We start from the raw sequence: 55,349 nt of genomic DNA, 5'->3' as shown, positions 1-55,349 counted from the left end.
TAGCGGATCCGGATCCGGCCCAGGTAGCCCGCGAGCCGGCGACCCAGCGGGATGCGCGGCAGGATCGCGACGGCGAGCGGCAGGACCACGCGCGGGACGTACCGGCGGACCAGGAGCGCCGGCGCCGACCCCGAGGTGATGCCGCGGAACAGCCGATCGGTCGTGGCCAGGAGCCGCAGCGCGACGGGCCGGCGTTCCGCCTCGTACCGGTCGAGGGCGAAGGCCAGGTTGTGGGCGTCCTGCAGCCCCGTGTTCATGCCCTGCGCGCCCACCGGGGAGTGGACGTGTGCTGCGTCGCCGGCCAGCAGTACCGGGCCGTCGCGGAAGTGCCCGGCGATCCTGTGGTGGACCCGGTAGGTGGAGAACCACCGCTGGTCCGCGTAGGTGACGCCGAAGGTGTCCCGCAGCCGTTCGCGCGCATGCTCCGCCGTGACGGCGGATCCGTCATCACCGGAGGCGAGGCCGATCAGGCGCTGGCCGGCGCGTCCGGCGGCATCGGGGCGCATGGGAAAAGCCAGGAGGAACTCGGCGACGCCCTGGCGGATGTTCACGGAGGCGGGGGCGAGGCCGTCCACTCCCACGGCGTCCACGAGGTAGAACGTCTGGCGGCTGGTCGTGCCCTCGAAGGCGATGCCTCGGAGGGTACGGACCGTCGAGGACGCGCCGTCGCAGCCGACCACGAAGCGCGCGTGGACGGTGGCCTGGCCCTCGGGCCCCTCGATCCTGGCCGTCACGCCGTCGGACGTCTCGAGCCGGACCAGGCGGTGCCGCCAGCGCACCGTGCCCCCGAGGCTCCGCAGGTGATCGGCGAGAATCCGCTCGTTGGCACTCTGTTCGAGGACGTACAGGCCGGGGTAGGGGGTGATGCCCCGGCCCAGCGCGGTCAGCGGAACGGGAGCGAAGGCCCTGCGACCGAAGCCCTGCCGCATCGACTCGGCCCTGACGGCCTCGTCCAGCACTCGGTCGATCACGCCGAGCTGGTCGTAGATCTCCATGGAGCGCGACTGCACCCCGAGTGCGCGGGACTCGATGGTGGGACCGTCCTTGCCGTCGATGAGCACCAAGCGGACACCGAGTCGCACCAGCCAGTTGGCCAGCATCAGGCCGGTGGGTCCGGCGCCGACGACGAGGACGTCCACCCGTTCCTCCCCGCGCCTGTCCACCGTGCCGCCGCCGTCAGCGCTCGAGGATGGTGCAGACGCAGGCCCGATTGCCCTCCGCGTCCGCCAGCACTGTGAAGGAGGGGGCCTCGGAGTCCTCGACGATCCTGCCGCCGGCGGCGACGGCGGCGTCGATGCGTGCGTCCGCGACGTCGTGCGGCACCCACACGTCGAGGTGGAACCGCTGGCGCGGGGTCTCGTGCCGATCGGTGTGCTGGAACCACAGGAGCGGAACCCGCCCGGTCGGGTCCACGACGTCGTCGCCGTCCACCGCGTGCGCGTCCCCGGTGAGCAGGGCGGCCCAGAACGGGCCGATGGCCGTCGCGTCGCCGGTGTCCAGGGCCAGTTCCACGACGGTCGGGGCCGTCGGATCGGCGCCGATGCCCCGCTCGGCGGCCAGGAGGCTGATCTTCCGGGCCAACTCCAGGTCGCGGGTCGTGACGCCGCCCGCGTCGTGGCTGAGGAGCTTGACGTCCACGTGCGGGTAGGTCAGCACGAGGTCGGGGTGGTGATCGGCGTCCTCCGCCAGGTCGCCGATGGCTGCGACCAGGGCGAGACCGGTGGCGAAGTCACGGGTCAGGAAGCGGGCGTGGAGCGCCTGCGCGAGTTTCCGCCAGTCCGCCAGACCGGCGTCGAGGATCTGGTGCGTGTCGAGGATGCCCATGCCGCCAGTATCGTCGCGCTCCTGCGCGAAGGAAAGAGCCGCTGTGGGTCCTACGGCGTTCCATCACGTGCCGCCGCACGATCCGGTCGGGAGCGCCCCCGCCGGCAGCCCGCCCCGTGCCCGGGAGCAAGCGGCTCCCCGAGACGAAGGACTCAGTGCGCCGGTCTACGATCCGGTGCGATACTGCGAGGATGCCTCCGCTGAAGATGCCACGCCGGGCCGCACTCGCCGAACGCCTCGACGGCGGGCTCAAGGGTCGACTGCGAGCTGTGGTCACCGATCCCCAACTCCTCCTGGGCGTCAAGGCCGCGCTCGCCGCGGCCATCGCGTGGCTCATCGCCATCGCCCTGCCCGGCACCCCGTCGGAGTACCCCTACTACGCGCCGCTCGGCGCGCTGCTGGCCATGTATCCCACGGTGGCGGGAACCCTGACGCAGGGCCTGCAGACGGTGGCGGGTCTGACCATCGGCATCATCCTGGCCTATCTCGCCGTATGGGCAGGGGACCCGAACTGGCTCACGATCGCGTTCGTCGTCGGCGCGGGTGTGCTGCTCGGAGGGAAGCTCAAGCGAACTGCAGGAGGTGGAACGGGCATCGCCTCCGCCGGATTGTTCGTCCTCGTGATCGGCAACGAGAATCTGGGCTACTCTCTGGGCTATCTGGTGCAGACGGTCATCGGCGTGGGCGTGGGCCTCGCCGTCAGTGGGCTCATCTTCCCGCCACTGAACTTCAACGACGCCGTCGGCCAGATGAGCACGCTCCGCAGGATGGCGGCCCAGGATCTCCAGGAGCTGGGGCAGGCCCTCGAGGAGGACTGGACCGAGGACGATCCTCGCTGGGCCAAGCGCAGGGACGATCTGATGCGGTCGGCCCGGAATGCGCGCGACGCCCTGCAGTACGCCGACGAGAGCCGCAAGGGCAACGTGCGCTGGCGGTTCCATCCACGCGACGTCGACCGGGACTACTACCACGTGGAGGTCCTCGAGGTGGTGGCGTCCCACACGCTGAACATCACCAACATGCTCCAGGACGCGCTCCACGGCACGGTCCGTGAGCGCCCCATGCCGGACGAGGTGCGGCCGGTCCTGCAGGACGCCTTCACCGCCGTCGGCCGGGTGCTCGATCTCTGGACCGTGGAGGAGTCGGACGGCGGCATGTTCCAGGCCGCCGAGCAGAGCCTGCGCGAACTCGAGCAGGCAGCCTACGAGACCGTGTCACGGGACATCCCGTTCGGGGCGGCGGCGGCCATCGGCATGAGCCTGCACCGCATCCTCCAGTCCGTCGTGCCGGATCTGCGGATCGAGTCATCGGAGGGCTGACGGTTCGAGGTGTGGCGCGGCCCGCCGGTGGAGCGAACGGGCCGGGCCGCGCACGGGGACCGGTCAGCGATCGACGACGGGCTGCTGCAGTTCGGTGACCCAGTCCTGCTGATTCTCCGACTCGGCTCGGACGTACAGCTCACGGCAGGGGCCGTCGTGCTCGTAGCCGTTCTCGATCAGCCAACGGTGCAGTGCTTGCCAGGACTCCTGGATCGAGCTCATCGGCCCGAGATGCACCCCGCAGACAGCCGTCGCGGAGGGGAGGTCGACGACGTCAAGGCCCGGCAGCGCGCGGCCGTCGTAGGCGTAGCCCACTGCCACCTCCATGCCGGCTTCCACCTCGGAGTACGTTGCCAGCGCGGTGGCAAGGCTGCCGTCCACCTTGTTGAGCTCCGACTGCACGCGGTCGAACATGGGTCCGATCCACCGGCCGAGCGTCGTCGGATCCAGGGTGTCCGTCAGCGCCGCCAGCCGTACCGACGGGATCTGCTTCACCACATAGTCTGCGGACATGTCGTTCTCCTTCTCGATCATCCGGAGCCTCGACTCGACGGCCGCCAGCCGGATGCCGGCAGCCCGCTGTTCGTGTTCGAGCTCAGTGCGGCGCAAGCGCAGCATGCCACGCAGCTCCTCCGCCTCGACGAGGTCCGTCATGATCCGGCCCACCTCCTCGAGGCTGAGACCAAGATTCTTCAGCGCCACGATGCGATTGAGCACGAACAGCTGCTCGGGCGAGTACGAGCGATAGCTGGTGGAGCAGTCAACGTTGTCGGGCCTGAGCAACCCGATTTGGTCGTAGTGCCGCAGCATCCGCACCGATACCTGCCCGAGCCGTGCAAAGTCTCCGATCAACATGGATCGAGTCTCCTGCCTCACACTGTGTCAGGGTCAATGGCTCCGAATCGTCCGATTCTCCTGATTCTGCGCCACGACAGCCACGACAGAAGAAGGGCGCCCTTCCGGGCGCCCTTCCCCACTCAGCGCGGGCTCAGGTCAGGTCGCGCGACTTCGCGAAGCGCTCGATCGCCTGCTGGGTGGTGCGGTTGGTGAGCACCTGGATCGTGGTGCTCACGGCACCGGAGACGATGGCGAACACGAGGGCGGAGCGCAGCGAGTTCTCCAGCCCGTCCTTGTTCTTCGGCGTCGATTCGCCGGTGACCTTCTGCCAGACGATGTCCACGATCTTGGTCCCGATCCATCCGGCACCGACGCTCAGGCCCGCTCCGAGCAACTTGAATATAACGTTCATGGTTTCTCCTTCTGATCCGACGATTCTGCGTCAAGCCTAGTTGCACCACACGGGACGGGCGCGCCCACGGGTCCGCGGTGTAGGCTCGATGACGTTCCAACAACTTACGACAGGGGAGCGCAGATCCGCACCGCGGATCGGGCGCTGAGAGTGCGGCAGAGCCGCAGACCCTCGAACCTGCTCCGGTTAGTACCGGCGAAGGGAGTCGAGTTCTCGGAGTGCACGGACACCATCGGCGTCCCGGCACTCCCCCCTCCTGGATCCCAGGAGGAAGATCATCATGGCATCATCACCAGCAGTGCACTCGACGGCCCGGGGCGCGGGCCAGTGGCGCGTCGTCGACATCGTGGTGGCCTCGGTCATCGCGGTGGCGGTCGGCGTCGTCTTCGTCGGATGGAATGTCGGCTACAACGGCATCAGCGTGATCACAGCGGGTTTCCCGCCCCTCGCCGGCCTGTACACCGGGGGCTGGCTCATCGCCGGCGTACTCGGCGGTCTCATCATCCGCAAGCCCGGAGCCGCGATCTACTGCGAGATCCTCGCCGCAGCGGTGTCCGCGCTCATCGGCTCGCAGTTCGGTATCAGCGTGCTGCTCTCCGGCGCCATCCAGGGCGTCGGTGCGGAACTGGTCTTCCTGCTGTTCCTCTACCGCAGGTGGACCCTGCCGGTAGCGCTCCTCGCGGGGCTCGGCGCGGGCCTGGCCCTCGCGATCAGCGAGAACATCCTCTACAACGCCCTGTGGACGTTCGAGTTCAAGCTCATGTACGCGGTGTTCGCCGCCGTCTCGGGCATCGTCATCGCCGGACTGGTGTCCTGGCTGGCGATGCGGGGCCTCGCGAGGACAGGGGCGCTGTCCTCCTTCGCCGCAGGACGCACGGCCGACGTATGACACCGGAAGGCGTTCCCCCGCGGGGCGCCGTGCACGTCAGCGCCCACGGGTGGGGCTGGCGCCACGCGGGGCGGAGAGCCTTCGCGGCGCGTCACCTCGAGCTGGAGATCACGCCGGGCGAGCGTGTGCTGCTCCTCGGCGCCTCCGGCGCGGGGAAGTCGACGGTGCTGCACGGCCTCGCCGGCGTGCTCGGCACGCAGGACGAGGGCGAGCAGGAGGGTGAACTGCTGCTCGACGGCGCCCACCCGGCCTCCGTCCGGGGCCGGGCCGGGCTGGTGCTGCAGGATCCCGAGACGCAGGTGGTCCTCGCCCGTGTGGGCGACGAGGTCGCCTTCGCCGCGGAGAATCTCTCGGTACCGCGGGAGGAGATCTGGCAGCGGGTGGGCCGAGCGCTCGACGACGTGGGCCTGGCCCTGCCGCTCGACCACCCCACCACCGCGCTTTCCGGCGGGCAGAAGCAGCGGCTCGCGCTCGCCTCCGTCCTCGCGATGGAGCCGGGACTCCTCCTGCTCGACGAGCCCACCGCGAACCTCGACCCGGACGGCGTGCTCGAGGTGCGCGACGCCGTGGTCCGGGTCCTCGAGCGCACCGGGGCGACCCTCGTGGTCGTCGAGCACCGCGTGGCCGTGTGGGCCGACGTCGTGGACCGCGTGGTCGTACTCGACGCCGACGGCGGGATCCTGGCCGACGGTCCACCCGGTACGGTGCTCGTGCAAGAGACCACGCGCACCCGACTCGCCGACGCCGGCGTGTGGATCCCCGGGTGGCGGCCGCCCGTCGGCGGCACCCTGCCGTCCCCCGGATCGGGGCCGACCCTCCTGTCGGCACGCGAGCTCGCGGTCGCGCGGACCAAACGCGGGCCGGCCGCCGTCGAGGACCTCGCGATCGACATTCGGGCGGGGGAGGCCCTCGGCATCACGGGGCCGAACGGCGCGGGAAAATCGACCGCGGCCCTGACGCTCGGCGGACTGCTCCGCCCGCGCGCCGGGACGCTCCTGGCACAGCCGAGTCTCGCCGGGACGGCCGGCAGCACTCCCCACCGCTGGCGCTCGCCGCAACTCGTGCAGCGCATCGGCACCGTCTTCCAGGAACCCGAGCACCAGTTCCTGACGGCGAGCGTCGCCGACGAGCTGGAGTTCGGACCGCGCAGGGTCAGTGGCACCGTCGACACCGCACGCATCGCGGAGCTGGCCGAACGGCTGCGGCTCACGCACCTGCTGCAGGCCAATCCCTTCACGCTCTCGGGTGGTGAGAAGCGGAGACTGTCCGTCGCAACGATGCTCGCCACCGCACCGCGTCTGCTGATCCTCGACGAACCGACCTTCGGGCAGGACGCCCTCACCTGGGCCGAGCTCGTGACGCTGCTGCGGGAACTGGTCGACGACGGCGTCGCCGTGCTGTCCGTGACGCACGACGCCGACTTCAGCGACGCGCTGGGCGGCGCCACCCTGCACATCTCCGGTGGGGCGGGACGGCTGGTGTCCCGGTGAGCAGCTCGTACCTGACACCGGTCCTCACGGGAAGGACACTCCTGCGGGCCAATCCCGTCTCGAAGCTGTTCGCCGCCGTCGTGATCACCGTGGCGCTCATGTCGAGCATCGACTGGGTGAGTGCCACCGTGGTGCTCGGCTGCGAGCTCGCCCTCATGCCGCTGCTGGGCATCAGCGTGTGGGGACTCCTCCGGCGCATCTGGCCCCTGCTGATCGCCGCGGTCCTGGGTGCCTACGGTACGGCCCTGCTCGCCGAGAAGACCGGGGACGTACTGCTCGCCGTCGGGCCCGTCGTCTTCACCGAGGGGTCAGTCGCCGCGGGTATCGCCGTCGGTCTCCGGGCCCTGGCGCTCGCGCTGCCGGGCATCTTCATCCTCCTGACCACGGACCCGACGGATCTGGCCGACGCGCTCGCGCAGAAGCTGCATCTGCCGCACCGCTTCGTGCTCGGCGGACTCGCGTCCCTGCGGCTCGTGGGACTGCTCGTGGAGCAGTGGGAGACGCTCGGGCTGGCCCGGCACGCGCGGGGAATCGGCTCCGACGGGTCCGTCGTGGCGCGGACGCGGAATCTGCTGGGGCAGTCCTTCGGGCTGATCGTGCAGGCCATCCGCCGCGCCACTCGCCTGGCCACGGCGATGGAGGCGCGCGGCTTCGGCGGAGGGACGCGAACCTGGGCGAGGTCGAGTACCTATTCGGCGCTCGACGCCGTGATCGCCGTCGTCGGGCTCCTCGTCGCCGCCGGTGCGTTGACGGCTGCGGTCCTGGCCGGGACCTGGAACTTCATCCTGTCCTGAGCCGCGTTCCCGATCGTGGTGCAGCTCCGGTCGGTGCTCATCCGGGGGACTTCGACGCCCACCATGGAGTGTCGGCCGGTGCGGCGCCGGTTGGTGGTGTCGATCCGGGGACTTCGACGCCCACGACAGCGTGTCGGCGGACGACACGCCGTGTGAACAGGGCTGACGTCGGCCGAAGTCCCCGGCCGCGAACCGTCACCGACCCCGGAGCCGGAACCGTCACCGATCCCGGAGCCGGAACGGCCACCGACCCCGGAAGCGGCCCCTGCAGTCAGAGCACGTCCGAGAGGAACGAGCGCAGCCGCGGTGTCTGCGGATCGTCGAACAGTGCCGCGGGCGGGCCGGTCTCCACGACGACGCCGCCGTCCATGAAGGTGACGGTGTCGGAGACGTTGCGGCAGAACCCCATCTCGTGGGTCACCACCACCATGGTCATGCCCGCCGTGGCGAGATCGGCCATGAGGGCCAGGACGCCCTTGACCAGTTCCGGGTCGAGGGCCGAGGTGGCCTCGTCGAAGAACATCACCTCCGGGTCCATCGCCAGGGCCCGGGCGATCGCCACGCGCTGCTGCTGCCCGCCGGAGAGATCACCCGGGCGGGCCTCGGCCTTGTGCTTGAGCCCCACGAGATCGAGCTGGGAGAGAGCGGCTTCCCGGGCCTCCCCGGCGGGCATCCCCCGGAGTTTGCGCAGCGCCAGCGAGACGTTCTCCACCACGGTCTTGTGCGGGAAGAGGTTGAACTGCTGGAACACCATGCCGATCCGCCGACGCAGTTCGTCCGGGTTGTCCCTGAGCACCGACCGGCCGTCGAGCAGGATGTCGCCGCGGTCCGGTTCGATGAGACGGTTCAGTACCCGCAGGAGCGTCGACTTACCGGACCCGGACGGGCCGATGACGGACGCCGTCGTGCCGCGCTCCACGTGCAGGTCGATGCCGCGCAGCACGCGGTTGGCGCCGAAGGACAGGTGCAGGTCCTTGCCGGTCAGGGATCCCGACTCGATGGTGGCGGTCATGTTCTGGCTCCTTGCGCGACCGGGGCGGCCAGGTCGTCCGGTTCGGGCTTCTGCCTGGCACCCACGCGCAGTCTGGTGTCGATGAAGTTCACCAGATGTGTCAGCGGGATGGTGAGGCAGAGATAGAAGATACCCGCGGCGATCAGGGGGGACAGGTTGCCGGTGTTGCTCGCCGCGTCGTTGCCCACCCGGAAGAGCTCGCGCTCACTGGCGACGAGACCGATGAAGTAGACCAGCGAGGACTCCTTGATGAGGGAGATGAACTGGTTCACCAGCGCCGGCAGCACACGCCGCACGCCCTGGGGGATCACCACGAGCTGCATGGACGAGCTGTAGCTGAAGCCCAGCGCCCGCGAGGCCTCGAGCTGCCCCTTCTCCACGCTCTGGATACCCGAGCGGAAGATCTCGCCGATGTACGCCGAGGCGATCAGCGACAGGGCGAGGATGCCCAGGGGGTACGGGCTGGTGCTGCCCGTCAGCTCGCGGAGGACCGGGCCCAGACCCAGACCGATGAGCAGGATGATCACGACGGCGGGCAGCCCGCGGAAGATGTCCGTGTAGGTTCGCGCGAGCCACCGCAGCGCCCGGTTGCGTGAGATCCCCATGACGGCCAGGATCATGCCGGCCACGGTCCCGATGATGCCGGAGGCCAGGGCGAGCATGATGGTGTTCGGCAGCCCGACGGTCAGGAGGTCCGGCAGGACGGCCACCATCGCCTGCCAGTCGAAGAAGGTCTTGCCGAGTTGTTCGAGGGCGTCCATGCAGAGCGGCTACTTGACGTCCACGGCTTTGCTGCCGGGCTTCCAGTCGGTGGGCAGCTCGCGGTCCGGGTACCACTCCTCGGTCAGCTCGGTCCACGTGCCGTCGGCGATGACTGCGTCGAGGCCGGCGTTGAGGGCGTCGATGAGCGGCTGGTTGTCGCTGTTCACGGCGTACGCGGTGAAGTTCTCGGTGTTGATGATGGTCTCGGCGATCGTGGTGCCGTCACCCTCCTTCACTTGACCCGTGGCCTGCTGCGACGGAGCCACCCAGGCGTCGATCTGGCCGTTCTTCACATTGGCGAAGACCGTGTTGTAGTCCGGGAAGCGCACGGGCTCCAGGCTTAGGGTGTTGGAGACGTAGTCGTCCTGGACCGTGCCCTGAACCACGCCGACACGGGTGTCCTCGGACAGGGAGTCGAAGCCCGTCACTGCGGAGTCCTCCTTGGCGACGACGGCCATGTAGCCGAAGTCGTAGCCATTGGTGAAGCCCACGTTCTCCCGGCGCTCCGCCGTCGTGGAGATGGAGGAGGAGCCGACGTCGAACTGCTGGTTCTGCACCTGTGCCAGGAGCGCCGAGAAGTCGGTGGAGGCGAATTCGACCTCGAGGCCGAGCTTGTCACCGATGGCGCGGAGCAGCTCGTTGTCGTAGCCCGTGAAGACGCCGTCCTCCAGGAAGATGTTGGGGGGCGCGTCCGAGAGGGTGCCGACGCGCAGCGTGCCGTCGGTGATGAGGTCGAGCTCCGCGGTGTCGATCTCGTCGAGGGGCGTGGTCTGCTCGGTGGTGTACTGATCGAGCGACTGCTGGTCGCTCCCGGCGAGGGCGTCGGTGTTCGAGGCCGGTTCGCTGTCGGAGCTTCCGCAGGAGACCGTCAGGGCGAGGAGGGGAACGGCGAAGGCCGCGAGGAGGGTACGGGACAGGATCATGGAGTCCTTCTTCGAGGATGGCCCGGATACGGGCATGCTGAGAGGCGGGGGAATTGCCGGATGACGGCAGACAGAGGGGACTGCTGGGCTGACACGCTCGCTGTTCTGGGCCAGGTGAGGCGGCGGCCAGGGCACCCATGAGCTTGGGGCAGGACCGCACGACACCGTACTTGCCAACCGGGGGACTTGACCCGGCGGCCGAATCTTCACCTGGAGCACCCCACTACGGGAGAGGGTTGCTGTCCAGCCGGCCAGGGCCTATGGCTGGAACTCTTGATTACAGGAAGACGCTAGGGCAGGAGCGGCCCCGCGGTCAAAACACGAGGTCCGACGGCGGACGCCGGACGTAACAGAAGGACTCGTGGGATTTCCGGGGCTAGATGAAACGATCCACGAGGTCGGTCAGCTCGGCCGTCAGCGTCGCCGAGGTGCGCAAATCCTGACCGTCGAGGGAGATCACGGGTGCGAGGAGCCGGATGCTGGAGATCAACCAGACGGCGTCGGCCTCGTGGAGGTGGTGCGGTTCGAGCGGGCCGTAGCCCAGCTCCCATCCCTGCTCCTTCGCTGCTGCGAAGAGCGCGCTCTGCGAGGTGCCGGCCAGGATCCCGCTCTCGAGCTGCGGGGTGATGAGGGTCTTCTGTCCGTCGCGATCGTGGGCGAGGAGCACGGTCGAGGTGGGGCCCTCGAGGACCTTGCCGTCGGAGGAGGTGAAGATGACGTCGTCGGCCCCGTGCGCCTTGGCGTAGCGCACCGCCGCCATGTTCACGGCGTAGGAGAGGGTCTTGGCGCCCATGAGGAGCCAGGGTGCGCGCTGGGCCACGGTGCTGTCGTACCCGCGTTCGAGCAGCAGGACACGCAGGCCCGCCTCGCGTTGCGCCAGCGTGGCGGCGGGGACGGGACTCACCTGCACCCACGCCGTCGCGTGTTCGGCACCCTCGACGCCGCGCGTGGCCAGCAGTTTGACGACGGCGCTGCTCCGGTCCGGTCCCGCAGCCGTGAACTCGCGCAGGCCGGTACTGATGGCGCGGCGCCAGGCGTCGGCGTCGGGCACCGTCAGCGCCAGGGCGGCAGCCGACGACGCGAGCCGCGCGAGGTGGGCCTCCAGCTTCCGCGGAGCGCCGGCGACGGCGAGAAGGGACTCGAAGACGCCGTCACCGCGGGTGGCTCCCAGATCGGTGGCCATGAGTTGCGGCTGGGAGGCGTCGACGATCCTGCCGTCGTCGTGGGCCTGATCGAGGAACACCAGTACAGTCATGGGGCACAGCGTAGCGGGTGGCCGCGACCGTCGGAGGAACGGTCCTCCCGTCGACGGTGCGGCGCGAACCCCGCGCCACTGCAGCCCACCGGAAGGAGAACCCGGATGCCCAGAATCAGTTCCCACGAGCACTTCCTCGACGCGAGCGGCGTCGAGCCGGCAGTGTTCGAGCTGCGTCCCGACTACCGTGCGCTGCTCCTGGTGGCCGACGGTTTGGGCCTGGCGCCGAGCAACCCCGTCAGCGACGACCTGGTGGACGCCGCTGAAGCGCACGCCCGTGCACTCCTCGCCGCAGGTCCCGTGGAGGACCTGCCGCACATCGCCGCGTGGCGCGCAGCCTACAGAGCCTTCGGGGCGAAGCCGCAGCGCACCCGCAACAGTCTGGAGGCACTGACCCGCAGAGCCGCGGACCGGCTTCCACGCGTGAACGCGCTCACCGACATCTACAACGCCGTCTCCGTGCTGCACCAGGTGCCGATCGGAGGCGAGGACCTCGCGCTGTACAGAGGGCCGGCCCGCCTCGTGCGTGCGACCGGCGACGAAGCATTCGAGGCCTTCGCGGACGGGGCACCCACTGTGGAACACCCCTCCGCGGGGGAGGTGGTCTGGCGGGACGACCTCGGGGTGACCTGCCGCCGCTGGAACTGGCGGCAAGGTCCGCGCACCGCACTCTCGGAGCAGACCAGGACGGCTTTCTTCATCTTCGACGCACTCGACCCGATGACTGACGATGCCCTGGGTGCGGCGGCCACGGCGCTGTCGTCCGCTCTCGGCCGCGTCAGCCCGCGCATCGACGTGTCCCGGCGAGTGGTCGGCGCGCAATGACCGGGGCCTCGCGGGAACCGCTACCGCCCTGGACACTGGCCGTTGCCGCCATGCTCCTGATCCAGCTCAGTTCATCACTCTCGGTGGGGCTGATCGAGCAGGTGGGCGCGGCCGGCACCGCATGGCTGCGCCTCGCGATGGGTGGGGTGATCTTCCTGCTGATCGCCCGTCCACCCCTACGGCGCATCCGGCGGCAGGACGTACTCCCCATCCTCGGACTGGGGGTGGCCAGCGCACTGATGTCGGTCGCCTTCCTCTCGGCGATCGAGCACATCCCGCTCGGTACAGCCGTGGCCATCGAGTTCCTGGGACCGCTCACCGTCGCGGCACTCCGCAGCGGTAACGCCCGGATGCTCACCTGGCCCGGGCTGGCCCTGATCGGAGTGGTGCTGCTGACGGAGCCCTGGCGCGGGGAGGCGGATCTTCCCGGTATCGGCTTCGCCCTCCTCGCGGGTGTCGGGTGGGGCACCTACATTCTCCTCACCCAGCGGGTAGGGGACCGGTTCACCGGGATCAGCGCGCTGACGATGACGATCCCCATCGCGGCGGTGGTCGCCGCGTTCGTCGGCGTACCGCAGGTGATCACGGATTTCGACTGGCGGGTGCTGGTCTTCGCAGCGGGTCTGGCCCTGCTCGCCCCCGTGGTGCCCTTCGGACTGGAGATGCTCACCCTGCGTCGCATGACCCAGACGGCGTTCGGGACCCTGATGGCACTCGAACCGGCCTTCGGTCTGCTCCTCGGCCTCGTGGTGCTCCACCAGATTCCCTCGCTCGTGCAGGGAATCGGCATCGTGCTGGTGGTGGTGGCCGGAGCGGCGGCTCAGCGCCGGGGCACCCGCCAGGCCGGACTCGGGTCCCTCCCCGGTGCGCTGGAGCGGCCACTGTAGTCCGGCCGCCTATGTCCCTTCGGTCTAGGTCACCTCCGTGTAGCGGGCTCCTAGCGCTTCGGCCAGACCCGCGAGATCCGGGGACTGAGGGTCATCCCCGCCGACGGTCACCTCGGAGTAGTCGACGACGAACCAGTTCCTGCCCTCCGCGAAATACACGGAACCGTCCGACTCGGCGGCGGAGGCAAGGGTGTCGTAGGCCTTGTTCCGGGCTTCCTGCGAGTCGAAGTAGAAGATCTCGACGGCGGTCGTGCACTTCACCGATTTCGTGGGGATCTGGACGCCGTCGCCCATGACCCTCGTGGGTGAGGGCGGGGTGTCCTCGCACTCGAGCTGTTCGGTGACGGCCTGCCGGACGGCGTCGAACGAGTCGTACGACGGCAGCTCGTCGACGGCTGGTTCGCGCGCGCTGCAGGCCGGTACTGCCAGGAGCGCCAGCGAACCGACAGCAAGCGCCATGCGGCAACGGAGCTTCATTTCGACCCCCATCTCGTGGTCCGCTCATCGTGGCACGGTCCGCGCCGCCGGTGAAGAGCGCCGCCAGTATTTCTGGGGCGCCCACAGCCTGTCAGGCGGAGGTCAGCCGATACACCGAGACATGACTGCGGGAGTCAGCCGTCAAGGCGCTGCGGTCCCAGTCGGCCCACCTCGATTCCAGCTCGAAACCGGCCAGTCGGGCCATCAGGTCGAGTTCGCTGGGCCAGATGTACCGGTGCGGTGTCCGGGCGATGCGCGCATCCCGACCGTCCGACACCTCCGACCCGAAGTGGACATGGTGCGAGACGACGTGCTGCTCGAGGACGTCGTAGGTGTCGACGAGGAGATACCCGGGTTCGCTCACCTCGACGGTCCCGGCATGGCCCGGCGATAGCGAACGCAGTTGCGGGACCCAGACCTCGACGACGAAGCACCCGCCGGGCGCGAGCTGACGGGCGCATTCTCGAAGCAGCGGACCTGATCGTCCTGCGTCAACAGGTTGGCGATGGTGTTGAATACCAAGAACGCCAGTGAGAAGTTCTCGCCCGCCGTCGTCGTGGTCATGTCGCCCTGGACGACGCGCATCTGATCTTCGCCGATCTTCTCGCGCAGGACGGCGATCATCGCATGCGACAGTTCGATGCCGCTGACCTGGACCCCGGCCTCGGAGAGCGGGATGGCGACACGACCGGTACCGATGGCGAACTCGACGGCCGGACCATCACCTGCGAGTTGAGAGAGAACTTCCACCGTGGGGGCGAGCACCTCGGAAGAGAACATGCCCTGCCCGGGAGTGTCGTACGTGCGTGCGGTATCCGCATTTCAGAGCTGCTGCTGATCGATCACCCCGCCACTCTTGCACCCGTCTCCGCAGATGTGTAGGCACTCGTCTCGGCTCTGCCGCTGGTACAGCAGGGATAGCGAGGATCAATGGTGCGAGATGGACCTGACGGCTCTTTGCTCCTCACGTGGCCCCGCCCATACTTGACGCATGGTTCAGGTCACCGACGCGTTCGTAGCAGCGGCTCGCGCGGTCGGGCGAGCAGTCGACCTGATTCCGCCCGACCGCTGGGACCAACCGGGTCTCGGAGAGTGGACGGTACGCGATCTGGTCGGTCACACCAGCCGGGCACTCATCACCGTCATCGACTATCTCTCCCGTCCGGTGGCGGAGGAAGTCATCGAGTCAGCCGCGGCGTACCTGGCCGCCATCTCGACTGGAACTGTCGAGCCGGAAACTGTCGCCGAACGCGGCCGCCAGGCTGGACGCGACCTGGGTCCTGAACCAGCAGTGCGCTTCGGTGACCTCGTCGTCGAGGCGGTGCAGACCGTCGAGGCTGCGGATGCCGAGCTGATCGTGCACACCGTTTTCGGAGGTATGCGGGTGGCCTCCTACCTACCGACACGCACCTTCGAATTGTGCGTCCATGGCCTCGACATTTCGACGGCGGCAAACGTTCCGATCGATCTGCCCCCAGTTGTCCTCGAGGAGACCTGCGCGCTTGCCGCATCCACCGCGGCCCGGTCCGGGCGAGAAGTCAACGTCCTGATGGCATTGACCGGCCGACGTGATCTGCCCCAACCCTTCAGCATCGTCTAGGAGCCAGGACGCGACGGGCGGCTGCCCGCGATCCAGGCAGGCTCGCCACCAGGTGCTGCTGCGGTAGCGGACGAGCAGTCCGTCGTCAGCAGTGGCGAGTGCCCACGATTTCTGGTGCGGAGGTTGGGGTTGCTTTCGTTTACGGGGTATCGATGCGGTAGCGCCTGAGGGGCTTGTTGCGTGCAGCGATGGCCGCGATGGCTGCCACGCAGAGGATGCCGCCTGAGGTGAGCGAGACCGCCGGGGATGCGATACTCGCGACGATGCCTGCACGGAAGTTCCCGAGTTCAGGGCCTGCGATACCGACGACGTTTTCCGCGGCGCTGACCCTGCCGCGGTAGTTGTCCGGGGTGGCGAGTTGGAGGAGGGTTCCGCGGGAAATGACGGCGATGGTGTCGGCGGCACCGGCTGCTGCGAGGAAGGCCAGCGTCGGTACCAGGCCGTTCACCAGTCCTACCGCTGCCAGCGCTGCGCCCCAGGCTGCTGCGGCGCCCAGTTGGATGATGCCGGGGCGATGATGTGCAGTGATGAGTCCGGAGAGGGTGGTGGCCGCGACTCCTCCGACGGCGATGGCCGAGAGGAACAACCCGAGCGTGCCAGGATTTCCTGCGAATCGTTCGTCGTTCATTGCGGGAAAGAGAGCGATGGGCATGGCGAGCAGGGTGGCGGCGAGATCACTGAGGAAGGATCCTGACAGGGGTGGGTTTCTCCTGATGAAGCGCATGCCGTCGATGATGGCGGACAGACCTGCTTTTCCGAGCTGGTCGATCGGCCGAAGGGACGGCAATCCCGCAATCCCGTACAGGGCAGCGCCGAAACACAGAGCCTCGAGCGCCTAGCAGACGGTAAGGCCTGCCCCTGCGATGAGCAGGCCGGCGAGGGCCGGCCCGATGAGCGTGCTGGCCTGGAAGCTGATGTGGGAGAGCGCGATACCCGCGCCTACCTGGCCCTGCGGAAGGAGGCGGACGACGACCGTGCGCCGGGCCGGACTGCCCAGTGAGGTGAAGGCCGTCTGCAGGCAGACTAGACCCAGGAGGAGCGGTAATGAGCGGACACCTGATGCTGCCTGGAGCGCGAGGAGGACGGAGACGACCAGGGCGCCGCATGTGGTCCAGAGGATGAGCGTCCTGCGGTCCACGACGTCGGCCAGCGAACCGCCGACCAGGGTCAGGACGATGGTCGGCACGGCGTAGACGAGCCCGACGAAGCCGACCCAGAAGGAACTGCCGGTGACCTCCCACACCTGGAAGAGCACCGCGACGACAGTGATCTGCCGCCCGAGGGATTGCAGTGAGGTGCCGATCCACAACCTCCGGAAGGGCGGGCTGGCACGCAGCGGACGGATGTCCAGCCACCTACCCGCCCCCTTCACGAGCGGAACCGCGGATCGAGGTGCCCGAGCAGCCGGTCCCGGAAGGACCGCCGCGCCAGCGCCCTGTTCAAATCGTCGACGACGCGGGCCAGGGGGTAGGGGACCTCATCCTCGAGCTCCGCCCACGCCGCTTCCGTGGCCCGCCACTCCGCCTCGAGAAACGGCACCAGAGCCAGGCCCCCGTCGGTGAGCGCAATAAGTCGTGTCCTGGCGTCCGCTCCCGGTGAGCTCTCGATCAGGCCGTCCTTCTTCATGACCGCAACCGTCTGGCTCATCGCCGAGTGGGTGACACCGATCTGGGCTGCCAGGTCGCGGATCGTCAACGGTCCCCGATGCTTCAACCGGACGAGCGCCATGCTGAACCGCGTACTGACGGCACCGGCACCCTGAGCCGGATACAAGGATGCAATATCAGCGTCCATGACATCGAGCAGCAGCTTCAGCGGAAGCAGATGACTGGTCTCTGTAGGATCGTGTTCATTTATCACAGTGCTAATACAACAGCGCTAATGCGTTTGATGCAATAGTGCTTCGGGGACTATTCCTGTCCACCATTGGCTCGAAGCGAGCTGGCAGTATCTGTGCCGCAGGGCGGTGAGCGGGCGGGTCGGCCCCGCGCCCCCGCTGAACGACGTATGGCCGTGTACCGAATACGCCCTGCCCCACAGGCTGGAAGCGGCCGCAATCTTGTTGCGTCCGGATTTCCGGTCGACGCCGTAGGGTGTGCTCGTGAGCGCGGATCAGGGGGACGGCGTCGTTCCGCAATCCTCGATTCGCACGCTACTTCTCGACCGTTGCCATCAGTGCGTTCGGCACGGCGCTGACGGCTGTGGCGATCCCGGTACTGGTGGTCGAGGTGCTGGGGGCGAGCACATTCGAGGTCGGGCTCGTCAACGCGGCACAGCTCGTCCCTTATGCGCTACTCGGTCTCGTGGCGGGTGTGTACGTCGATCGCTGGCAGCGACAGCGCGTGCTCGTGGTGGCGGGTCTGGGCCGCGCCGCAAGTCTCGCTCTCATCCCCGTCTGTTGGTTTCTCGGCGGGCTGCACCTGTGGGTGCTCATCGTGCTGCTCCTGCTGTTCGGGGCGTTCTCCGTCTTCGGATTCGCCGCCACCCAGTCGCTGTTGCCGCACATCGTGGAACGCCGGGCGCTGCGGGCTGCGAATGCCCGGCTGGATCAGGCGGAGGCCGGTGCGCAGACGGTCGGTCCGGGCCTGGGAGGCCTTCTCGTCGGCTTCGTCGGTGCGCCTCTGGCCATTGCTGTGGACGCGGTGACCTACGTTCTCGACGCGGTCCTGATCGCCGGGCTACGGCTCGCGCCGGCCGTGCGTCGGGAATCGGTCCCGCGGTCACTGCGACACGAGGTAGGGGAGGGACTGCGCTGGACGTATCGTCATCGCATCCTGGGGCCGTTGGCGTGGTCGACGCATGTCTGGTTCCTCGGCAACGCCGCAGCGCTCACGGTCCTCGCGGTCTTCGCCCTGCGCACTCTGGGCCTCACGGCACTCAGCTACGGACTGCTGTTCGCCGTGGGAGGGATCGCGACGCTGATCGGTGCTTCGTTCGCTTCGACCGCAGGGGCACGCTTCGGGTCCGGTGCCACGATCACGGCCGGCCGGGCGATCTACCCTCTGGCCTGGACGATGATTGCCTTCGTTCCCACCGGTACCACGGACCAGGCCAACCACCTGGCCGTGTCCCTGCTCTTCTCGGCATTCGCGCTCCAGGGCTTGGCCGGCGGACTGGAGAACGCGAACGAGATGAGCCTCCGCCAGGGGCTGACCCCCGATGCGCTCCTGGGCAGGGTCAATGGCACCATGCGCTCGGCAAATCGCACGATGGGCGCGCTCGGTGCCGTGCTGGGCGGAGCCGCCGCAGTGGTGATGGGCGAACGAACGGCCCTTGGCATCATCGTCTGCGTCTTCGTGGTCGCCTTCATCCTCGCGGTAACCTCACCACTGCGGACAGCACGCGACGACTAAACTCCCTCCAGCTGAGTCGTCCTAGGCAAACATTCGATCGGAGCTTCGAGGGGCAATAGCCGTCCCGCACGTCAGGACCATGCTCGCAGCGCGTCTCGGACGGCGAGATGGGGTTGGACGTGCAGTGCGTGCGCCACGCGGAGGCGCACATTGCGGGACGGGCCCTCACCTGGGGTTTTGAAGGCTTAGAGATCGGTCGTCCTGGTCCCCGCAGGGGAGGTACTCGGCCTGCTCGATAGGCTTGATCGGTACGTGCGCTGGTGATGCTGCGAGATACTCAGTGACTGCCCGGTACTGCTCAGCCTAATGAGGGGAAGTCTATGTATTACGACCGTGGCACGGGTCAGGTGTGGCACCGATCTGCTTGAAGCAGGCCGCGCCAGGTGAAGCTCCGACACTCTGGGTGGTCAAGCCAGAGGCTTCTACTGTGAAAGCACTCATAGTAGAAATGGCGGACGAGCGTCACGTCAGGCGCCGACCGGCTTGGGGCTCAAGAATAGTCGGAGCCGCTCGACGCCCCGCGCAGCGTCTTCCTCGCCCGCAAGCCAGGCAGGATTGCGCGCGAGGAGACCGAGCATGTTCGCTAGGTGCTTCTTCTCAGCACGGCCAAGTTCGCTACCTCGGAGGTCGGTACGACGCAACACGCTGGCGAGAACGAGGAAGTCCGTTACATGGCGCTTCCACTTCGGGTCGTCGACGATCTGCAGAGCGGCTGACTTACCGATGAGTGAACCGAGCAGCGTCGTGCGATTCACGAACCCGAACGACTCGCCGGTCACCGACACCTCGACGGTCTCGGACCTCGACACAGCAGTCTGGCCAGCGGGGGCCGCGATCGTGGTTCCGCCGGTAGCTCCGGGCCGCTTCTCACTGCGCTCACCTGTGAACCTGGGGATGAGGACGTCGATCATGGCGTGGCCGCGCGTCCACCGGTGCTGGTGTCCCGCTGGGCTCTCGCCGGAGGACTCGAACCCTAGCTCGAGGAGCTTGGCGGTAAATGTTTGGAGCATGCCCTGTGAGTTGCGGATGTCGAGCACGGTGTCGGCGTCCTCGGTCGGTCGGACGACGCCGGCGTTCCTCTCGATCGCGTGCAGGTAGACGGCTTGACCGCCGGCAAGTACCCACCCCTCGGGGAGCGCCCCGTAAATCTCGAACAGTGCTTCCCATGCAGCGCGCTGCTTACCATTGCTGACTGGTAATTCAATCATGCAGGAGATCTTCCAGGATTTGTTCAGCTTGACCCTGCTCGCGTTCGCCCCGATGCTCGGCGAGGTCCGCAGCTACTGCAGCAAGCGGCAAAGCCGAGGGAAGCCTTTGTGCAACGTGCAGGATCACATTGGCCTCCTTTGGGTTCGCAGGGACCAGCAGCCATTCCCTCCGGAACTTTTGGAAGATTTCCTCACGGATGTACGCCTCCACCTCGGCGTTGTTCAGCAACCCTGACTGAGGGTGAGACACTCCGGTAATAGTCAAGAACTGATCCCGCAGAAGGTCCGGTATCTCGTGGCGGTCCGCGGACAGGAACCTCGTCTCTGCCCGTGCGCGCACGAGTGCAGCGAGGTGGATGGGCCGAAGAGAGGATGGCAGGCGGCGAAGGTCATCGGTCCACTCGATGTGGCGCTGACGCATCCCGCTACTGATGCCCGACCAGCCGGACGGGTCTTCGGAGAGATACTGCAAGAAGGCCCAGGCGCTGGCTGGACTGGCGGGCCGTCCGCGCCGTCTGGGAGAAAACCGTTCGACGTCGGCTTCCTGAAGGATGTACTGACGGCCCACTTTGACCGCAGGAAGTGTGCCGGCGGAAATCAGCTGGCGAACTCGCACGGAAGTGATGCCCAGACGCGCGCTGGTTTCATTGACACTCAAGACCATGTACGTAAACCTATCGTCAACGAAAGGTTTACGGAAGCAGGCGCCGTCACCGGTCCCATGCCTCCTTGGTCAGGTCATAGAGCACCCATGGCGGTACAGAGCGCTCGTGTACAACATGGTGCCGTCGCCGACTTCACCACTATGGACAGTTCGCGACGACGACGCACCGCTGACCGGTTGAGTAGTCTGGGGCGGACATCGGAACGGAGCACCATGCAGACCGACAGCCCCCGGCCCTCGCGAACATTCCACCTCCGCACGCTGGCGGTGCCCGTCGTCGCAGCACCGATGGCGGGAGGCCCGTCCACGCCAGCGCTCGCGGCCGCCGTGAGCGCGGCGGGTGGTCTGGGTTTCCTCGCCGCCGGATACAAGACGGCCGATGCGATGCGGCAGGAGATCGAGGCCGTGCGCGCGCTGACGGATGCGCCCTTCGGCGTGAACGTCTTCGTGCCCCAGCCCTCCACCGCGGATCCGGCGGACCTCGCGACCTACGCCCGGTCCCTGGAGGCCGACGCCGCTGCCCTGGGGACCGCGCTCGGCGCACCGCGCCATGACGACGACGACTGGTCGAACAAGATCGACGTGCTCCTCGACCTCGCCCCTGCCGTCGCCTCCTTCACGTTCGACCTCCCTGAGCGGAATGCGCTCGCCGCCCTGCAGCACGCCGGGATCGCCGTCGTGCAGACCGTCACCTCCCGCGTGGAGGCGGATCGGGCCGTCGCTGCGGGCGTCGATGCCCTGGTGGTGCAGGGCCCGGAGGCAGGCGGCCACCGCGGCACCTTCGACCCACTGGCCGAACCCGGCACTGCATCGCTGCTCGAGCTCCTCGACGACCTCCGAGAGCTGGGGATCCCCCTCATCGCGGCGGGAGGGATCGTCGGGGGCGAGGGCACACGTGAGGCCCTCGCTCACGGGGCGGTCGCCGTGCAGGCGGGGACGGCTTTCCTCCGCGCCGACGAAGCCGGGACGAAGCCGGCGCACCGGGCAGCCCTCGCGACGGACGACTTCGGGGAGACCGCGCTCACGAGGGCGTTCTCCGGGCGGTACGCGCGCGCACTGCTCAACGACTTCATCCGCGACCACGATGCCGGCGCGCCGCCGGCCTACCCCGAGGTGCACCACCTCACCGCACCGCTGCGGGCGGCCGCGGCCGCGGCGGACGACCCGCACCGGCTCAATCTGTGGGCCGGCGTCAACGTCCACCGGACGATGGCCGGGAGCGCGGCGGCGCTCGTGCGGTCGCTGCTGCCCTCGGGGTAGCGCGCTGCTACTGGAAGTCGGCGAGCCAGAGATCGGGTCCGAACACCTCATACTGGATGTCCTTGGCCGGGACGCCGCGGGCGATGAGCGAGCTGCGCACGGACTGCATGAAGACCAGCGGGCCGCACAGGTAGTACTCGGCGCCGTCCGGAAGCTCGACGTCGGTGATGTCCATGAAGCCGACCAGCTCGTTCTCCACCGTCTGGGTGGGCTCGGAGGGCTCCACGAACCAGGTGTGCATGGAGGCATCGGGCAGCCGGGCGAGATCCGTCTGGACCTGCTCCCGCAGGGCGAAGCTACTGGCGGAGTTGTCGGCGTGCAGCAGCATCGCCTTGCGCTGCGAGCCGGATTTCACGAGGTGCGAGAGCATGCCGGCCATGGGGGTGATGCCGATGCCGGCGCTCGCGAAGACGACGGGTCGGTCGGTGTAACTCACGACCACGTCCCCGGCGGGCACGGAGAGGGTCAACTCGTCGCCGACGGAGATGGTGTCGTGCAGCAGGTTGGACACCTCCCCATCGGGTGTCGGCAGCCCATGGACGCGCTTGACCGCGAAGCTGCGGTGGTGGCCGTCGTCGGCCCGGGTGAGGCTGTACTGGCGTGGCTGGTGCACGCCGTCGGGCATGAGCACCTTGAGGGTCACGTACTGCCCGGGCAGGGAGGGCTTCACGTCGCGGTCGTCGGTGCGTTCGACGACGAAAGTGACGACGTCGTCCGTCTCCTGGATTCTCTCGCTCACCCTCCAGGTGCGCCAGATGGCGTCGGGCTCGAGGCTCAGCGCCCCGTACATGGCGCGTTCCTGATTGATGAGTACGTTGGCCATGAGCCAGTAGACCTCGTCCCACGCGGCGGCGACGTCGTCGGTCACGGCGTCGCCGAGAACATCGCCGATGGCCCACATCAGGTGGTCGTGGACGATCTGGTACTGGTCGGCGCGGAGCCCCAGGGAGACGTGCTTGTGGGAGATGCGGGCAAGGAGGTGGTCGGGCATCTCGTCGGGCTGGTTGACGAGGAAGCCCGCGAAGGCCGCGACGGATCCGGCCAGTGCCTGCTGCTGCCGTCCGTCGGCCTGATTGCCCCGGTTGAACAGGCCGTCCATGAGCTCGGGCCGCTCGTCGAACATGTGCGCGTAGAAGCGCTGGGCGATTTCCGTGATGTGCTCACCCACCACGGGCAGGGTGGCCTGGACGACGGGGCGGGATAGATCGGAGAGCATGGGCGGGCTCCTTCGCTGCTGGCGTCCGGCCCGGACGAAGTCCTCGGGCGCTGGTGCCGTCAGACCCGGAACCGAAACTGGTATGCCGTCAGTCTAGAGCCTTTCTACACCATGTAGAAATGTGGCCGTCAGCGAGGACGCGACATCCGGTGGAGGAGATTGTCACGCACCATGGGCCACTCGTGCTCGAGGATCGAATAGACGGCGGTGTCCCTGAGCGTGCCGTTCTTCGTGCGCGAATGGCTCCGCAGCACGCCGTCCTGCTTCGCCCCCAGGCGCAGGATGGCCTCGCGCGACTGGTGATTGAGCCAGTGCGTGCGGAACTCCACGGCCGGGCAGCCGAACACCTCGAAGGCGTGGCGCAGCAGAAGGTACTTCGACTCGGCGTTGGTGCCCGAGTGCTGGGCCGACGCCGCGTTCCACGTGGACCCGATCTCCACCCGCGGGGTGTCCTGGTCGATGTTCATGTACGTGGTCATGCCGATGATCGCCGCGGGCTCGCCCGTCTCCTGATCGATCCGGCGCGTGGTGAACGGGAGCATCGAGCCCACGTCCTGCAGCGTGAGGCGCCGCTCGATCTCCTTCTCCATGCCGTCGGGCGTGGGGACCGAGGTGTACCAGAGGTTCCAGAGCTCTCCGTCGCGGGCCGCCTCCACCAGGCCGTCGTGATGACCGGCGGCGAGGGGCTCGAGCACCACGCGGGCGCCGCGGAGGGTGGTGGGCAGCAGCTTCATGGATCGACACTAGCGGGGAACGAGGCCCCCAGCGCGGTCAGGACTCCGCGTGCCTTGACCCGCACTTCGTCCCACTCCTCCACGGGATCGGAATCGGCAGTGATCGCTCCGCCCACGCCGAGAGTGAGGCGGGTGCCGCCGTCGTGGTCCGCACCCTCCTCCTGCAGCACGAGGGTGCGGATCACGACGGCGAGATCCGCGGCGCCCGTGAGGCTGAAGTAGCCGGCGGCCCCCGAGTAGGGGCCTCTGGGTGCTCGCTCCAGCCGGTCGAGAATGGCCATGGTGCTGATCTTGGGCGCGCCCGTCATGGACCCTGCCGGGAAGGCCGAGGCGAGCACCCCCGCCCGCGGGCGTCCCGGGCGGAGGCGTGCGTCGATGGTGCTGACCATCTGGTGCACCGTCGCATAGGTCTCCGTGGCGCACAGCCGAGACACGGTGACCGAGCCCGGGACGGCATGGTGGGAGAGGTCGTTGCGGAGCAGGTCCACGATCATGATGTTCTCCGCGCGATCCTTCGCCGAGGTCCGGAGGTCCTCGAGCAGGGCGGCGTCGGTGGCTGGGTCGACCGAGCGGCCCCGGGTCCCCTTGATCGGCTCGGCGCGCAGGTGCCCATCGGCGTCCAGCTCCAGGAAGCGCTCGGGCGAGGTGCTGGCGACGGCGAATCCGGGGAACCGGAGGAAGTGGGCGAACGGCGCGGGGCTGGCGGCACGCAGGAGCAGGTACACGGCCAGGGGGTCGAGTCGAGCCGTCCTGGCGGTCAGCGAGGTGGTCAGGCACACCTCGTAGGTGTTGCCCTCGGTGATCTCCGCCTGCGCGGCGCGGATCTTGTCGAGGTACTCCGCACGCGAGTCGCGCAGGGTGAAGTGTGGCACCGGGAGGGGGCCGGGGGGCGACGGCGGAATACCCGCCGAGCTCAGTGCGGCCGCGTCCACCGCGGTCCTGGCACGGTGGAGCCAGGCATCGCGGTCCGCGTCGGGTGCGCCGTCGGTGAGCGTCAGCAGGAAGACGGCCCGCTCCGCGTGGTCGACGACGACGGCGCGTCCGGCGAAGAGCAGCGCGGCGTCGTGCAGGTCCGACCCTGTGCCGACGTCGGCGCCGCCGGTCTCGCGCTTGAGCTCGTACCCGAGATACCCGAGCCAGCCCAGGGCGAACTCGCAGGGGTACCCCTCGGGCGTCCGCACCGCGTGCCGGCCCCAGACGTCGTCGAGCCAGCGGAAGAACGGCTCGCGGATGCGTGTGGCGACCGCATCGGCGCTGATCTCCGTGACGCCGCCGCTGTGGCGCGCCTGCTGGCCGAAGGAGCCGCCGGCGTCGGCCATGATGCTGAACCTGCCGCGGGAGTCCGGTGCCGGGGTGATGCCGGCGGCGTCGGAGCTGTCGAGCCAGACGGCAGCGGTACTGGCGCCGTACAGCGCGGAGAACAGTGCTGACGTGTCCGGCACGGCGTCGAGGCGCTCGCACTGCAGGGTCAGGCCGCGTCGGCCCGCCCGCTCCGGCGCCAGCAGCACCGCGCAGGACGGCAGCGTGGACAGGGCACGGCGCACAGCGGGAGGCGACGGCGTGCTGCTGTGGCCCTGCACCACCACGTCGGCTGACTGTGCGGGGTCATCGCCGGCCAGCCAGCGGTCCTCCTGATCGGCCCAGCGCTGCCAGAAGGGAGCATAGGCGTCGCCGTCGCGCTGGATGGCCGTGCGTCGCCGGACCTGCGCGTCGGCCTCGATCCAGATCGCGGCGTCGAGCAGTGGGCGTGCCAGGGCCGCTGCGGCACCCACGCCCTCCAGCAGCACGATCTCCGCCGCCGGCGTCGTCCGCTGCTCGCCGTCGGTGCCCTGCTCCCAGTCCCACGCCGTCCATACCGCGCGCTGCCCGGAGTGCAGCGGTTGCAGGACGTGCTCCACATAGCGCACCACGCCGTCGTCGAGCCCGTCCCACCCCGGGTAGATGTCCTCGAGGTGGAACACCGCGACGCTGTGGTGCTCACGCAGGAGAGCGGCGAGTTCGAGGGTGAGCGTCGTCTTCCCGGCACCCGAGCGGCCGTCCACCGCGATCAGGAGGGGTGCGTCGGCGGTCACGGGCTCAGGCCACGGCGAGGACGGCGCCGACACCCACGAAGAGCGAGCCGAACGTGCGATTCAGGGTGCGCTGGCCGCTCTCGTGGCGCGTGAAACGCCGGAAGGAGCGTGCTGCGCCGGCGTAGAAGAACCACATGACGAGCACGTCGATGACCACCACCGTCGCCGCCAGCACGGCGTACTGGCCGAGCAGGGGCTGCCCGGGCCTGATGAACTGCGGGATCAGGGCCAGGAAGAACACGATGGCCTTCGGGTTCAGCAGATTCACCCAGACACCGCGGCGGAACATCGACAGGGCGCCCTCGCCGCCGCGCAGCGCCCGGATGTCGTCGTGCTCCGGTTTCTGCAGGAACTTCCGCACGCCGAGATACACCAGGTACGCGGCGCCCGTGTAGCGGATCAGGTTGAAGGCGAGCGGTGAATTGCTCACGAGGATCCCGACGCCGGCCGCGGCGACGCCGATATGGACCAGGAGCGCCGCCTGCTGGCCGAGGATCCCCCAGATGGAGCGGCGGAAGCCCACGGTCAGGGCATTGCTCATCGTGTTCACGGCGCCGGCACCGGGCATGAGGCTGATGATCGTTCCGGCGCCGAGCAGCGCCAGCCAGAGGGAGGGGTTCACTCGTTCATGGTAAGGGTGACGGATCGGGCGTCACGAAACGTCGGCGTCGAGCTCGTGGCGCACGTAGCTGACGATCCCGCCCACGGCGCTGTCGACCATTCTCCAGGTGGCCTCGAAATCGCTGGCGTCCCCGTACCACGGGTCGTAGATGCCGAGGTCCTCGAGGTCGGTGTCCGTCGTATCGGGATCGAACTCGCGGAGGAGGTGGATCCTGTCGCGGGCGTTGTCGTCGGGGGCTTCCTCGCGGAGTTCCCGGTAGTGATCGAGATCGAGGGCGAGGATCAGATCCCGTTCGCTGTACCACTCGGGCTCGAAGCGCCGGGCGCGATGCAGCCGGCTGTCGATGCCGAGCTCCGTGAGCTTCGCGGCGGCACGCTCGTCGATGGGGTTGCCCGCCTCCCAGCCGGTGGTCCCTGCGGAGTCCACCACGACGTCGTCCTCCAGGCCCGCTTTCGCGAGCGCGTCCGTGAGCATGAGCTCGGCCATGGGGGAGCGGCAGATGTTGCCGGTGCAGACGGTGATGATGCGGTACATGCTGCCAGCCTAGCTGGGCGGCTCGCGGTGGCCTCCTGGCTGCTCGTCTTTCGCGCTTGGATACCCCAGGGGGTATTATTTTTTTATCGACCGTATGAACCGATGAAGGAGTATCACATGTGCCAGGCAGTTACGTGCAGGACCTGCGGGAAGACGACGTGGGCAGGCTGCGGCCAGCATGTGGATCAGGTGTTGCGTCAGGTGCCGAAGGGGCAGCGCTGCCAGGGCCACGAAGCCGACCCGCCGGCTCCCGGATTCTTCCAACGGCTGCTGGGGCGTCGATGACGCCCTCCGTGCCGTCGCATCCTCCGCAATCGGGCAGGTGGACCCGGCGGCAGTGGCTCGGATGGGCGTACGTGCGTCTCTAGGCTCTGAGGGGTCTACCGATCAACCCGGCCCGGCGCGCGAGCAGTGGTGGAGGTGTGCGACCGGATGACGGCCGTGCTGGCGATCACCAGGATTGCGGCGACTGCGGCTGCGATGGCCACGATGGTCGACTCGGGTTCGTCGGAGAGACGAGCAATCGTGATCCAGACCAGCCCCCAGGCCGCCGCTGCCGCCACGGCCCAGCGTCCGCCGACGCGGGACTGGAGGAGCGTCAGGGCCCCGGCGAGAAGAAGGACGAGCGCGGCGACGGCCCATTCCGGACCGGTTCCCGTCGTCGCCGCACCGGAGGAGGCGAGGGCTGCGGCGATATTGGCAGCCGTCGCCACGCTGACCCAGCCCAGGTACAGCCCGAACGTGCCGTCCACGATGAGCGCCTCCCCGAAGCCCTGCTGCGCCGGGATGCGGGTGAGCCGGACGGCGAGGGCGACGAGAACGGCCAGCAGCGCGATGATGACGCCCACACTGACCCAGATCAACCCCTCCTGGGTCACGACGAGCCACAGGGCGTTCAGGAGCATGGACGCCGCGATGAGCCAGCCGGTGGCCCGTGCCCGGGTGTCGACGGTGCGCGAGGGCAGCCACTGCCAAATTGTATAGACGAACAGGCCGAGATAGATGACCGACCAGATGGAGAAGGCAGGGCCACCGGGGGCTACCAGGGTGGCATTGGACGCGAGATCGCCGCCCGAGGTCTCGTTGACGTCGGAGCCGATGAGGCCGAAGCCGATCAGGGGGCCGAGGAGACTGATGACCTCACTCACCGACACGACGACCTGACGCACGCGGTCCGCCGTCGTCGCGTGAGCGGGAGACCCGGTGGACTGTGCAGCGGGAGTGCGTGATGGATTGGCCATGGATCGAGTATCTCCATCGTGGAGACATTTAGGCAACCCGCATCGATGTCCGTGGGCCCGGTCCATCAGGATGCCGCGGCGTCTCCGGCCGTCTCGTTCTTCGCTGCGACAGTAGCGTCCGTCACTCTCTGCAGCATGTCCCGCAACAGAGCCAGCTGCTCCTCGGAGTACTCGTCGAAGACGCCATCGATGTGGCGTGCGAGCGGTGCGAACAGTGCGGCTCCCGTGGCGCGGGCCCGGTCCGTCATCTCGAGGTGGACCTGCCGCCGGTCCACGTCGCTCCGCCTCCGGGTCACATGACCCGCGGAGTCGAGGCGGTCCACCAGGGCGGTGGTGGCCGGTGAGCTGAGATTCAGTTCCTCGCGCAGCAGGCCGGGTGTGACGGTCAGGCCCGCCTGGGCCGCACCGATCATGATGCTGAGGGCGTGGAGGTCGGTGCGGTACAGGCTGTCGCGCTCACTGGCCACTTCCACGTAGCGATCGGTCTCCGTGGTGAACTGGCGCAGGAGCCCCATGAGCTCGTCCTTCACCGTCATGGCCCCTCGCATTCTTCCGGTCCCAGCTTAGGTGGCTTTCAGTATCTCCATCATAGATATAGTTCTCAGTAGAGATAATTCGAGGGAGGCTGGGAGATCCATGAGAAGCAGATGGTTGAGGGTACTGCTGCCCGTCGTCATCGTCCTGATCTGGCTGGCCGGTGCAGCAGTCGGCGGACCCACCTTCGGGCGGCTCGACGAGGTCTCGAGCAACGACCAGGCGTCCTTCCTCCCGGCGAGCGCCGAATCGACGGAAGCCGGAGAGCTGCAGCAGCAGTTCAGCGACTCGGATGCACTCCCAGCGGTGATCGTCGCCGAGTCCGGGACGGAGATCGCCCCGCGTGATCTCGGCTCCTACGAGGAGCTCGGTGCCACCCTCGGTGCCGTGGACGGTCTCGAGGCGGCCGCTGAAGGAGCGCCGGCCCTCGCCGGTCCCATCCCGTCGGAGGACGGCCTCGCCGTGCAGTACATCGCCTTCGTCTCACCGGACGCCGAGCTCGGCGAGGTCGTCACCGAACTGCGCGGTGTCCTGACAGAGGAGCTGCCCGACGGCGTCACCGGGTACGTGACCGGCCCGGCAGGCTTCACCAACGATCTCGTGGACGCCTTCGGAGGTATCGACGGGATCCTGCTCGGCGTGGCCCTCGGCGCGGTCTTCGTGATCCTCCTCGCCGTCTACCGGTCCATCGTGCTGCCCTTCCTGGTACTCCTGACCGCGGTGTTCGCGCTCGCCACGGCGATCCTGCTGATCTTCGGCTTCGCCAAGCTGGACTGGATCCAGCTCAGCGGACAGAGCCAGGGCATCCTCTCCATCCTCGTGATCGGCGCGGCCACCGACTACGCCCTGCTGCTCGTGGCCCGGTACCGCGAGGCGCTCGCCGAGAACGAGTCGACCTGGCAGGCCATGCGGGTGGCCTACCGCGGCGCCGTGGAACCGATCCTCGCCTCCGGAGCCACCGTGATCCTGGGGCTGCTGTGCCTGCTGTTCTCCGATCTGAACTCGAACAAGAGCCTCGGGCCCATCGCCGCGATCGGCATCGCCTTCTCCCTCGCCTCGGCCCTGACCTTTCTCCCCGCGGTGCTGCTCCTGTTCGGTCGCGCCGCCTTCTGGCCGCTGCGACCGCGCTACGACCCGGAGGCGCTCGACGCCGTCGCGCCGCATCACGGCAAGCACCTCGCATCCACCGAGGGCGGACCCGAGACCGGACTCGAGCGGCTCAAGGGGCTCTGGCAGCGGGTGGCGTACCTGGTGGCGCGGCGTCCCCGTGCCGTCTGGGCAGCCTCACTGCTGATCCTCGTGGCCGGCGCCCTGGGGCTCACCCAGCTGCAGGCCAGCGGTGTGCCGCAATCGGCGCTGATCCTCGCGCCGTCCAACGCCGTGGACGGCCAGGACGCCCTGGGCCGCCACTTCGACGCCGGCTCCGGCAGCCCCGTGTACATCGTTGCCCCGGAGGGCGACCAGGATGCCGCGCTCGACGTCGTCGCGGCGGAGGACGGTATCTCCGACGCAGCGCTGACCACCGATCAGGGCGGCGCCGTGATCGTCGAGGACGGCCGCGTGCTCATCAGCGCCACCCTCCAGGACCCCGCCGACTCGGACCCCGCCGAGGACGTGGTGCGGGATCTCCGGGCAGAGCTCGACGACGCCAGCCCGGACGCGCTGGTGGGTGGCGTGACCGCCGTGGCCATCGACACGAACGACACGGCGCTCGCCGACCTCGTGAAGATCATCCCGATCGTGCTCGCGGTGATCCTCGTGGTGCTGATCGTCCTGCTGCGCTCGGTCCTCGCCCCGGTACTGCTCGTGGCCAGCGTGGCGCTCTCGAACGCCACGGCGCTCGGTGTCTCCGCCCTGGTGTTCAACAACATCTTCGGGTTCGAGGGAGCCGATGCCTCCGTGCCGCTGTTCGCCTTCGTGTTCCTCGTGGCGCTCGGGGTGGACTACAACATCTTCCTCATGACCCGGGTGCGGGAGGAGTCGCTGCGGATCGGGACCAGGCCCGGCATTCTGCGCGGACTCGGCGTCACCGGCGGGGTCATCACCTCCGCCGGTGTGGTCCTGGCCGCGACCTTCGCGGCGCTCGGCGTGATCCCGATCCTGTTCCTCGCGCAGATCGCGTTCATCGTGGCCTTCGGCGTACTGCTGGACACGGTGCTGGTGCGCTCGCTGCTGATCCCTGCCCTTTCCTACGACATCGGACCGAAGATCTGGTGGCCCTCGAAGCTCGGGAAGGAACCGTCGCCTCGGTAGGCCGTCCAGGATCGCGGTGGCCCTATGGGAGGAGGTCCGCGCGCACCAGGAACTCGAGCAGGCCGTCGCTGAGCGGCATGGTGGTCATCTCCCGGTGCGTGAACCACCCGGCGTCGGCGGCGTCGTCGCCCGCCAGGAGGGTGCCCCCGACAGGGCTCGCCAGGAAGTCGTGGACCTCGAAGACCGCTCCCGTGCCGTGCGGTATCTCCAGCGACCCGAGCAGGCGATCGACCCTGATGTGGAGGCCCGTCTCCTCGAGCGTCTCCCGCATGGCTGCGTCCTCCAGTGATTCATCCACTTCCACATGACCGCCCGGGAAGGACCAGCGCCCGGCGCTGGGGGCGTTGGCCCGTAGGACCAGGAGGAACCTGCCGTCGGCGTCCCGGACGACGGCCGCGGCTGCCGGCGTCCTCCTCACGCGGACGCTCTTCGCGCCCGGACGGCTACGGATGCTGACTGGTCGGGCATCGTCCGACCCTACTGCGTCCTGAAGGGCACAGTGGAGGCTTTCTTCCTCGTATGCTCACTGCATGGGGAACGAGATCAGCTGGGATGCCGCGCGGTCGACCAATCTGGACAATTGGGAGGACCGGGTGCCCCTGCACGAGGCCTCGTACGCACTCGGCGCCTTCGACGACCCCGACCACCTGAGCTCGGTGGTGCGAGCGGATCTGGCAGCCATGGCCCCGTTCCTTCCCGACGGCGTCGTCGACGGCCTGGACGTCTGTCACCTGCAGTGCCACATCGGTACCGACACCCTGTCACTCGCACGGGCAGGAGCACGGGTCGCCGGCGTCGACTTCTCCCCGGGTGCCCTTACCTCCGCCGCTGCCCTGGCACGCCGATTAGGCCTTGAGGCGACGTGGGTGGAGACCGACGTCCTCGAGGCACGCGCTGCGGTCGAGGGCGATTTCGACGTCGTCTACACCAGCATCGGCACCATCACCTGGCTGCCGGACCTGGTCCGCTGGGCCGAGCAGGTCGCCGGACTCCTGCGGGCAGGGGGCCTCTTCTACATCAGGGATGGGCACCCGATCCTCTACTCCCTGGACGAGAACGCCGACGGTCTGCGCCTCAGCTACCCGTACTTCGGCGACGGGGAGCCGCAAGAGTGGGACGACGCGTCGACATATTCAGGAGACGGCACGGTGACCCACTCGCGGACGTACGAGTGGGCGCATCCGCTGTCCGAGATCATGACCTCGCTGATCACCGCCGGCCTGCAGATCCTGCACGTCGACGAAAGCACCACGCTGCCCTGGCGGTTCTCACCGCGCATGGTCGAGGTGCGGGACGGCTTCGCGTGGCCGGAAGCCGAGCGCGCCCTCGTGCCCTGCACCTATACGATCATCGCCCGGAAACCGTGAGCGTCGATCCGAGGGTGCCGTGATCTGCCCGCGGAGATCGCCGTGATCCGGCTCGCGCGGCTCGAGGACCTCGAGGTCCTACCTGCCGTCGAGCGTGCCGCTGGTGCCGCTTTCCGCAAGCTCGGGATGTCGGCCATCGCCGACGACGAACCTCCGACCGTTGAAGCTCTGCTCACCTATCAGCGGGACGGACGGGTATGGGTAGATACCGATGCGTCGGATCAGTCGGTGGCCTATCTGCTCCTGGACATCGTCGACGAAGCCGCACACATTGAACAGGTCTCCGTGCACCCGACCCATGCCGGTCAGGGCAGGGGCCGGGAGCTCATCGAGACCGCAGCGAGATGGGCGGTGCAGCGCGGCCTGGTTGCCCTGACGTTGACGACGTTCGCCCACGTTCCGTGGAACGCGCCCTACTATGCGCGCCTCGGCTTCACCGTCATCCCGCCGGATCAGTTGCCCGCTGGACTGCGCCGGATCCGTGAGCATGAAGCAGAGCTAGGGCTCGATGGGTGGCCCCGTGTTGCGATGCGGCGTGCACTTGTCGACTGATTCCTGCTTCCTCAGGGCTCCGAGGCGTCGAGCCCCGCTGCCATGGCCCGCTCATAGAGGTCCGCCGCCGTCGCTTCCTCGCCGGCGGTGTCGTAGGCCCCGCCCACCTCGTAGAGGACCCGCGGATCCTCGGGGTGCTGCTGGAGGATTTCCAGGAGGGCGGAGATCGTCGGTGCCATATCACTCCGATCTCGGCCCGCCAGAATGCGGTCAAGCTCGCTATGGGGTGTTGCGCTCATAGGTGAATATCTCTCTTTACCGTGCGGTCCCGAGCCGGTTCGTCACTCACCCCGAAACACCGGAAACGCCCGGGATATAGCGTGTCCATATCGTTACGCAAGCTTTGCGCAGGAACATGCGGACACCGAAATGCTCTCAGGCGGTATCGCTACGCTGTGGAGGTGCCCAGCCAATCGACTCCGCCGTCCGAACCCCATCAGGACGCGGCAGCAGCAACGAATCACGACGACGTCGTGCACGGTCCCGCCACCGCCGGACCGGCCGTCGTCGACCCCGACGTGCTGCGCGCCATGGAGGGCGATTTCACCGACAGGACGGTAGTCGCGCAGTTCGCCCATGACTTCTGTGACTCACTCGACGGGAAGATCGACCGCGTCGATCGCCTCCTCGAGTCGGGTGACGTGGCAGGGGCCGCGGATGCCGTGCACAGCGTGACCACGTCCTCCATGATGGTGGGAGCGCTCGAGTTGACCCGAGTGGCACTCGAGGTCCAGGGCCTCATCACCAGCGACACCCTGGAGGCTGCCCGGCGAGCCCTCCCCGGCCTGCGTTCCAGCGCCGCGCTCACTGCCGGGGAACTGCGCGCGAACTACCCCGGACGGTCCGGCACCTCCTAGCGGGAGTCCTCGCTCCGCGCCATCAGTCGGAAACCCACGCCGCGCACCGTGGCGATCAGCGTGGATTCGTCGTTCCCGTGGGCGAGCTTCTGGCGGAGATTGGCGATATGCACTTCGATGGCCCGCTCATCGGTGCGGCTCACGAAGTTGTAGCCGCGGTAGTCCTTTCCGCGGGCTACGCGGACCAGTTCGTTCTTGGTCCGGACCGCGCCGTTGTTCCGGACGAGGTCGTGCAGCAGGTTGAATTCTGTCTTGGTGAGCTGCAGCTCGATCCCGGAGCAGGTGGCCGTGCGGGCGTCGCCGTCGATCACGAGGCTGCCCACCCGCAGCAGGGACGCGGTGTCGGGCGTCTTGTCCGCCTTGGCGGCCGGGGTTGGTGCCGAGGGCGGGGGAGGGGCCGATTCCCTCCGCGGCCTGCGGAGCATCGCGTCGATGCGAGCCCGTAACTCGCGCGGACGGAAGGGTTTGAGGACGTAGTCGTCGGCTCCGGCCTGCAGGGCGGTGAGGATGTCCATCTCGTCCGCGCGCCCACTCAGTACAACCACGTAGCAGTCGGAATCGGAGCGCAGTCGCCGCAATACTTCGTATCCATCGATGTCGGGAAGCCCGATGTCGAGGGTCACCACTGTGGGGACCTTGTCCCGGACCACCTCGACACCTTCGCGTCCACTGGCTGCGGAACTGACCTGGAAGCCGCCCTGTTCCAGGACCGCGCAGACGAGGTTGCGGATCTCGAGATCGTCCTCGATGACGACGGCGGCCCGGCCCTCCCCGGGAGAGGCGCTACTCATGACCCGTGGCCCCGCTGCGATCCGGGCGGGGAGCCGGGTGCGGCCGGGCTGTGCCGGTCGGCCCGGAGACCGGGGGGACGTGAACTGTCCGAGTCATGCTTCGTGAACCTGTTCTCTTCGGCGGCCCGGCTGACCTCTTGGGTCCCGTGGCTTTGCGTCCCCGGCTTGCGCCGGGTTTGCCTTTGTCGACGAGCTGCTGCTCGCCCGATGATCCTAGCAACGGCTCGGAGCTTTGGTATACCTTTTTCGGCAGCCAGTACCCCCGCGGAGACCAAATCGTTGCAATCGGTCGGTCGCGACGCTGGGTTGAGCCGAGGCGGCTCAACCCGATTTGTCTCACCGGGCACCCACGTTTATAGTTGAGTGCAGAACGCTCAATCTACGCGCCCGGCGGATGAGCGCCTCGCAATCCCGGGCAGTCGAAAGGAACTTGCATGTCACGTGCAGTAGGTATTGACCTCGGAACCACCAACTCGGTCGTCTCGGTCCTGGAGGGTGGCGAGCCCACCGTCATCGCGAACGCCGAGGGCGCCCGCACCACGCCGTCCATCGTCGCGTTCTCCAAGTCCGGCGAGGTCCTCGTCGGTGAGATCGCCAAGCGTCAGGCCGTCAACAACATCGACCGCACCATCGCCTCGGTCAAGCGCCACATGGGCACCGACTGGAACGTCAGCATCGATGACAAGAAGTACACCGCGCAGGAGATCTCCGCGCGCACCCTCCAGAAGCTCAAGACCGACGCAGAGAGCTACCTCGGCGAGAAGGTCACCGACGCGGTCATCACGGTTCCTGCGTACTTCAACGACGCCGAGCGCCAGGCAACCAAGGAGGCCGGCGAGATCGCCGGACTGAAGGTGCTGCGCATCGTCAACGAGCCCACTGCGGCCGCGCTGGCCTACGGCCTCGACAAGGGCAAGGAGGACGAGCTCATCCTCGTCTTCGACCTCGGCGGTGGAACCTTCGACGTCTCCCTCCTCGAAGTCGGTAAGGACGAGGATGCCTTCTCCACCATCCAGGTGCGCTCGACCTCCGGTGACAACCGCCTCGGCGGCGACGACTGGGACCAGCGCGTCGTGGACTACCTGCTCGCGCAGGCCAAGGCCAAGGGTGCTGACCTGTCCAAGGACAAGATCGCCCTCCAGCGTCTGAAGGAAGCCGCGGAGCAGGCCAAGAAGGAACTCTCCTCGGCCACCTCCACCAACATCTCGCTGCAGTACCTCTCCGTCACGGCGGACGGCCCTGTGCACCTCGACGAGCACCTCTCGCGTGCGAAGTTCCAGGACCTCACGAAGGATCTGCTGGACCGCACCAAGAAGCCGTTCAACGACGTCATCGCCGAGGCCGGCATCAAGGTCTCCGAGATCGACCACATCGTGCTCGTCGGTGGTTCCACGCGTATGCCCGCTGTCAGCGAGCTCGTGAAGGAACTCGCAGGTGGCAAGGAGCCGAACAAGGGTGTCAACCCTGACGAGGTCGTGGCCGTCGGCGCAGCACTCCAGGCCGGTGTCCTCAAGGGCGAGCGCAAGGACGTCCTCCTGATCGATGTCACCCCGCTGTCCCTGGGCATCGAGACCAAGGGTGGCATGATGACCAAGCTCATCGAGCGCAACACGGCCATCCCCACCAAGCGCAGCGAGACCTTCACCACCGCCGACGACAACCAGCCGTCGGTCGCCATCCAGGTCTTCCAGGGAGAGCGTGAGTTCACCCGCGACAACAAGCCGCTGGGCACGTTCGAGCTGACCGGCATCGCCCCGGCTCCCCGTGGTGTCCCGCAGGTCGAGGTCACGTTCGACATCGACGCCAACGGCATCGTCCACGTCTCGGCCAAGGACAAGGGCACCGGCACCGAGCAGTCGATGACCATCACCGGTGGCTCCTCGCTCTCCAAGGAGGACATCGACCGCATGGTGCGCGAGGCGGAGGAGCACGCCGCCGAGGACAAGACGCGCCGCGAGGCCGCCGACACCCGCAACGGTGCCGAGCAGCTCGCCTACTCCGTGGACAAGCTGATCGCAGACAACACGGACAAGCTGCCCGAGGACGTCAGGACCGAGGTCCAGTCGGACGTCGACGAGCTCAAGAAGGCGCTCGAGTCGCAGGACAACGACGACGAGGTCAAGGCAGCGTTCGAGAAGCTGCAGGCCTCCCAGTCGAAGCTCGGCGAAGCGATCTACGCCTCCGCCCAGCAGGACGCGGAGCAGCCCGGCGGTACGCCGTCGGACGATCAGCCGACCGGTGATGGTGGCGACGAGGACATCGTCGACGCCGAGGTGGTCGACGAAGACACCAGCGAGAAGAAGTAGCCATGCCGCACCACGGAAACGAAGAAGAGCACGAGTCGGAGCCGGTGAGCTTTCGCGACAATCGGAAGATCGACCCTGAGACGGGCAACGTCCGTGGGCAGCAGAACGACGCCGAAACACCGGTCCCGGACAGTTCCGGGACCGGTGGGCAGGCAGCACCCGCGGAGTCGGGCTCGGACCAGGACGCCCTCGCCCAGGCGGAGGCGATCCTGAACGAGGCCAGCGGCGAGGCGAGCGCCGCGGTGGACGTCGTCGGGGAACTGCGCGACGATCTGCTCCGCCTCCAGGCGGAGTACGTGAACTACCGCCGGCGGGTGGAACGCGATCGCGACGTGGCGCGCGAGCAGGCGGTTATCGGCGTGCTCAACTCGCTGATGCCCGTCCTCGACGACATCGACGCCGGTCGCCAGCACGGGGACCTGGTGGACGGGCCCTTCGCGGCGATCGCCGGGAAGCTGGAGGGCATTCTGGCCACGTACGGGCTCGCCCGTATCGACGAGGTCGGCGTGGCGTTCGACCCGAACATCCACGAAGCGCTCATCCAGCAGCCCAGCGCGGACGTCCAGTCGGACAGCGTCAGCCAGATCCTCCGCGTGGGGTACCGCAAGGACCAGCGCGTCCTGCGGGCCGCACAGGTGATCGTGGCCGTGCCGGAATAAGCGGCACCTTGTGTGCCGGGCCGGACCCGATCGGCGGCAACGAAATTCCGGCGGGCCCTGGCGGCCCTTGGAATATTAAAGCCGCCTTCCTCGGGAGCCGGCCCGGTATGCTCGCCACCCGGCGTTCCGGGGCCAGGCGCTGGTCGCCTTCCTCGGGAACCGGCCCGGCGCACACACCGCTCATCCCGCTCAGAACTTTTCAGCAGTACCTAGGAAGGAGACACCAGTTGGCCAGTCAGGATTGGGTCGATAAGGATTTCTACAAGATCCTCGGTGTCTCCAAGGACGCGAGCGACGCCGACATCAAGAAGGCGTACCGCAAACTCGCCCGGAAGCACCACCCGGACCAGAACCAGGGCGACACCGGATCCGAGAAGATGTTCAAGGACGTCTCCGAGGCGTACTCGGTCCTCTCCGATGCCGAGGAGCGCCAGCAGTACGACGCCATCCGTGCCATGGGCGGCGGTGCCCGCTTCTCCGCCGGTGGTGCCGGCGGCGGAGCAGGCGGGAGCGCAGGCTTCGAGGACGTCTTCGGCAATCTGTTCAACCAGGGAGCCGGGTCGCGCCAGCGCACCGGGTTCTCGAACGGCAACCTGCCCCCCGAGTTCGCCGATCTCTTCGGCGGCGGGTCCTCCGGCATGGGAGGCATGGGCGGCAGGGGATTCCCGGGCGGCTTCCAGACCTCCCGGCCGCAGAAAGGCGCCGATCGCACGGCGAGCACCTCCATCTCCTTCGCCGGGTCCATCAAGGGGACCACGATCGGGCTGCGCGAGCCGTCGGGCGAACAGGTCGACGTGCGTGTACCGGCCGGTATCCGCGACGGTCAGAAGGTCCGCGTCAAGGGCAAGGGACAGCCGGGACAGGCCGGGCCGGGCGATCTGATGGTCACGGTCAACGTCAAGGAGCACCCGCTCTTCAAGCGCGAAGGCGACAACATCCGCGTCCACGTGCCGGTGAGCTTCGACGAATCGGTGCTCGGAGCCCAGATCGAGGTCCCCACCCTCACCGGAGAGATGGTGAAGATGCGGATCCCCGCGGGAACGCCGTCGGGCCGTACGCTGCGGCTGAAGGGCCGGGGCGTGAAGACCTCGAAGGCCACGGGTGATCTGCTGGTGACGGTGGAGGTCGTGGTCCCGCAGAATCTGTCGAAGGAAGCCCAGGCCGCGGTGGAGGCGTTCCGCGACGCCACGAAGGACGCCGACCCCCGCGCGGGCCTCGCCGCGAAGGCCGGGCTGTGACAAGGATCGATCCGTAGTCCCAGAGTCGAGCACGCCGGCCACGCCGGTCACGGAAGGAGGTGGATCGTGGATCCCACAGCGCCCGTCTACGTGATCTCCGTGGCTGCAGAGCTCGCCGACATGCACCCGCAGACCCTGCGTCAGTACGACCGCCTGGGCCTGGTGACCCCCAGCCGCGCGGCCGGTCGCGCCCGGCGCTACTCGCAGAAGGACGTCAGCACCCTGCGGGAGATCCAGCGCCTGTCACAGGAGGGGGTGTCGCTGGAGGGCATCCGGCGCATCCTCGAGCTCGAGGACCGTGTGGCGGCGCTGCAGTCGCGCATCCTCGAACTGGCAGCGGAGCTCGCGGCACGGCCGACGTCCGCCGACTCGAGCCGCGTCTTCGCGGCCGGACTGGCCGGCGACGTCGTCACCCTGGCGCGCGGACAGCGCCCCCGCCCGCGCAGCCAGGCACTCGTGGTGTGGCGGCCGGGTAGGTCCCTGTACTAGCTCCGGTCTCCGGCACATCACATCCGGTAATGTGCAGGCTCAGCCGTCGAAGTGCGTGAGTGCCGGTTCGGCGGACACCGAACCGATGACCGTTGCCGCGAGCTCCCGGACCTTGAGATTGCGGGCGCTGCTGGCAGCCTTGAGGATGGTCATGGCGCTGTCCTGACTGCAGCGGTTCTGCGCCATGATGATGCCCGCTGCGAGGTCGATCACCGTCCGGGAGGCCATCGCGGCCTCGAGCTGCTCGGCCCTGTCGCTGCTGCCGGCCATCCGGACCGCGATCGCGACGGTCGTCGCCACGGTATCGGCGAGGATCTGCGCCTCGTCGAGATCGGTTGCCGAGAAGGCGTGAGGGTTGTCGGCGTACAGATTGATCGCGCAGCCGGTGCCGCTCTCCCTGCCGGCACCCTCCTCATCCCCTGCAACGGGAAGGGTGATCGGTACCGCCAGGATGGAGCGTAGTCCGTGATGAGCCACCTCGGCGCGGTATTCGGGCCACCGCTGATCCTGGTCGAGCACATCGTGGACGTGGTTGGTGGTCCGGTGGCGGGCGGCGTCCAGGCAGGGGCCGTCCCCGAACGAGTACTGGAGCTCGTCCATGACCTGTGCCCGTGCGCTGCTGCTCGCCACCGTCACGGCGGAGCGCGGCCGGATCAGCGTGATGCCGCACAGCACCGTCCTGTCGGCGGTGGTGAGACTCTGCGCGATGAGCCGGGCGAGGCGACCCATGAAGTCACGGACGGCCGTGCTGTCGAGTACCAGTGACTGCAGCGTCGGGGCCAGCTCCCGGACGGACCGGGGTGGGCTCGCACCGGGCGATGGATGATTCATCAGGAAGGTCCTCACGGTCGATGTCGGGTCCACCCGCGGAGCCTGACCGCGAACGGCACGGTGGAACACGCCCGCACCGCCCGCCGTCGAGCGGTGGCCCCACTGTACAGGCCATGATTTTCCGCAGGGAAGGCAGGTATCGCTACCAGAAGCCGGAGATCCTGTCAGGATGCAAGCACCGGACGTGGTGGCGCCTGCCGGTAGTAAGCTTGCTGAGTAATAGGCGGGAACACGTGTTCCCGGGACATCGATCCAGGTTTCGTCGGAACGACTCGTCGGCGCCTGCACGGAGGCTTGCAGATGGATCAGCAGGGACATGCCAGGCGGATCCGAGATGCCCTGTCCGCCTCGGGAGTGACGCTCGACGAGGTGTGGGTGAGCTACTACTCGATCGGTGGACGGGTGTCCCAGTTCGAGCTCGAGGCCTTCGTGGGGGGAGTGCTGCAGCTGTCCAGGACGGAGTGCGAGTTGCTGGGTGAAGCCACCAACCACCTCCTGGCCGAGTCGACGGACACTACCGCTGCGCTGATCCCGCCGTGTCCACCCGACGGCTCGGATCAGGCGCAGGAAACGGCCACCGACTCGCGACGGGGTCTGGGGGTGGTCGGCGCCTTCCTGTTCACGGAGGAGGAACAGGAGGTGGAACGCCTCGCATCGGTGGCGCGGACGGAGCTGCTGGACACCGCGGGCGAGGAACGCTTCGATCGCATCACGCGGGAGGCGAAGGACTTCTTCCAGTGCAGCTCGGCCACGATCGCGCTGATCGACGACCGCCGGCAGTTCCTCAAATCCGTCCTCGGGCCCGTCCAGCAGGACATGCCGCGGAAGATCTCCTTCTGCAACGCCACCATCCGCAGCGCCGGGCCCCTGATCATCCGCGATGCACGAGCGGACCTCCGTTTCCGGACCAGCCCCCTGGTGGTGGGCGCTCCCTACATCCGCTTCTACGCCGGCTATCCCGTGCGCGGCCCCGGGGGATGGACGGTGGGTACGCTCTGCGTGATGGACCAGGAGCCACGGGCCTACTCCTCCCGGGACGGGAAGAAGCTCCGGTCCCTGGCCCGCGAGGTCGAGGCCGAGATCAACGGTCCGCTGGAGATCCCCGGGAACAGCTGACGGGGTGACCCGGAGCCGTCGCCCGCTCGCGGCGTCCGGGCCCGGACTCAGGCGGTCGGCGTCGCGGTACTGGCGCGCACCACGAGCGCCGTGCGCGCCGGATGATTGACGGATTGCAGCGTCGACGGATCCTGGAGGACCTGCAGGAGGCGCTCGACGGCCCGCCGGCCCTGCTCCTGGGGGAACTGTGCCACCGTGGTCAGGCCGAGTGCCTCGCCCAGCTCGTGTCCGTCGATCCCGATGATCGAGACGTCGTCGGGGACGCGCAGGCCGAGCTCGCGAGCCGCGAGGAGGGCGCCGATGGCCATCTCGTCCGAGGCGCAGAAGACCGCCGTCGGCCTGTCGTGCGGGTGGCCCAGGAGTTGCCGCGCCTCGACCATCCCGGACTGGATCGTGAAGTCCGCGGCAAGCTGCCAGGATCTCCGCGCTTCCAGGCCGGCGCCTTTCAGCGCCGCTTCGTAGCCGTGCCGACGCGTCCCGGCGATCCGGAAGTCCTTCTCCGCGACCTCGTAGCCGCCGATGTGGGCGATGCGGCGATGACCGAGTCGGATGAGGTGCTCCGTCGCGAGCGCGGCGATCTCGTGGTCGTCCACGCTGTAGGTCTCCGCGCCCGGCAGGGGTCCGCCGATCCCCACCACGGGCTTCCCCACCGACAGGAGCTGGTCCAGTTCGTCCCTGCCCAGTTCGAGCGAGACGGGGATGACGCCGTCGCAGCGCTGGCGCAGGAGGAACTCGGACAGGACGCTCTCGCGATGGGCGGCGTCGTCGTTCAGGTTGTAGAGCGTGAGGTCGTACCCCGCCCGGAGCAGCGCGGCGGCCACACTGTCCACGATCTGGGAGTAGTACCAGCGGGCCACCGAGGGTACCACCACGCCGATGTTGCGGTGCCGTCCGGAGGCGAGGGACGACGCCGTGGAGCTCGCGACGAAGCCGAGCTCGCTCGCGGCCTCCAGCACCCGGGCGCGGGTGCCGGCCGAGACACGGCCGTTGCCGCTGAGGGCGCGGGACACCGTGGCCGTGGAGACGCCCGCCCGGTGGGCGACGTCCCTGATGCCGACCATCCCCTACCCCCGGCCCGCCCCGGTCAGGAGCCAGACGCACGCATTCGGGGCGAGCAGTCCGTCGACGACGGCGTCGGGCATGCTCGCGGCGATGACGGCCCCCTCCGGCAGCGGCGCGGCGAACTCGCCCATGTTCAGGAGCACCATCACGTCCTCGTTCCGGAAGGCGACGACGTCGCCCCGCTCGAACTCGCGGGACCAGCTGAGGGACCCGGCGCCCAGGCGCAGGTCCCGCCGGAGCCGCAGCGCCGTGCGGTAGAGCGAGAGCGTGGAGTCCGGGTCCTCCGATTGGAGATCGCGTGCGTAGCCGGCCCACCCCTCCGGCTGGGGAAGCCAGGGCGTCCCCGCGGCATCGACGAAGCCCGCCGCAGGCGCCCCGGCGCGCCAGGGCAGGGGTACGCGGCACCCGTCACGGCCGAGGCGGTCCCCGCCGGTGCGTGCGAAGGTCGGATCCTGGCGGGCGTCGTCGGGCATCGCGGTGTGGTCGGGAAGACCCAGTTCCTCGCCCTGGTACACGTAGATGCCGCCCGGGAGGGCGAACATGGACAGGGAGGCCGCGCGGGCCCGCGCCAGACCGATGGCCGTGTCCGGCTGCGGATCTGCGGCCCCGATGCCGTCCCCGCCGCGGGGGGCGCCGGAGGTGAGACCGAAGCGGCTCGTATGCCGGACGACGTCGTGGTTGCTCAGGACCCACGTGGTGGGGGCGCCCACCGTGTCGAAGGCCGCGAGCGACGACGAGACCACGCTGCGCAGGCCGTGCGCGTCCCAGGGGTTATGCAGATAGGCGAAGTTGAACGCCTGGTGCATCTCGTCGGCACGGACCCAGTCCGCGAGTCGCGGCAGGGGATCGATCGAGGCCTCCGCGCAGAGGATGCGCTCGCCGTCGTACTCCGCGAGGATGCTCCGCCACCTGCGGTAGATCGCGTGGATCCCGTCCTGGCCGAACATGGGTGCCTCCCACCCGGGGAAGCCCTCCGTGGACCCGCCGTCCGCGCGTCCTCCCCAGTCGGGCAGGCCCTGGGCCTTGATGAGTGCGTGGGCCACGTCAACCCGGAAGCCCCCGACCCCGCGATCGAGCCAGAAGCGGAGGATCCGCTCGAACTCGGCATGGACCGCGGGGTTGTCCCAGTCGAAGTCCGGCTGGGAGGAGTCGAACAGATGCAGGTACCACTGGCCGGGCGTGCCGTCCGGGTCGACGGTCCTCGTCCAGGCCGGTCCGCCGAAGTGCGACTGCCAGTTGTTCGGGGGCTCGTTGCCGTCGGTGCCCCGGCCGTCGCGGAAGATGAACATCGCCCGTGCTGCGGAATCCGCCGGCGCCGCCAGGGCGGCCCGGAAGAGCGCGTGATCGCTGGAGCAGTGGTTCGGGACGAGATCGACGATCACGCGGATCCCGAGCTGGTCCGCGCGTGCCACGAGCACGTCGAAGTCGGCGAGGGTGCCGAAGAGGGGGTCCACGTCGCAGTAGTCGGCGACGTCGTAGCCGCCGTCGCGCTGGGGCGAGGTGTAGAAGGGGGAGAGCCAGACGGCGTCGATACTGAGCTCCGCCAGTCGCTGCAGTTCGGCGGTGATCCCGGGGAGATCCCCGACGCCGTCGCCGTTCGAGTCGCGGAACGAGCGCGGATACACCTGGTAGATGACGGACGAACGCCACCACTGGTCGTCCGCGGATGCGAGGTGGAGGGGCTCGTGGAAGGCGGCCGATGCGGCTGCGTGCCGTTCGTGCAGGACGGGGAGGATCTCGGACATGCGCCCCAGCGTAACGGCGGAGAAGGACGGCATGGAAACGCTTGCACAGCGAACTCCTCCTTTCCTGCGCCGATCCTTCCAATATTTCGTCTTTATTGCTGCTCCGTTTCAGTACCACTGTGGAAGCGTTTACACTCACGCTGCGGAAGGACGCCGCCGCTGCTGCCGGCCCGGTGCGTCCGCGGTACCCGGACAGCTGGAATTTGCCGGATGACCCGGGCAGACTTGGGGCATGGATCTCCGCTCCGAGGTACCCCGTGCTTGAGCCCTTCGTCGAGGCCCTGGCCATCGGCGCCGGGGTGGTCGCCGCCCTCGGGGCCGGAACGGGCGTGGCCGGCTGGCTCGTGGTCCGGAGGATCAGGCGCACGCGCATCATCGAGCGCACCAGGGACCGGGGCATGCTCGCCGCCCGCGCCTACGCCCCCGATCGCCTGACCAGGGAGCCGGCCCGCCTCATCGTCGAGTTGCAGAGATCCTCACGTGCCACCCACGGCGCGCTGGCCGAGGCGGCGGCGCAGGGACGACCGGTGGGGGATCTGCCCCGCGCCGCCGAGGAGATCGACCGTGCGGCGGCGTCGCTGGAGGGTCTGCTCCGCACGGCGGACCGCGAGCCGAATCGTGCACTCAAGCAGGAGTGGACCAGCGATCTCGGCGCGCAGGCCCGCGCACTCGACGAGCTCTCCGCCGACCTGCGCCGCTGCCTCCTGCAGACCTCCCGGTCCATCGACACGCGGCAGCTCGAACAGGCCACCGGTCGCCTGCGCACCGAGATCTCGGCCATGGCGACCTGGCGGGACTCCTACGGCAACCGTCAGGACGGGTGACCGGTCCACCGCGCCAGCCGTCCATCATCCACCACCCCGGGAGTCAGGCAGTGTCGATCAAACGCCGCATCACGCGCATCGTGCGGGCTAACCGCGCCACGAGTGCGGAGTCCGGGCAGGATCCACGGACCCAGGCGCAGAACGCGCAGCAGGCGCAGCGGTCCCTGCTCGAGCAGGCCCGCCGTGGAGCGGCCGACGTCGCGGCGCACCACCACCGCGTGGGTCTCGCCGCGAACGAGGCCGCCGCCTATCTCAACCGTGTCGAAGCGGCGGTGGCAGCGGCGGTGCAGCGCGGGGACGACGACGCCGCCCGAGCCGCGATCCGCGAGTCCATGACCGCGCGACGCCGCCTCGAGACGCTGACGGCGCAACTCCGTGAGGCGGAACAGCAGGCCCGACGGCTCCATGAGGACGTGCGTCGCCTCGAACAGCGTGTCGAGCAGAACGCGTTGGACTACGACGCCATGCTCGCGCGACGCGCGGCGGCCCGAGCGACGCTCGGCGTCCACGATGCGCTCGCCTCGTCGTCCCGGGAGGCCGCCGCGATCGAGGCCGCCCGCCGGAGTGCCGAGCTCGAGGTGCGTCGCTTCGAGGCCCAGGTGCAGGCCCGCGAGGAGCTGTCCTGGACCGATCCGTCGTCCCGGCGGTTGCAGCAGGCCTTCGAGGAGCTCGAGGCGGACGCTGCGGCCCAGCAGGAACTGGACGAGCTCAAGCGGAGACGATCCCGGGATCACCCGCCCGCGCCGTAGCCGCGTTGCTAGACTCGGCGCATGACCGAGCTCAAGGATTCCCACGTCCTCGTCGTCGGCGCCACCGGGGTCCTGGGCTCCGCGGTGTGCCGCAGGCTCGCGGCCCAGGGCGCACGGCTGACGCTGTCCGGCCGTTCCGGGGACAGACTCGCGGCGCTCGCCGACGAGCTCGGCGACGCCGTCGTCGGGCGGGTCGCGGCCGATCTCGGCAAGCCCGCCGGTCCCGGGGAGATCGCCGCAGCAGTCGAGGGCACCGGGCTGGAGGGAGTGGTCTTCGCCGCCGGTGTGGTCGCCTTCGGTCCGGCCGTCGAGGTCGACGACGACACCCTCGACGAGCTCCTGCTCGTCAATCTGCTCGGGTACATGCGGCTCATGCGGGAGCTTGCACCCACGCTCCCGAAGGGCTCGTTCGTGGCCCAGATCAGCGCGGTCGTCGCCGAATCGCCCACCGCCGGCATGGCGGCCTATTCGGCCACCAAGGCGGGGCTCAGCGCCTACGGGAAGGCGCTGACCCTGGAACTGCGGAGACAGGGCGTGACGGTCCTCGACGCGCGGCCCCCGCACACCGAGACCGGCCTGGCCTCCCGTCCGATCGCGGGACAGGCGCCGAAGCTGCCGCGGGGCAAGGATCCCGAGGCGGTCGCCGAGCGCATCGTCGCCGCGATCCGCGACGGCGAACGGGACCTGCCGTCATCGGCGTTCTGAGCAGCGGGTATCGCTCCCGGACCGGCGGGATCACGCTCCGGTCCGGGTAGGTCGCTCGGATAGCGTCCGGAGCGCCTGCACGACGGACCATCCCAGCAGCACCGCCCCTGAACCGACGCCGGACACCGCGGACACCAGTCCGGCGCGATCGCCTCACGCGAAGTCCTGCACCTTCTTCCAGGTCGGGTCGAGTGTGTGCCGGGCCCTCGCGCGGCGGGTCCGCCGGGCTGTCCGCTGTAGGACCGCCCGGGCTCCCGGGTCCTCGGAATCGGAGTAGACGTGGAGCGTGCGCACTCCCCCCGTGGTCTCGGCGGCGACGAGCATGCCGCGCGCCCCCACTTCCTCGACGAGAGCGTCCTCGATCGTCTGCAGCGTGTCCTCTGCTGTGGAGCGGGGGAGTCCCTCGTCGTCGGCGTCGAACGGCACCGTCAGGGCGGTGTGGAGATCGAAGCGGGGATGATCGATCCAGCGCAGCGGACGCCGCACCCTCACCCGGACGGGGCGCCCGCTGCCGAAGGCACCCTCCAGGAGCAACCAGTCCGGCGATCGCTGATCGGCCGCGAACTCCGCGACCCGGGCCGGTAGCTCGAGCGCCGGGATGCTGCCCACGACGTCGTGCACGAGGCAGTCCGTCCGCCGCACCCAGCGATGCACGTCGTCCTCGCCCAGCAGCCACTCGAGCAGCAGGCTGCACAGGCCGTACTCGTCGTCCCACTTGCCGGTGAAGCCGGGATTGAAGACGGAGACGATGAAGCCGTCGCCCGCCCGCGTGACGGCTGCGTGGATGCGGGTGCGCGTGAGGTCGAAGGTCCTGCCACGGTAGGTGATCGTGGCCTCCAGCATGGCGGGTCTCGCGCTGCGGGCGGGCGCGAAGTCCCAGCGCCGGCCCGGTGGCGGCGCAGCACGGAACCAGCGCTCGGCGACCGCACGCAGCGAGGCGTCCGACCCGCCGGAGACGTAGAGCGTGTGTTCGGCGTCCGCGCCCGGACGGGTCTCCCACTCCAGACCCCGAGCCATCGCCGTGACACGCCGGGTCATCACCTTCGCGTAGGCGTCGAGGTCGCCCGCGCGGGTCGCGGCCGTGAGCAGTTCCTCGCCGTCGTCCGCCCACCACCGCCAGAAGGCCCCCACCGGATCTCTGCCGGTCCCGCGCGGCCGGACCCACCGGCGCCTGACACGTCCCATGATCCCCGCGATCCCCTGCTGATGGCCCCGGATGTTCCGACCCCAGAGAATCTACACCGTGGGGACCCGGGGACTGAGGATCCATCGGCACGCCCCGCCTGGACCTTGACGCGGAGAAGGCGCGGAAGGGCGTCGTCGACCACGCGTCGAAAGACTTCTGCGCACAGCCGGCCTCGTCCCGGCTCTCGGACACTCGTCGCTTCAGGGCGACTCGATGCCGGCCTCCTGTCCGGCGCCACGCCGGGAATTTTCGGTCCGGGGCAGGGTTGGGTCTGAGTATGAAAGCAATCGTGTACCGCGCAACCGGTGATCCCTCCGTCCTCCAGCTCGCGGACCGGGAGACCCGTGACCCGGGGCCCGGGGAAGTGCGCGTGAGGGTCATGGTCTCCGCCGTGAACCCCACCGACTGGAAGTCGCGCCGCGGCACTGCTCCGGGTGAGGCGCTGCCATTTCCGGAGGTGGTCCCGAATCAGGACGGCGCCGGGGTGGTGGACGCCGTCGGCCCCGGCGTCGAGGGTCTTCACATCGGTGACCGGGTCTGGGTGGTCCTGGCTGCGTACCACCGCGCCGACGGCGGTACGGCGCAGGAGTTCACCGTGCTGCCGGCAGAGCAGGTCTTCCCACTTCCCGAGAGTGCCGGGTTCGATCTCGGCGCGAGCCTGGGCGTTCCCGCCGTCACGGCGCATCGGGCCCTCACCATCGCCGAGGACGGCCCGCGGCGACTGCACCCCGGGGCGCTGGCCGACACCGTGGTCCTCGTCGCCGGAGGTGCTGGTGCTGTCGGTCATGCGGCGATCCAGCTGGCGAAGTGGGCCGGGGCGGTCGTGATCACGACGGTGAGCGGACCGGCGAAGGGCACGCTGGCCGCCGCTGCCGGCGCCGACCATGTCGTCGATTATCGGGCGGGCGACCCTGCCGCGGAGATCCGCCGGATCGCTCCCCGGGGTGTCGACCAGATCGTGGAAGTGGCCCCCGCGCAGAACGCCGACCTCGATCTGGCAGTGATCCGCAATCGCGGCTCCATCGCTGTCTACGCCAACAACGGCGGCGATCAGGTGAGTTTGGACGTGCGCAAGCATTTCAGCCTCAATGTCCGATACCAGTTCGTACTGCTCTACACGGTCGGCATGCCCGAGGTGCACGCCGCGGCCGAGGACATCAACGCCGCCATCGCCGACGGCGTCCTGTCCGTGGGGGAGGCCGCCGGCCTGCCGCTCCACCGCTTCGTCCTCGCCGACACGGCGGCGGCTCACGCCGCGGTGGAAGAGGGGATCACCGGCAAAATGCTGATCGACGTGTCGGCGGGTTGACGGCAGGTTCCCGGGGCGTCTAATGATGGTGCCCATGGTGACTTCTTCCAGGACACTCCATGCCTGAGTGGGTACTTGCCGGCGGTGCCGGGCTCGTCGCGGGCGCGGCGCTGCTGGTCGGCAGCGCCATCGCGTGGTTCGTCCAGGTGCCGACCCGCGTCGTGGCGGCGGTGATGGCGTTCGGGTCGGGTGTGCTGATCTCGGCGCTGACCTTCGAGCTGGTCGCGGAAGCCTCCGACCAGGGCGGCCTGGCCCCCACGGCCTTGGGGTTCCTCACGGGCGCGGTGGTCTACGTGGGGTCGAACCTGGTTCTGGCGCGGTACGGGGCACGGCACCGCAAGCGGTCCGGCACCCAGCAGTCCTCGGAGCAGGACCAGTCCGGCAGCGGGGGCGCCATCGCCATCGGGGCCCTGCTGGACGGCGTCCCGGAGTCCATGGTCCTGGGACTGAGTTTCCTGGCCGGCGGCGGCGTGAGCGTCCCCATGTTCGCGGCCGTCTTCATCTCCAATGTTCCCGAGGGCCTCTCCAGCACCGCCGGGTGGAAGCGGGCCGGGAGGGGCGCCGGATACGTCTTCGGGATCTGGGGCGCCATCGCCCTCGCCTCGGGCCTTGCTGCCCTGGCCGGTTACCTGCTGCTCGACGGCGCTGCCCCCGGGACCCTGGCGTTCGTCAACGCCCTCGCGGCAGGGGCCATCCTGGCGATGATCACCGACACCATGATCCCGGAGGCCTTCGAATCCGCGTCGCTGTACTCGGGCCTCATCGCCACACTGGGTTTCCTGGCAGCCTTCACCTTGCACTCCGCATGAGGCCCGAGACCATCGCGGCGCACCGGTCACGAACCCTGATCCTGATGCCCGCACAGGAGGTGCGCCCATGGACGTCCTCCTGACCCTCGTCGGGCTCGTCCTCGTGGTCCTGGGGCTGCGGGACATGTATCACAGCCTGATCCACCCCAGCGGCAAGGGAGCCCTGAGCCATGGGCTGATGTACGGGCTGTGGCGGATCTCCTACGCCACGGGCCACCGGTTGGGACCCGTAGGGCCGGGGGCGATGGCGGCGGCCGTGGCCCTGTGGGTCACGCTGCAGGTCATGGGCTGGGCGCTGGTGTACCTGCCGCACGTCCCCGGCGGGTTCGTGTACTCCTCGGGGCTGGATCCGGCCCGCTACGACAACCTCGCCGAGGCCGTCTACATCTCGCTGGTGGCCCTGGCCACCCTGGGCCTCGGGGACGTGGTCGCCTCCGACCCCTGGATGCGGCTGGTCATGCCGGTGGAGGCCCTGACCGGCTTCGCGCTGCTCACCGCTGCCCTGACCTGGTTCACGCAGGTCTACTCGCCGCTGTCCCGCCGTCGTGCCCTGGCCCTGCGCCTGCACGGCTTGGCCCGCGCCGACTACGCGGCCCACCTCCCGCAGCTCGATCCCGCGGCGGCCGGGCGGACGCTGGAGTCCGTGGCGGCCGACGTCGGTCAGATGAGGATCGACCTCACGCAGCACACCGAGACGTACTACTTCCGGGAGGGCGATCCCGAGCTGGCACTGGCGTGCCAGCTGCCCTACGCCCTGACGCTCCGGGACAGCGCGGCAGCGAGTGACCAGCCGCAGCTGCGTGCCGGCGCCCGGGTGCTCGCGGCGGCCCTGGACCAGCTGGCCGCGAAGCTCGACCACGACTTCCTGCACACCGACGGGACGCCGGAGGAGGTGACGGCCGCGTATGCCCGGGACCACGCCGGGGCCGGACGCCGGAGCGGCTAGGTGCTCTGCGTCATGACCCCGGCGGTGCCTGCACGGCTCGGCTCCCCGGAGCCCGGCGGAGGGCCGCGACGGCGAGGAGCCCGGACAGCAGCGCGAGGGCACCGGCGAACCCGGCGACCCCCGGCCAGTCGAACTGCGCGAAGAACAGGCCACCGAGCCACCCGAGAACACTGGATCCGGCGTAGTACGCGAAGTTGTACAGCCCCGACGCCTGCGCGCGCCCCGTGGTCGCCAGCGCCGGCGTCCAGCCCGAGGCGACGGAGTGCGCCGCGAAGAAGCCGCCGGTGAAGATCAGCAGGCCGACGACGATGAGGGGGATCGAGTCGGCGAGCGTCACCGCGAGGCCGAGGAGGATCACCGGGACCGCGGCGAGCAGGACCGGCAGGCGTCCCACCCGCACGCTGAGGCTCCCTGCGAGGCGAGAGGTGACGGTCCCGGAGAGATACGCGAGGAACAACAGGCTCACGAGCGAGGCGGGCAGGAGGAACGGCGGTGCCTCGAGGTGGAAGCCGAGATAGTTGTAGACCGCGACGAATCCCCCCATGAGCAGGAACCCCTGCCCGTAGAGGGCCAGCAGGCGCAGCGACCGCAGATTCGCCGCGACCCGGTGCGCGAGCGACGGTCCGCTGCCCCGCACGCTCGGGGTGAAGCCGCGGGAGCGCGGCGCGAGGAGGAAGAAGGCGACGGCGGCCCCGCCGGCCAGGACACTGACGGCCAGCACACCGATCCGCCAGCCGAACAGGTCCCCGACCGGCCCGGCCACGAGGCGCCCGGCGAGACCACCGAGCGTGGTCCCGGCGATGTAGGTCCCCGCGGCGACGGCCGCGTGCAGCCGCTGCACCTCCTCGTGCAGGTACACCAGGGCGGTCGCGGGAACCCCACCGAGCGCCACGCCCTCGAGGAAGCGCAGCAGGATCAGCAGCTCGAAGGTGGGTGCCACCGCGGCGAGCAGACCCAGGACGACGGCGGCGCCGATGGCCCAGCTCATGGTCCGCTTGCGACCGGCCCGGTCGGCCACGGCCGACCACGGGATGACCGCGAGGGCGAGCCCGAGGGTCGCGGCGGAGACCGACAGTGCGGCGTCCGCGGGGGAGACCGCGAACTCCGAGGCGACGCCGGTGAGGACGCCCTGCAGCGAGTACAGCTGGGCGAACGTGGCCAGACCGGCGAAGAGCAGGGCGAACAGGAGGCGGCGGTAGGGAGCGGAATCCCTCGCGTGGCCCTGCCACGGCACCGCGGTCATGGACCGGCTGCGGGCAGCAGCATCGGCGTGTTCCCGGGTGCCATCCCCTTCAGCGGCGACGGTAGGCGAGGTCGAAGACCATCCGCCCCGCGGTCAGGGCCTTGTTCTCGAAGCTAGTGGGGATCCGGCCGTCGAAGCGCGGAGCCCAGCCCCCGAGGGTGTCGATCCCCTCGTTGATCCCCGTGTTGCCGGTGCTGACCGGGTCCTTGCCCGCACGGACGGGTGCTCCACCCACCACGGTCTCCACACCGCTCTCCCACACCTGGGTCAGCGGGCTCCGCGCACCGGAGCGTTCGCCGTCGTGCAGGTTCTCGAAGTGTCCGCTCGCCTCCAGGACGGCGCGCATCTGCACCGCGTAGCTGGACCAGTCCGTGGCGAGCCGGAACACGCCGCCGGGCTGCAGGACCCGAGCCACCAGCTCCACGTAGTCCTCCTTGACGAGTCGGCGCTTGTGGTGGCGGGTCTTGTGCCACGGGTCCGGAAAGAAGGTCCACACCTCCGCCGCAGCGGACTCCGGGATCATGCCGGCGAAGGCCTCGGCCGCATCGACCTGACCGGTCCGCACGTTGGTGAGCCCCTCCTGGCTGATCCGCAGCATGGTCTGGGCCAGACCCGGGCGGTAGACCTCCAGGGCCAGGTAGTTCCGGTGCGGGTCGCGGGCTGCTGCGGCCGCCACTGCCTCGCCGAGGCCGGAACCGACCTCGATCACCAGGGGCGCCGACCGGCCGAACGCGGCGTCGACGTCGAGGACGAACCCCGGCGCCACCGAGGTGTCGGCGCCGTGGACGCGCGGCACCTCGAGGAGGAAGTCCTCGGCCAGCTCCTCCCAGGCCTCCCGGCGCCGGCCCTGGAGGCGGGACCCGCGACGCACGAAGGACACGGGCTGCGTGCGGAACGGCTGATCGGGGGTCTGGGTCGGTGGTTCCATCACGCTCAAGGCTACCGGCAGGTCCTCGTGCTCCCGTGTCCGGGCCACGGCGTTCCCCTGTCGGTGCAGGGTCGGGACGGGGTGGGCCCCGACGCCGATGCAGGCAGCAGGCATGCCTGCTGCTAGGCTTGGAGGACTTGCCTGCGCACGGCGGACGTCGCCACCAGTACCACGCGCAGCCTGCGTCGATGAACGCATTCTTTTGTCCCGCACCTTCGCTCCCCGAGCAGGCGCGGTGGACACTGTCTGACTTTTCTTCGGCGAACCCCGGTCCCAACCGGTGCCGGGGAAGATGAGAAGAAAGCCCATAGCTCCTTTATGACTACTTTTGCTGCCCTCGGTGTGCCCAAGACGCTGGTCGAGAATCTCGCCGCGCAGGGGATCACCGAACCGTTCCCCATCCAGGTCAAGTCCCTGACGGACTCCATGGCCGGCAAGGACGTCCTCGGACGCGGTCGCACCGGCTCGGGCAAGACCCTGGCCTTCGCCCTGCCGATGGTGACCCGCCTGTCCGAGCAGGAGGCGGCCTACCGCCGCAAGCCCGGACGCCCGCTGGCGCTCATCCTGGCGCCCACCCGCGAGCTCGCCACCCAGATCAACGCGACCGTGGAGCCCCTCGCCGACGAGCTCGGGCTGAAGACCACCGTCATCTACGGCGGTGTCTCCCAGCAGCGCCAGGAGAAGGCGCTGCGCGCCGGCGTCGACATCGTGATCGCCTGCCCCGGCCGCCTCGAGGACCTGATGCGCCAGAAGCTCATCACGCTCGAGTCCGTCGAGATCACCATCCTCGACGAGGCCGACCACATGGCCGACCTCGGCTTCCTGCCGGTGGTCAAGAAGCTGCTCGACACCACGCCCGCCGACGGTCAGCGCCTGCTGTTCTCGGCGACATTGGACAACGGCGTGGACAAGATCGTCAACCGCTACATGACCAAGCCCGTCACGCACTCCGTCGACGACCCCCAGGCATCGGTCACCACCATGGAGCACCACGTCCTGCTGATCGGTGACCAGACGCAGAAGAAGCAGCTGATCGTCCAGCTCGCCTCCGGGACCGGGAAGCGGCTGCTGTTCATGCGCACCAAGCACCACGCACGCAAGCTCGCCAAGACCCTGACCGACGCCGGTATCCCGGCCGTCGACCTGCACGGGAACCTGTCGCAGAACGCCCGCGACAGGAATCTGGCCGAGTTCTCCTCCGGCGACGTCCGCGTGCTGGTGGCCACCGATGTCGCAGCGCGCGGCGTGCACGTGGACGACGTCGAGCTCGTGGTCCACGTGGACCCGCCCACGGAACACAAGGCCTACCTGCACCGCTCCGGGCGCACCGCCCGCGCCGGGTCCTCGGGCACGGTGGTCACGATCACGCTGCCCGAGCAGAAGTCCGAGGTGCACAAGCTCATGAAGGCGGCCGGCGTGGACGTCGCGTTCGAGACCGTCAAGGCCACCTCGCCGCACGTGCTCTCGCTGGTGGGCGACATGGCCGAGAAGATCGACCCCCGCACCCGCGCGGCCCTGCTCGCCTCACGGGAGGCGACGCGCGGCGAGGGGAACTCCACCGGGGCCAACGCCCAGCGCAAGCGCGCTCGCCGCGGTACCGCAGCTCCGGCTGCCGGAGGACGCGGCGGCAGGGGCGGGCGTGGGCGTGTCGCCGCGGAGTCCCCGTCGACGCAGGGCAACCGCGCCGAGCGTCGCAAGGACCAGCCGCAGGCACCGCGCTTCGGCTCCGACGCCGGGGCAGGAGCGTCGTCGGGCGGCTCGCGCGGCCGGGCCGCCGAGCCACGCACCACCTCCGAGACCTCGTCGCGCAGCCGACGCCCCGCCTCCGGGCAGCGCGTGGGCGATGCGGTACGCCGTCCGGCAGCAGGAGCCCCCGCGGCCCAGGGACGGGGCAGCTCGACATCGGCTCCCCGCTCCGAAGGCGCGCGGCGCTCCGGCGGGACGCGCAGGGCGAGCGCTCCGGCGTCGAACGAGCGCCGTCCGCGCTAGCGGGAACGGGTATCCCGGAAGTCCCCTGCCCGCTCATGGGGGCGGACGCGCCGTCCGGGGTGCGGTGCCGGACGGCGTACGGGAGAATGGGCCCATGAACGCACTCCTGAACATCATCTGGCTCCTGTTCGGCGGCATCTGGCTGGCCCTCGGGTATTTCGCGGCGGGGATCCTGTGCTGCCTGCTGATCGTGACCATCCCGTTCGGCATCGCCTCGTTCAGGATCGGCGTCTACGCGCTGTGGCCGTTCGGCCAGACCGTGATCAACAGGGGCGGACCGCTGGGTGCCTTCTCCACGATCGGCAACGTGATCTGGCTGCTCGTCGCCGGCATCTGGATCGCCGTCGGCCACGTGCTGACGGCCATCCCCATGTTCGTCAGCATCATCGGCATCCCGCTGGGTATCGCCAATCTCAAGCTCATCCCGGTCTCGCTGGCACCGCTGGGCAAGGTGATCGTCCCCTCGTCGTCGTACCTGCCCATGGTCCGCTGACACGACGTCCGGCACCCACCGGAACGGCACAGCAGAACGGCCGCCGCCCCTGCGGGACGGCGGCCGTTCTGCTGTGCACAGCTAGGGCGTGTCTCCTAACCGTTTGAGCCAGAGGGTGATCGCCCGCAGGACGGCCCCACCTCGGTAGGTGAGGGCGA

General features: G+C 69.0%; 54 protein-coding genes, 2 pseudogenes and 3 riboswitches (1 of these 59 running past the window's edge). Of the genes and pseudogenes, 26 read left to right on the top strand and 30 right to left on the bottom strand.

Annotation, left to right across the window (positions count from 1 at the left end; all coding sequences use genetic code 11):
- Positions 1-1,139 carry the 5' portion of an FAD-dependent monooxygenase gene (locus Q0747_RS10255; RefSeq protein ID WP_298254278.1) on the bottom strand. It extends 394 nt beyond the left edge of the window, so the window shows 1,139 of its 1,533 coding nt (coding positions 1-1,139); the start codon lies at positions 1,137-1,139; the stop codon falls past the left edge of the window.
- A 37-nt stretch (positions 1,140-1,176) separates the two neighbouring features.
- On the bottom strand, positions 1,177-1,824 hold the full coding sequence (locus Q0747_RS10250; RefSeq protein WP_298254276.1) for a 4a-hydroxytetrahydrobiopterin dehydratase: 648 nt from the start codon (positions 1,822-1,824) through the stop codon (positions 1,177-1,179).
- Positions 1,825-2,015: 191 nt separating this feature from the next.
- On the opposite strand from Q0747_RS10250, the gene Q0747_RS10245 reads away from it, so the two are divergent.
- Positions 2,016-3,143: an aromatic acid exporter family protein gene (locus tag Q0747_RS10245; protein WP_298254274.1), complete on the top strand. Its 1,128-nt coding sequence runs from the start codon at positions 2,016-2,018 to the stop codon at positions 3,141-3,143.
- 63 nt (positions 3,144-3,206) lie between these two features.
- Here Q0747_RS10245 and Q0747_RS10240 read toward each other — a convergent pair whose 3' ends face one another.
- Complete coding sequence (locus Q0747_RS10240; RefSeq protein WP_298254272.1) at positions 3,207-3,998, bottom strand: MerR family transcriptional regulator; 792 nt, start codon at positions 3,996-3,998, stop codon at positions 3,207-3,209.
- Positions 3,999-4,131: 133 nt separating this feature from the next.
- The gene (locus Q0747_RS10235) at positions 4,132-4,392 is read right to left on the bottom strand and encodes a DUF4235 domain-containing protein (protein WP_298254270.1); all 261 of its coding nucleotides are present in this window, start codon (positions 4,390-4,392) and stop codon (positions 4,132-4,134) included.
- A gap of 101 nt (positions 4,393-4,493) precedes the next feature.
- A riboswitch (TPP riboswitch) is annotated at positions 4,494-4,613 on the top strand.
- 59 nt (positions 4,614-4,672) lie between these two features.
- On the opposite strand from Q0747_RS10235, the gene Q0747_RS10230 reads away from it, so the two are divergent.
- Genes Q0747_RS10230 through Q0747_RS10220 form a run of 3 tightly spaced genes read left to right on the top strand, consistent with a single transcriptional unit; the run spans position 4,673 to position 7,565 of the window.
- Positions 4,673-5,281, top strand: a complete 609-nt coding sequence (locus tag Q0747_RS10230) for an ECF transporter S component (protein WP_298254268.1) — start codon at positions 4,673-4,675, stop codon at positions 5,279-5,281.
- Positions 5,278-6,771, top strand: a complete 1,494-nt coding sequence (locus tag Q0747_RS10225) for an ABC transporter ATP-binding protein (protein ID WP_298254266.1) — start codon at positions 5,278-5,280, stop codon at positions 6,769-6,771. Before Q0747_RS10230 ends, Q0747_RS10225 begins: the two co-directional genes overlap by 4 nt.
- Positions 6,768-7,565: an energy-coupling factor transporter transmembrane protein EcfT gene (locus Q0747_RS10220; protein ID WP_298254264.1), complete on the top strand. Its 798-nt coding sequence runs from the start codon at positions 6,768-6,770 to the stop codon at positions 7,563-7,565. The genes Q0747_RS10225 and Q0747_RS10220 overlap by 4 nt, the downstream gene beginning before the upstream one ends.
- Positions 7,566-7,836: 271 nt before the next feature.
- Here the strand turns inward: Q0747_RS10220 and Q0747_RS10215 are convergent, their stop codons facing one another.
- The 4 genes from Q0747_RS10215 to Q0747_RS10200 form a co-directional block, all read right to left on the bottom strand.
- Positions 7,837-8,577: an amino acid ABC transporter ATP-binding protein gene (locus Q0747_RS10215; protein WP_298254262.1), complete on the bottom strand. Its 741-nt coding sequence runs from the start codon at positions 8,575-8,577 to the stop codon at positions 7,837-7,839.
- Positions 8,574-9,338, bottom strand: coding sequence for an amino acid ABC transporter permease (locus Q0747_RS10210; protein WP_298254260.1), 765 nt, complete (start codon positions 9,336-9,338; stop codon positions 8,574-8,576). The genes Q0747_RS10215 and Q0747_RS10210 overlap by 4 nt, the downstream gene beginning before the upstream one ends.
- Positions 9,339-9,347: 9 nt before the next feature.
- Positions 9,348-10,262 (bottom strand): ABC transporter substrate-binding protein, encoded by a 915-nt coding sequence (locus tag Q0747_RS10205; protein WP_298254258.1) that lies wholly within the window; start codon positions 10,260-10,262, stop codon positions 9,348-9,350.
- A gap of 161 nt (positions 10,263-10,423) precedes the next feature.
- Positions 10,424-10,541: riboswitch (SAM riboswitch) on the bottom strand.
- Positions 10,542-10,638: 97 nt separating this feature from the next.
- Positions 10,639-11,517: an aminodeoxychorismate lyase gene (locus Q0747_RS10200; protein ID WP_298254256.1), complete on the bottom strand. Its 879-nt coding sequence runs from the start codon at positions 11,515-11,517 to the stop codon at positions 10,639-10,641.
- Between the two features lie 105 nt (positions 11,518-11,622).
- On the opposite strand from Q0747_RS10200, the gene Q0747_RS10195 reads away from it, so the two are divergent.
- Together Q0747_RS10195 and Q0747_RS10190 are read left to right on the top strand one after the other, a co-directional pair.
- Positions 11,623-12,342 (top strand): B3/4 domain-containing protein, encoded by a 720-nt coding sequence (locus Q0747_RS10195; protein ID WP_298254254.1) that lies wholly within the window; start codon positions 11,623-11,625, stop codon positions 12,340-12,342.
- On the top strand, positions 12,339-13,229 hold the full coding sequence (locus Q0747_RS10190; RefSeq protein ID WP_298254252.1) for a DMT family transporter: 891 nt from the start codon (positions 12,339-12,341) through the stop codon (positions 13,227-13,229). Before Q0747_RS10195 ends, Q0747_RS10190 begins: the two co-directional genes overlap by 4 nt.
- A 24-nt stretch (positions 13,230-13,253) precedes the next feature.
- On the opposite strand, the gene Q0747_RS10185 is transcribed toward Q0747_RS10190, so the two are convergent.
- Positions 13,254-13,688 carry a hypothetical protein gene (locus Q0747_RS10185; RefSeq protein WP_298254250.1) on the bottom strand — a complete coding sequence of 145 codons (435 nt, stop codon included), beginning with the start codon at positions 13,686-13,688 and terminating at the stop codon, positions 13,254-13,256.
- A gap of 109 nt (positions 13,689-13,797) precedes the next feature.
- Positions 13,798-14,552 (bottom strand): annotated as a pseudogene (locus Q0747_RS10180) (class I SAM-dependent methyltransferase).
- Between the two features lie 145 nt (positions 14,553-14,697).
- Here Q0747_RS10180 and Q0747_RS10175 point away from each other — a divergent pair.
- Complete coding sequence (locus Q0747_RS10175; protein WP_298254248.1) at positions 14,698-15,306, top strand: maleylpyruvate isomerase N-terminal domain-containing protein; 609 nt, start codon at positions 14,698-14,700, stop codon at positions 15,304-15,306.
- 139 nt (positions 15,307-15,445) lie between these two features.
- Here the strand turns inward: Q0747_RS10175 and Q0747_RS10170 are convergent.
- Positions 15,446-16,678, bottom strand: a pseudogene (locus tag Q0747_RS10170) (MFS transporter).
- Positions 16,675-17,034: a MarR family winged helix-turn-helix transcriptional regulator gene (locus Q0747_RS10165; protein WP_298254470.1), complete on the bottom strand. Its 360-nt coding sequence runs from the start codon at positions 17,032-17,034 to the stop codon at positions 16,675-16,677. The pseudogene Q0747_RS10170 and the gene Q0747_RS10165 overlap by 4 nt, the downstream one beginning before the upstream one ends.
- 383 nt (positions 17,035-17,417) lie before the next feature.
- Between Q0747_RS10165 and Q0747_RS10160 the strand changes: the two genes are divergently transcribed.
- Positions 17,418-18,659 carry an MFS transporter gene (locus tag Q0747_RS10160; RefSeq protein WP_298254468.1) on the top strand — a complete coding sequence of 414 codons (1,242 nt, stop codon included), beginning with the start codon at positions 17,418-17,420 and terminating at the stop codon, positions 18,657-18,659.
- A gap of 467 nt (positions 18,660-19,126) precedes the next feature.
- On the opposite strand, the gene Q0747_RS10155 is transcribed toward Q0747_RS10160, so the two are convergent.
- Both Q0747_RS10155 and Q0747_RS10150 read right to left on the bottom strand, forming a co-directional pair.
- The gene (locus Q0747_RS10155) at positions 19,127-19,867 is read right to left on the bottom strand and encodes a hypothetical protein (RefSeq protein WP_298254246.1); all 741 of its coding nucleotides are present in this window, start codon (positions 19,865-19,867) and stop codon (positions 19,127-19,129) included.
- A complete protein-coding gene (locus tag Q0747_RS10150) occupies positions 19,860-20,531 on the bottom strand; it encodes a helix-turn-helix domain-containing protein (protein ID WP_136452590.1) in 672 nt (223 codons plus the stop codon). The genes Q0747_RS10155 and Q0747_RS10150 overlap by 8 nt, the downstream gene beginning before the upstream one ends.
- Positions 20,532-20,744: 213 nt before the next feature.
- On the opposite strand from Q0747_RS10150, the gene Q0747_RS10145 reads away from it, so the two are divergent.
- Positions 20,745-21,791 carry a nitronate monooxygenase gene (locus Q0747_RS10145; protein ID WP_298254244.1) on the top strand — a complete coding sequence of 349 codons (1,047 nt, stop codon included), beginning with the start codon at positions 20,745-20,747 and terminating at the stop codon, positions 21,789-21,791.
- A gap of 7 nt (positions 21,792-21,798) precedes the next feature.
- Here Q0747_RS10145 and Q0747_RS10140 read toward each other — a convergent pair whose 3' ends face one another.
- The 7 genes from Q0747_RS10140 to Q0747_RS10110 all read right to left on the bottom strand — a co-directional run bounded on the left by Q0747_RS10140 (position 21,799) and on the right by Q0747_RS10110 (position 28,746).
- Complete coding sequence (locus Q0747_RS10140; RefSeq protein WP_298254241.1) at positions 21,799-23,007, bottom strand: globin domain-containing protein; 1,209 nt, start codon at positions 23,005-23,007, stop codon at positions 21,799-21,801.
- Between the two features lie 128 nt (positions 23,008-23,135).
- Complete coding sequence (locus tag Q0747_RS10135; protein WP_298254239.1) at positions 23,136-23,741, bottom strand: GNAT family N-acetyltransferase; 606 nt, start codon at positions 23,739-23,741, stop codon at positions 23,136-23,138.
- Complete coding sequence (gene pabB / locus Q0747_RS10130) at positions 23,738-25,813, bottom strand: aminodeoxychorismate synthase component I (RefSeq protein ID WP_298254238.1); 2,076 nt, start codon at positions 25,811-25,813, stop codon at positions 23,738-23,740. Before pabB ends, Q0747_RS10135 begins: the two co-directional genes overlap by 4 nt.
- A gap of 4 nt (positions 25,814-25,817) precedes the next feature.
- Positions 25,818-26,435, bottom strand: coding sequence for a LysE family transporter (locus Q0747_RS10125; RefSeq protein WP_298254236.1), 618 nt, complete (start codon positions 26,433-26,435; stop codon positions 25,818-25,820).
- Between the two features lie 30 nt (positions 26,436-26,465).
- Positions 26,466-26,969, bottom strand: coding sequence for a low molecular weight protein-tyrosine-phosphatase (locus Q0747_RS10120; protein ID WP_298254234.1), 504 nt, complete (start codon positions 26,967-26,969; stop codon positions 26,466-26,468).
- Positions 26,970-27,349: 380 nt separating this feature from the next.
- Entirely contained in the window at positions 27,350-28,210 is an 861-nt protein-coding gene (locus Q0747_RS10115; protein ID WP_298254232.1) for a tryptophan-rich sensory protein, read from the bottom strand.
- 65 nt (positions 28,211-28,275) lie between these two features.
- Entirely contained in the window at positions 28,276-28,746 is a 471-nt protein-coding gene (locus Q0747_RS10110) for a MarR family winged helix-turn-helix transcriptional regulator (protein WP_298254230.1), read from the bottom strand.
- Positions 28,747-28,846: 100 nt separating this feature from the next.
- On the opposite strand from Q0747_RS10110, the gene Q0747_RS10105 reads away from it, so the two are divergent.
- The gene (locus tag Q0747_RS10105; RefSeq protein WP_298254228.1) at positions 28,847-30,997 is read left to right on the top strand and encodes an efflux RND transporter permease subunit; all 2,151 of its coding nucleotides are present in this window, start codon (positions 28,847-28,849) and stop codon (positions 30,995-30,997) included.
- 22 nt (positions 30,998-31,019) lie between these two features.
- On the opposite strand, the gene Q0747_RS10100 is transcribed toward Q0747_RS10105, so the two are convergent.
- Complete coding sequence (locus tag Q0747_RS10100) at positions 31,020-31,415, bottom strand: NUDIX hydrolase (RefSeq protein WP_298254226.1); 396 nt, start codon at positions 31,413-31,415, stop codon at positions 31,020-31,022.
- A 112-nt stretch (positions 31,416-31,527) separates the two neighbouring features.
- Between Q0747_RS10100 and Q0747_RS10095 the strand changes: the two genes are divergently transcribed.
- Entirely contained in the window at positions 31,528-32,364 is an 837-nt protein-coding gene (locus Q0747_RS10095; protein ID WP_298254224.1) for a bifunctional 2-polyprenyl-6-hydroxyphenol methylase/3-demethylubiquinol 3-O-methyltransferase UbiG, read from the top strand.
- 42 nt (positions 32,365-32,406) lie between these two features.
- Positions 32,407-32,916 carry a GNAT family N-acetyltransferase gene (locus tag Q0747_RS10090; RefSeq protein ID WP_298254222.1) on the top strand — a complete coding sequence of 170 codons (510 nt, stop codon included), beginning with the start codon at positions 32,407-32,409 and terminating at the stop codon, positions 32,914-32,916.
- An 11-nt stretch (positions 32,917-32,927) separates the two neighbouring features.
- On the opposite strand, the gene Q0747_RS10085 is transcribed toward Q0747_RS10090, so the two are convergent.
- Complete coding sequence (locus tag Q0747_RS10085; RefSeq protein ID WP_298254220.1) at positions 32,928-33,095, bottom strand: tetratricopeptide repeat protein; 168 nt, start codon at positions 33,093-33,095, stop codon at positions 32,928-32,930.
- 222 nt (positions 33,096-33,317) lie between these two features.
- On the opposite strand from Q0747_RS10085, the gene Q0747_RS10080 reads away from it, so the two are divergent.
- Positions 33,318-33,773, top strand: coding sequence for an Hpt domain-containing protein (locus Q0747_RS10080; RefSeq protein ID WP_298254218.1), 456 nt, complete (start codon positions 33,318-33,320; stop codon positions 33,771-33,773).
- On the opposite strand, the gene Q0747_RS10075 is transcribed toward Q0747_RS10080, so the two are convergent.
- Complete coding sequence (locus Q0747_RS10075) at positions 33,770-34,564, bottom strand: response regulator transcription factor (protein WP_298254215.1); 795 nt, start codon at positions 34,562-34,564, stop codon at positions 33,770-33,772. The two genes, Q0747_RS10080 and Q0747_RS10075, sit on opposite strands and share 4 nt — an antisense overlap.
- A 116-nt stretch (positions 34,565-34,680) precedes the next feature.
- Positions 34,681-34,755, bottom strand: a riboswitch (cyclic di-GMP riboswitch).
- A gap of 243 nt (positions 34,756-34,998) precedes the next feature.
- On the opposite strand from Q0747_RS10075, the gene dnaK reads away from it, so the two are divergent.
- The 4 genes from dnaK to Q0747_RS10055 all read left to right on the top strand — a co-directional run bounded on the left by dnaK (position 34,999) and on the right by Q0747_RS10055 (position 39,256).
- Entirely contained in the window at positions 34,999-36,870 is a 1,872-nt protein-coding gene (gene dnaK / locus Q0747_RS10070) for a molecular chaperone DnaK (RefSeq protein ID WP_298254213.1), read from the top strand.
- Between the two features lie 2 nt (positions 36,871-36,872).
- Complete coding sequence (locus Q0747_RS10065) at positions 36,873-37,529, top strand: nucleotide exchange factor GrpE (protein ID WP_298254211.1); 657 nt, start codon at positions 36,873-36,875, stop codon at positions 37,527-37,529.
- A 227-nt stretch (positions 37,530-37,756) separates the two neighbouring features.
- Positions 37,757-38,767 (top strand): DnaJ C-terminal domain-containing protein, encoded by a 1,011-nt coding sequence (locus Q0747_RS10060; RefSeq protein WP_298254209.1) that lies wholly within the window; start codon positions 37,757-37,759, stop codon positions 38,765-38,767.
- Positions 38,768-38,833: 66 nt separating this feature from the next.
- Entirely contained in the window at positions 38,834-39,256 is a 423-nt protein-coding gene (locus tag Q0747_RS10055; protein ID WP_298254207.1) for a heat shock protein transcriptional repressor HspR, read from the top strand.
- A 39-nt stretch (positions 39,257-39,295) separates the two neighbouring features.
- On the opposite strand, the gene Q0747_RS10050 is transcribed toward Q0747_RS10055, so the two are convergent.
- Positions 39,296-40,087 (bottom strand): GAF and ANTAR domain-containing protein, encoded by a 792-nt coding sequence (locus Q0747_RS10050; protein ID WP_298254204.1) that lies wholly within the window; start codon positions 40,085-40,087, stop codon positions 39,296-39,298.
- 300 nt (positions 40,088-40,387) lie between these two features.
- Here Q0747_RS10050 and Q0747_RS10045 point away from each other — a divergent pair, with 300 nt between their 5' ends.
- Positions 40,388-41,203 (top strand): GAF domain-containing protein, encoded by an 816-nt coding sequence (locus Q0747_RS10045; RefSeq protein WP_298254202.1) that lies wholly within the window; start codon positions 40,388-40,390, stop codon positions 41,201-41,203.
- Between the two features lie 47 nt (positions 41,204-41,250).
- On the opposite strand, the gene Q0747_RS10040 is transcribed toward Q0747_RS10045, so the two are convergent.
- Complete coding sequence (locus Q0747_RS10040) at positions 41,251-42,264, bottom strand: LacI family DNA-binding transcriptional regulator (protein WP_298254200.1); 1,014 nt, start codon at positions 42,262-42,264, stop codon at positions 41,251-41,253.
- A 3-nt stretch (positions 42,265-42,267) separates the two neighbouring features.
- On the bottom strand, positions 42,268-44,010 hold the full coding sequence (locus tag Q0747_RS10035) for a glycoside hydrolase family 13 protein (protein WP_298254198.1): 1,743 nt from the start codon (positions 44,008-44,010) through the stop codon (positions 42,268-42,270).
- 257 nt (positions 44,011-44,267) lie between these two features.
- On the opposite strand from Q0747_RS10035, the gene Q0747_RS10030 reads away from it, so the two are divergent.
- From Q0747_RS10030 to Q0747_RS10020, 3 genes are read left to right on the top strand one after another with little or no spacing between them, the layout of a single operon-like run.
- Positions 44,268-44,834 carry a hypothetical protein gene (locus Q0747_RS10030; protein WP_298254196.1) on the top strand — a complete coding sequence of 189 codons (567 nt, stop codon included), beginning with the start codon at positions 44,268-44,270 and terminating at the stop codon, positions 44,832-44,834.
- Positions 44,835-44,884: 50 nt separating this feature from the next.
- Complete coding sequence (locus Q0747_RS10025; protein ID WP_298254194.1) at positions 44,885-45,583, top strand: PspA/IM30 family protein; 699 nt, start codon at positions 44,885-44,887, stop codon at positions 45,581-45,583.
- A 21-nt stretch (positions 45,584-45,604) separates the two neighbouring features.
- Positions 45,605-46,288, top strand: coding sequence for an SDR family oxidoreductase (locus Q0747_RS10020; protein ID WP_298254192.1), 684 nt, complete (start codon positions 45,605-45,607; stop codon positions 46,286-46,288).
- Between the two features lie 153 nt (positions 46,289-46,441).
- Here Q0747_RS10020 and Q0747_RS10015 read toward each other — a convergent pair whose 3' ends face one another.
- The gene (locus Q0747_RS10015) at positions 46,442-47,473 is read right to left on the bottom strand and encodes a DUF695 domain-containing protein (protein WP_298254190.1); all 1,032 of its coding nucleotides are present in this window, start codon (positions 47,471-47,473) and stop codon (positions 46,442-46,444) included.
- 278 nt (positions 47,474-47,751) lie between these two features.
- Here Q0747_RS10015 and Q0747_RS10010 point away from each other — a divergent pair, with 278 nt between their 5' ends.
- The 3 genes from Q0747_RS10010 to Q0747_RS10000 all read left to right on the top strand — a co-directional run bounded on the left by Q0747_RS10010 (position 47,752) and on the right by Q0747_RS10000 (position 50,538).
- Positions 47,752-48,783, top strand: coding sequence for an NADPH:quinone reductase (locus Q0747_RS10010; RefSeq protein WP_298254188.1), 1,032 nt, complete (start codon positions 47,752-47,754; stop codon positions 48,781-48,783).
- 59 nt (positions 48,784-48,842) lie between these two features.
- The gene (locus tag Q0747_RS10005) at positions 48,843-49,592 is read left to right on the top strand and encodes a ZIP family metal transporter (RefSeq protein ID WP_298254186.1); all 750 of its coding nucleotides are present in this window, start codon (positions 48,843-48,845) and stop codon (positions 49,590-49,592) included.
- 67 nt (positions 49,593-49,659) lie between these two features.
- On the top strand, positions 49,660-50,538 hold the full coding sequence (locus Q0747_RS10000; protein WP_298254184.1) for a potassium channel family protein: 879 nt from the start codon (positions 49,660-49,662) through the stop codon (positions 50,536-50,538).
- Positions 50,539-50,548: 10 nt separating this feature from the next.
- Here the strand turns inward: Q0747_RS10000 and Q0747_RS09995 are convergent, their stop codons facing one another.
- Both Q0747_RS09995 and trmB read right to left on the bottom strand, forming a co-directional pair.
- Positions 50,549-51,781, bottom strand: a complete 1,233-nt coding sequence (locus Q0747_RS09995; RefSeq protein WP_298254182.1) for an MFS transporter — start codon at positions 51,779-51,781, stop codon at positions 50,549-50,551.
- 49 nt (positions 51,782-51,830) lie between these two features.
- A complete protein-coding gene (trmB, locus tag Q0747_RS09990) occupies positions 51,831-52,709 on the bottom strand; it encodes a tRNA (guanosine(46)-N7)-methyltransferase TrmB (RefSeq protein WP_298254466.1) in 879 nt (292 codons plus the stop codon).
- 318 nt (positions 52,710-53,027) lie between these two features.
- On the opposite strand from trmB, the gene Q0747_RS09985 reads away from it, so the two are divergent.
- Complete coding sequence (locus Q0747_RS09985) at positions 53,028-54,698, top strand: DEAD/DEAH box helicase (RefSeq protein WP_298254181.1); 1,671 nt, start codon at positions 53,028-53,030, stop codon at positions 54,696-54,698.
- A 94-nt stretch (positions 54,699-54,792) separates the two neighbouring features.
- Positions 54,793-55,191: a YccF domain-containing protein gene (locus Q0747_RS09980; RefSeq protein WP_298254179.1), complete on the top strand. Its 399-nt coding sequence runs from the start codon at positions 54,793-54,795 to the stop codon at positions 55,189-55,191.
- The last annotated feature ends 158 nt before the right edge of the window (positions 55,192-55,349 follow it).

The organism is uncultured Arthrobacter sp. (genome assembly GCF_947493765.1).
GTDB lineage: Bacteria > Actinomycetota > Actinomycetes > Actinomycetales > Micrococcaceae > Arthrobacter_D.
Note: the sequence above shows the minus strand (reverse complement) of the source record. Positions and strands in the feature narration are given on the sequence as shown.

Coding starts and splice junctions, on each gene's coding strand:
- Q0747_RS10250 (WP_298254276.1), bottom strand. CDS start 1,824: ATGGGCATCCTCGACACGCACCAGATCCTCGACGCCGGTCTGGCGGAC.
- Q0747_RS10245 (WP_298254274.1), top strand. CDS start 2,016: ATGCCTCCGCTGAAGATGCCACGCCGGGCCGCACTCGCCGAACGCCTC.
- Q0747_RS10240 (WP_298254272.1), bottom strand. CDS start 3,998: ATGTTGATCGGAGACTTTGCACGGCTCGGGCAGGTATCGGTGCGGATG.
- Q0747_RS10235 (WP_298254270.1), bottom strand. CDS start 4,392: ATGAACGTTATATTCAAGTTGCTCGGAGCGGGCCTGAGCGTCGGTGCC.
- Q0747_RS10230 (WP_298254268.1), top strand. CDS start 4,673: ATGGCATCATCACCAGCAGTGCACTCGACGGCCCGGGGCGCGGGCCAG.
- Q0747_RS10225 (WP_298254266.1), top strand. CDS start 5,278: ATGACACCGGAAGGCGTTCCCCCGCGGGGCGCCGTGCACGTCAGCGCC.
- Q0747_RS10215 (WP_298254262.1), bottom strand. CDS start 8,577: ATGACCGCCACCATCGAGTCGGGATCCCTGACCGGCAAGGACCTGCAC.
- Q0747_RS10210 (WP_298254260.1), bottom strand. CDS start 9,338: ATGGACGCCCTCGAACAACTCGGCAAGACCTTCTTCGACTGGCAGGCG.
- Q0747_RS10205 (WP_298254258.1), bottom strand. CDS start 10,262: ATGATCCTGTCCCGTACCCTCCTCGCGGCCTTCGCCGTTCCCCTCCTC.
- Q0747_RS10200 (WP_298254256.1), bottom strand. CDS start 11,517: ATGACTGTACTGGTGTTCCTCGATCAGGCCCACGACGACGGCAGGATC.
- Q0747_RS10195 (WP_298254254.1), top strand. CDS start 11,623: ATGCCCAGAATCAGTTCCCACGAGCACTTCCTCGACGCGAGCGGCGTC.
- Q0747_RS10190 (WP_298254252.1), top strand. CDS start 12,339: ATGACCGGGGCCTCGCGGGAACCGCTACCGCCCTGGACACTGGCCGTT.
- Q0747_RS10185 (WP_298254250.1), bottom strand. CDS start 13,688: ATGGCGCTTGCTGTCGGTTCGCTGGCGCTCCTGGCAGTACCGGCCTGC.
- Q0747_RS10175 (WP_298254248.1), top strand. CDS start 14,698: ATGGTTCAGGTCACCGACGCGTTCGTAGCAGCGGCTCGCGCGGTCGGG.
- Q0747_RS10165 (WP_298254470.1), bottom strand. CDS start 17,034: ATGGCGCTCGTCCGGTTGAAGCATCGGGGACCGTTGACGATCCGCGAC.
- Q0747_RS10155 (WP_298254246.1), bottom strand. CDS start 19,867: ATGATTGAATTACCAGTCAGCAATGGTAAGCAGCGCGCTGCATGGGAA.
- Q0747_RS10150 (WP_136452590.1), bottom strand. CDS start 20,531: ATGGTCTTGAGTGTCAATGAAACCAGCGCGCGTCTGGGCATCACTTCC.
- Q0747_RS10145 (WP_298254244.1), top strand. CDS start 20,745: ATGCAGACCGACAGCCCCCGGCCCTCGCGAACATTCCACCTCCGCACG.
- Q0747_RS10140 (WP_298254241.1), bottom strand. CDS start 23,007: ATGCTCTCCGATCTATCCCGCCCCGTCGTCCAGGCCACCCTGCCCGTG.
- Q0747_RS10135 (WP_298254239.1), bottom strand. CDS start 23,741: ATGAAGCTGCTGCCCACCACCCTCCGCGGCGCCCGCGTGGTGCTCGAG.
- Q0747_RS10120 (WP_298254234.1), bottom strand. CDS start 26,969: ATGTACCGCATCATCACCGTCTGCACCGGCAACATCTGCCGCTCCCCC.
- Q0747_RS10115 (WP_298254232.1), bottom strand. CDS start 28,210: ATGGCCAATCCATCACGCACTCCCGCTGCACAGTCCACCGGGTCTCCC.
- Q0747_RS10110 (WP_298254230.1), bottom strand. CDS start 28,746: ATGACGGTGAAGGACGAGCTCATGGGGCTCCTGCGCCAGTTCACCACG.
- Q0747_RS10105 (WP_298254228.1), top strand. CDS start 28,847: ATGAGAAGCAGATGGTTGAGGGTACTGCTGCCCGTCGTCATCGTCCTG.
- Q0747_RS10095 (WP_298254224.1), top strand. CDS start 31,528: ATGGGGAACGAGATCAGCTGGGATGCCGCGCGGTCGACCAATCTGGAC.
- Q0747_RS10085 (WP_298254220.1), bottom strand. CDS start 33,095: ATGGCACCGACGATCTCCGCCCTCCTGGAAATCCTCCAGCAGCACCCC.
- Q0747_RS10075 (WP_298254215.1), bottom strand. CDS start 34,564: ATGAGTAGCGCCTCTCCCGGGGAGGGCCGGGCCGCCGTCGTCATCGAG.
- dnaK (WP_298254213.1), top strand. CDS start 34,999: ATGTCACGTGCAGTAGGTATTGACCTCGGAACCACCAACTCGGTCGTC.
- Q0747_RS10065 (WP_298254211.1), top strand. CDS start 36,873: ATGCCGCACCACGGAAACGAAGAAGAGCACGAGTCGGAGCCGGTGAGC.
- Q0747_RS10050 (WP_298254204.1), bottom strand. CDS start 40,087: ATGAATCATCCATCGCCCGGTGCGAGCCCACCCCGGTCCGTCCGGGAG.
- Q0747_RS10045 (WP_298254202.1), top strand. CDS start 40,388: ATGGATCAGCAGGGACATGCCAGGCGGATCCGAGATGCCCTGTCCGCC.
- Q0747_RS10040 (WP_298254200.1), bottom strand. CDS start 42,264: ATGGTCGGCATCAGGGACGTCGCCCACCGGGCGGGCGTCTCCACGGCC.
- Q0747_RS10035 (WP_298254198.1), bottom strand. CDS start 44,010: ATGTCCGAGATCCTCCCCGTCCTGCACGAACGGCACGCAGCCGCATCG.
- Q0747_RS10020 (WP_298254192.1), top strand. CDS start 45,605: ATGACCGAGCTCAAGGATTCCCACGTCCTCGTCGTCGGCGCCACCGGG.
- Q0747_RS10015 (WP_298254190.1), bottom strand. CDS start 47,473: ATGGGACGTGTCAGGCGCCGGTGGGTCCGGCCGCGCGGGACCGGCAGA.
- Q0747_RS10010 (WP_298254188.1), top strand. CDS start 47,752: ATGAAAGCAATCGTGTACCGCGCAACCGGTGATCCCTCCGTCCTCCAG.
- Q0747_RS10005 (WP_298254186.1), top strand. CDS start 48,843: ATGCCTGAGTGGGTACTTGCCGGCGGTGCCGGGCTCGTCGCGGGCGCG.
- Q0747_RS10000 (WP_298254184.1), top strand. CDS start 49,660: ATGGACGTCCTCCTGACCCTCGTCGGGCTCGTCCTCGTGGTCCTGGGG.
- Q0747_RS09995 (WP_298254182.1), bottom strand. CDS start 51,781: ATGACCGCGGTGCCGTGGCAGGGCCACGCGAGGGATTCCGCTCCCTAC.
- trmB (WP_298254466.1), bottom strand. CDS start 52,709: ATGGAACCACCGACCCAGACCCCCGATCAGCCGTTCCGCACGCAGCCC.
- Q0747_RS09985 (WP_298254181.1), top strand. CDS start 53,028: ATGACTACTTTTGCTGCCCTCGGTGTGCCCAAGACGCTGGTCGAGAAT.
- Q0747_RS09980 (WP_298254179.1), top strand. CDS start 54,793: ATGAACGCACTCCTGAACATCATCTGGCTCCTGTTCGGCGGCATCTGG.